General features: G+C 71.7%; 48 protein-coding genes and 1 pseudogene (2 of these 49 only partly in view). 40 read left to right on the plus strand and 9 right to left on the minus strand.

Annotated features, from left to right (window positions below; genetic code table 11):
* The 3 genes in view from BIU94_RS04375 to BIU94_RS04385 are tightly spaced (each overlapping or abutting the next) and all read right to left on the minus strand, a layout consistent with a single transcriptional unit that may run on beyond the window.
* Nucleotides 1-810 carry the beginning of a glycosyltransferase family 2 protein gene (locus tag BIU94_RS04375; protein ID WP_071254578.1) on the minus strand. It extends 1,773 nt beyond the left edge of the window, so 810 of the gene's 2,583 nt are visible here — the first part of the coding sequence; it begins with the start codon at nt 808-810; its stop codon lies beyond the left edge, outside the window.
* A complete protein-coding gene (locus BIU94_RS04380; RefSeq protein ID WP_071254583.1) occupies nt 810-2,255 on the minus strand; it encodes a glycosyltransferase family 2 protein in 1,446 nt (481 codons plus the stop codon). The genes BIU94_RS04375 and BIU94_RS04380 overlap by 1 nt, the downstream gene beginning before the upstream one ends.
* A complete protein-coding gene (locus BIU94_RS04385; protein WP_071254585.1) occupies nt 2,252-3,610 on the minus strand; it encodes a hypothetical protein in 1,359 nt (452 codons plus the stop codon). Before BIU94_RS04385 ends, BIU94_RS04380 begins: the two co-directional genes overlap by 4 nt.
* Nucleotides 3,611-3,663: 53 nt before the next feature.
* Here BIU94_RS04385 and hisD point away from each other — a divergent pair, with 53 nt between their 5' ends.
* Genes hisD through BIU94_RS04400 form a run of 3 tightly spaced genes read left to right on the plus strand, consistent with a single transcriptional unit; the run spans nt 3,664 to nt 6,551 of the window.
* Nucleotides 3,664-4,971: a histidinol dehydrogenase gene (gene hisD / locus BIU94_RS04390; protein WP_071254587.1), complete on the plus strand. Its 1,308-nt coding sequence runs from the start codon at nt 3,664-3,666 to the stop codon at nt 4,969-4,971.
* A 12-nt stretch (nt 4,972-4,983) separates the two neighbouring features.
* The gene (gene nrdR, locus BIU94_RS04395) at nt 4,984-5,478 is read left to right on the plus strand and encodes a transcriptional regulator NrdR (RefSeq protein ID WP_071254589.1); all 495 of its coding nucleotides are present in this window, start codon (nt 4,984-4,986) and stop codon (nt 5,476-5,478) included.
* Entirely contained in the window at nt 5,475-6,551 is a 1,077-nt protein-coding gene (locus tag BIU94_RS04400; protein WP_083404579.1) for a quinone-dependent dihydroorotate dehydrogenase, read from the plus strand. Before nrdR ends, BIU94_RS04400 begins: the two co-directional genes overlap by 4 nt.
* Nucleotides 6,552-7,026: 475 nt before the next feature.
* On the opposite strand, the gene BIU94_RS04405 is transcribed toward BIU94_RS04400, so the two are convergent.
* A complete protein-coding gene (locus tag BIU94_RS04405; RefSeq protein ID WP_083404580.1) occupies nt 7,027-7,602 on the minus strand; it encodes a DUF3043 domain-containing protein in 576 nt (191 codons plus the stop codon).
* A 53-nt stretch (nt 7,603-7,655) separates the two neighbouring features.
* Between BIU94_RS04405 and BIU94_RS04410 the strand changes: the two genes are divergently transcribed.
* The 6 genes from BIU94_RS04410 to BIU94_RS04435 all read left to right on the plus strand — a co-directional run bounded on the left by BIU94_RS04410 (nt 7,656) and on the right by BIU94_RS04435 (nt 14,412).
* Nucleotides 7,656-9,101 carry a dipeptidase gene (locus BIU94_RS04410; RefSeq protein ID WP_071254591.1) on the plus strand — a complete coding sequence of 482 codons (1,446 nt, stop codon included), beginning with the start codon at nt 7,656-7,658 and terminating at the stop codon, nt 9,099-9,101.
* 58 nt (nt 9,102-9,159) lie between these two features.
* The gene (locus BIU94_RS04415) at nt 9,160-9,531 is read left to right on the plus strand and encodes an iron-sulfur cluster assembly accessory protein (RefSeq protein WP_071254593.1); all 372 of its coding nucleotides are present in this window, start codon (nt 9,160-9,162) and stop codon (nt 9,529-9,531) included.
* Between the two features lie 267 nt (nt 9,532-9,798).
* Complete coding sequence (gene coxB, locus BIU94_RS04420; RefSeq protein ID WP_071254596.1) at nt 9,799-10,701, plus strand: cytochrome c oxidase subunit II; 903 nt, start codon at nt 9,799-9,801, stop codon at nt 10,699-10,701.
* A gap of 11 nt (nt 10,702-10,712) precedes the next feature.
* Nucleotides 10,713-12,449, plus strand: coding sequence for a cytochrome c oxidase subunit I (gene ctaD, locus BIU94_RS04425; RefSeq protein ID WP_071254598.1), 1,737 nt, complete (start codon nt 10,713-10,715; stop codon nt 12,447-12,449).
* A gap of 4 nt (nt 12,450-12,453) precedes the next feature.
* Nucleotides 12,454-12,870, plus strand: a complete 417-nt coding sequence (locus BIU94_RS04430) for a cytochrome c oxidase subunit 4 (RefSeq protein ID WP_071254599.1) — start codon at nt 12,454-12,456, stop codon at nt 12,868-12,870.
* A gap of 168 nt (nt 12,871-13,038) precedes the next feature.
* Nucleotides 13,039-14,412 (plus strand): glucose-6-phosphate dehydrogenase, encoded by a 1,374-nt coding sequence (locus tag BIU94_RS04435; RefSeq protein ID WP_071254602.1) that lies wholly within the window; start codon nt 13,039-13,041, stop codon nt 14,410-14,412.
* Between the two features lie 681 nt (nt 14,413-15,093).
* Here BIU94_RS04435 and BIU94_RS04440 read toward each other — a convergent pair.
* Both BIU94_RS04440 and BIU94_RS04445 read right to left on the minus strand, forming a co-directional pair.
* The gene (locus tag BIU94_RS04440; protein ID WP_071256226.1) at nt 15,094-16,980 is read right to left on the minus strand and encodes a glycoside hydrolase family 15 protein; all 1,887 of its coding nucleotides are present in this window, start codon (nt 16,978-16,980) and stop codon (nt 15,094-15,096) included.
* Nucleotides 16,981-17,035: 55 nt separating this feature from the next.
* The gene (locus tag BIU94_RS04445) at nt 17,036-18,100 is read right to left on the minus strand and encodes an App1 family protein (protein ID WP_071254604.1); all 1,065 of its coding nucleotides are present in this window, start codon (nt 18,098-18,100) and stop codon (nt 17,036-17,038) included.
* A gap of 144 nt (nt 18,101-18,244) precedes the next feature.
* Between BIU94_RS04445 and BIU94_RS04450 the strand changes: the two genes are divergently transcribed.
* The 13 genes and pseudogenes from BIU94_RS04450 (at nt 18,245) to holA (ending at nt 35,340) form a co-directional block, all read left to right on the plus strand.
* On the plus strand, nt 18,245-18,892 hold the full coding sequence (locus BIU94_RS04450) for a TetR/AcrR family transcriptional regulator (protein ID WP_071254606.1): 648 nt from the start codon (nt 18,245-18,247) through the stop codon (nt 18,890-18,892).
* A 240-nt stretch (nt 18,893-19,132) separates the two neighbouring features.
* The gene (locus tag BIU94_RS04455) at nt 19,133-20,047 is read left to right on the plus strand and encodes an ABC transporter ATP-binding protein (protein WP_071254608.1); all 915 of its coding nucleotides are present in this window, start codon (nt 19,133-19,135) and stop codon (nt 20,045-20,047) included.
* Nucleotides 20,044-20,760 (plus strand): ABC transporter permease, encoded by a 717-nt coding sequence (locus BIU94_RS04460; RefSeq protein ID WP_071254614.1) that lies wholly within the window; start codon nt 20,044-20,046, stop codon nt 20,758-20,760. Before BIU94_RS04455 ends, BIU94_RS04460 begins: the two co-directional genes overlap by 4 nt.
* Nucleotides 20,757-21,485: an ABC transporter permease gene (locus tag BIU94_RS04465; protein WP_071254616.1), complete on the plus strand. Its 729-nt coding sequence runs from the start codon at nt 20,757-20,759 to the stop codon at nt 21,483-21,485. The genes BIU94_RS04460 and BIU94_RS04465 overlap by 4 nt, the downstream gene beginning before the upstream one ends.
* On the plus strand, nt 21,482-22,402 hold the full coding sequence (locus BIU94_RS04470) for an ABC transporter substrate-binding protein (protein WP_083404581.1): 921 nt from the start codon (nt 21,482-21,484) through the stop codon (nt 22,400-22,402). Before BIU94_RS04465 ends, BIU94_RS04470 begins: the two co-directional genes overlap by 4 nt.
* 273 nt (nt 22,403-22,675) lie before the next feature.
* Nucleotides 22,676-24,088, plus strand: coding sequence for a cytochrome ubiquinol oxidase subunit I (locus BIU94_RS04475; protein ID WP_071254618.1), 1,413 nt, complete (start codon nt 22,676-22,678; stop codon nt 24,086-24,088).
* Between the two features lie 16 nt (nt 24,089-24,104).
* Nucleotides 24,105-25,109 (plus strand): cytochrome d ubiquinol oxidase subunit II, encoded by a 1,005-nt coding sequence (gene cydB, locus BIU94_RS04480; RefSeq protein WP_071254620.1) that lies wholly within the window; start codon nt 24,105-24,107, stop codon nt 25,107-25,109.
* Between the two features lie 10 nt (nt 25,110-25,119).
* Nucleotides 25,120-26,772, plus strand: a complete 1,653-nt coding sequence (gene cydD, locus BIU94_RS04485) for a thiol reductant ABC exporter subunit CydD (RefSeq protein ID WP_071254622.1) — start codon at nt 25,120-25,122, stop codon at nt 26,770-26,772.
* A complete protein-coding gene (gene cydC / locus BIU94_RS04490; protein ID WP_071254625.1) occupies nt 26,769-28,457 on the plus strand; it encodes a thiol reductant ABC exporter subunit CydC in 1,689 nt (562 codons plus the stop codon). Before cydD ends, cydC begins: the two co-directional genes overlap by 4 nt.
* Before the next feature lie 50 nt (nt 28,458-28,507).
* On the plus strand, nt 28,508-31,048 hold the full coding sequence (gene leuS / locus BIU94_RS04495; RefSeq protein ID WP_071254628.1) for a leucine--tRNA ligase: 2,541 nt from the start codon (nt 28,508-28,510) through the stop codon (nt 31,046-31,048).
* Between the two features lie 99 nt (nt 31,049-31,147).
* Nucleotides 31,148-31,909, plus strand: a complete 762-nt coding sequence (locus BIU94_RS04500) for a ComEA family DNA-binding protein (protein ID WP_071254631.1) — start codon at nt 31,148-31,150, stop codon at nt 31,907-31,909.
* Between the two features lie 715 nt (nt 31,910-32,624).
* A pseudogene (locus BIU94_RS18250) lies at nt 32,625-33,695 on the plus strand (ComEC/Rec2 family competence protein); the annotation flags it as partial.
* Nucleotides 33,696-34,320: 625 nt separating this feature from the next.
* Nucleotides 34,321-35,340, plus strand: coding sequence for a DNA polymerase III subunit delta (gene holA, locus BIU94_RS04510; protein WP_071254636.1), 1,020 nt, complete (start codon nt 34,321-34,323; stop codon nt 35,338-35,340).
* 742 nt (nt 35,341-36,082) lie between these two features.
* On the opposite strand, the gene rpsT is transcribed toward holA, so the two are convergent.
* Nucleotides 36,083-36,343: a 30S ribosomal protein S20 gene (rpsT, locus tag BIU94_RS04515; protein WP_071254639.1), complete on the minus strand. Its 261-nt coding sequence runs from the start codon at nt 36,341-36,343 to the stop codon at nt 36,083-36,085.
* 200 nt (nt 36,344-36,543) lie between these two features.
* Between rpsT and BIU94_RS04520 the strand changes: the two genes are divergently transcribed.
* The 3 genes from BIU94_RS04520 (at nt 36,544) to BIU94_RS04530 (ending at nt 40,428) form a co-directional block, all read left to right on the plus strand.
* Nucleotides 36,544-37,710, plus strand: coding sequence for a pyridoxal phosphate-dependent aminotransferase (locus BIU94_RS04520; RefSeq protein ID WP_071254641.1), 1,167 nt, complete (start codon nt 36,544-36,546; stop codon nt 37,708-37,710).
* Nucleotides 37,711-37,865: 155 nt separating this feature from the next.
* Nucleotides 37,866-39,713 (plus strand): translation elongation factor 4, encoded by a 1,848-nt coding sequence (gene lepA / locus BIU94_RS04525; RefSeq protein ID WP_071254644.1) that lies wholly within the window; start codon nt 37,866-37,868, stop codon nt 39,711-39,713.
* 67 nt (nt 39,714-39,780) lie between these two features.
* Entirely contained in the window at nt 39,781-40,428 is a 648-nt protein-coding gene (locus BIU94_RS04530; RefSeq protein ID WP_071254647.1) for a DUF1990 family protein, read from the plus strand.
* Nucleotides 40,429-40,452: 24 nt separating this feature from the next.
* Here the strand turns inward: BIU94_RS04530 and BIU94_RS04535 are convergent, their stop codons facing one another.
* Nucleotides 40,453-41,145, minus strand: coding sequence for an HAD family hydrolase (locus BIU94_RS04535; protein WP_071254649.1), 693 nt, complete (start codon nt 41,143-41,145; stop codon nt 40,453-40,455).
* Nucleotides 41,146-41,173: 28 nt separating this feature from the next.
* Here BIU94_RS04535 and hemW point away from each other — a divergent pair, with 28 nt between their 5' ends.
* Nucleotides 41,174-42,391, plus strand: a complete 1,218-nt coding sequence (hemW, locus tag BIU94_RS04540; protein WP_071256232.1) for a radical SAM family heme chaperone HemW — start codon at nt 41,174-41,176, stop codon at nt 42,389-42,391.
* Between the two features lie 4 nt (nt 42,392-42,395).
* On the opposite strand, the gene BIU94_RS04545 is transcribed toward hemW, so the two are convergent.
* The gene (locus BIU94_RS04545; protein ID WP_071254652.1) at nt 42,396-42,785 is read right to left on the minus strand and encodes a DUF4870 domain-containing protein; all 390 of its coding nucleotides are present in this window, start codon (nt 42,783-42,785) and stop codon (nt 42,396-42,398) included.
* Nucleotides 42,786-42,891: 106 nt separating this feature from the next.
* Between BIU94_RS04545 and hrcA the strand changes: the two genes are divergently transcribed.
* The 14 genes from hrcA to recO form a co-directional block, all read left to right on the plus strand.
* Nucleotides 42,892-43,908 (plus strand): heat-inducible transcriptional repressor HrcA, encoded by a 1,017-nt coding sequence (hrcA, locus tag BIU94_RS04550; protein ID WP_071254655.1) that lies wholly within the window; start codon nt 42,892-42,894, stop codon nt 43,906-43,908.
* 129 nt (nt 43,909-44,037) lie between these two features.
* A complete protein-coding gene (dnaJ, locus tag BIU94_RS04555) occupies nt 44,038-45,153 on the plus strand; it encodes a molecular chaperone DnaJ (RefSeq protein ID WP_071254658.1) in 1,116 nt (371 codons plus the stop codon).
* Nucleotides 45,153-45,890, plus strand: a complete 738-nt coding sequence (locus tag BIU94_RS04560; RefSeq protein WP_071254663.1) for a 16S rRNA (uracil(1498)-N(3))-methyltransferase — start codon at nt 45,153-45,155, stop codon at nt 45,888-45,890. Before dnaJ ends, BIU94_RS04560 begins: the two co-directional genes overlap by 1 nt.
* A 40-nt stretch (nt 45,891-45,930) precedes the next feature.
* On the plus strand, nt 45,931-46,284 hold the full coding sequence (locus BIU94_RS04565; protein WP_071254666.1) for a histidine triad nucleotide-binding protein: 354 nt from the start codon (nt 45,931-45,933) through the stop codon (nt 46,282-46,284).
* Complete coding sequence (locus BIU94_RS04570) at nt 46,274-47,416, plus strand: PhoH family protein (RefSeq protein WP_071254669.1); 1,143 nt, start codon at nt 46,274-46,276, stop codon at nt 47,414-47,416. Before BIU94_RS04565 ends, BIU94_RS04570 begins: the two co-directional genes overlap by 11 nt.
* Nucleotides 47,413-47,874, plus strand: a complete 462-nt coding sequence (ybeY, locus tag BIU94_RS04575; RefSeq protein WP_071254672.1) for an rRNA maturation RNase YbeY — start codon at nt 47,413-47,415, stop codon at nt 47,872-47,874. The genes BIU94_RS04570 and ybeY overlap by 4 nt, the downstream gene beginning before the upstream one ends.
* Before the next feature lie 3 nt (nt 47,875-47,877).
* Entirely contained in the window at nt 47,878-49,200 is a 1,323-nt protein-coding gene (locus BIU94_RS04580; RefSeq protein WP_071254674.1) for a hemolysin family protein, read from the plus strand.
* Nucleotides 49,197-50,138, plus strand: coding sequence for a GTPase Era (gene era, locus BIU94_RS04585; RefSeq protein ID WP_071254677.1), 942 nt, complete (start codon nt 49,197-49,199; stop codon nt 50,136-50,138). The genes BIU94_RS04580 and era overlap by 4 nt, the downstream gene beginning before the upstream one ends.
* Complete coding sequence (locus BIU94_RS04590) at nt 50,104-51,441, plus strand: sensor histidine kinase (protein ID WP_139196302.1); 1,338 nt, start codon at nt 50,104-50,106, stop codon at nt 51,439-51,441. The genes era and BIU94_RS04590 overlap by 35 nt, the downstream gene beginning before the upstream one ends.
* Nucleotides 51,438-52,127 carry a response regulator transcription factor gene (locus BIU94_RS04595; protein ID WP_071254683.1) on the plus strand — a complete coding sequence of 230 codons (690 nt, stop codon included), beginning with the start codon at nt 51,438-51,440 and terminating at the stop codon, nt 52,125-52,127. The genes BIU94_RS04590 and BIU94_RS04595 overlap by 4 nt, the downstream gene beginning before the upstream one ends.
* A gap of 109 nt (nt 52,128-52,236) precedes the next feature.
* Complete coding sequence (locus tag BIU94_RS04600; protein ID WP_071254686.1) at nt 52,237-52,986, plus strand: ABC transporter ATP-binding protein; 750 nt, start codon at nt 52,237-52,239, stop codon at nt 52,984-52,986.
* Nucleotides 52,983-54,383 (plus strand): ABC transporter permease, encoded by a 1,401-nt coding sequence (locus BIU94_RS04605; RefSeq protein WP_071254690.1) that lies wholly within the window; start codon nt 52,983-52,985, stop codon nt 54,381-54,383. The genes BIU94_RS04600 and BIU94_RS04605 overlap by 4 nt, the downstream gene beginning before the upstream one ends.
* A 467-nt stretch (nt 54,384-54,850) precedes the next feature.
* Nucleotides 54,851-56,626, plus strand: a complete 1,776-nt coding sequence (gene leuA / locus BIU94_RS04610) for a 2-isopropylmalate synthase (RefSeq protein ID WP_071254693.1) — start codon at nt 54,851-54,853, stop codon at nt 56,624-56,626.
* A 394-nt stretch (nt 56,627-57,020) separates the two neighbouring features.
* Nucleotides 57,021-57,671, plus strand: the 5' portion of a protein-coding gene (gene recO, locus BIU94_RS04615) for a DNA repair protein RecO (protein WP_071254696.1). 198 nt of this gene lie beyond the right edge of the window; only the first 651 of its 849 coding nucleotides appear in the window; it begins with the start codon at nt 57,021-57,023; the stop codon falls past the right edge of the window.

Consider the following 57,671-nt stretch of genomic DNA (forward strand, 5'->3'; position numbering starts at 1 on the left):
GCCCTCGGCTCGGCGCCGGACGACGTCGACGGTGTCGTCCCCGGACCCGTCGTCGACGACGAGCAGCTCCCAGGTGGTGTGCTCCTGCGCGCGGACGGAGTCGATGGCCGCGCCGACGACGTCGGCTCGGCGGTGCACCGGCATCACGACCGACACGAGGGGATGCTCGGCGGCACGTCGCGCCGCGCCGCGCGGCGTGCGGGCGAGGACCTCGGTGGCGTCGGGGCCGTCCCAGGTCGTCCGGTAGCGGCGCCGGGTGCGGTGCTGCGCCTCGGCGAACGCGCGGGCCGCCGACACGGCTGATGCGCGCGCGGCGCCCCAGGTGGGTGCCGGGCCGCGTCGGCCGGGAGGCGCGGGGAGCGTGGTCGTGTCCGTCGCGTTCCGCAGGAAGTGGCGGAGCGCGTCGAGGGTGGACGACGGGCGGTCAGCCTCCGGCAACGAGGCGGCGTACACACCGGCGTCGAACAGGGGGCCGGTCTGGAAGAGCTCGGGGCCCTCCTGGTGCAGGGCGTCGTACCAGGACATCGTCGGCACGGGCTGGTGCTCGCGCATCCACTCGTGCTCGACCAGCGGGCTCAGGGAGAGCCCGCGCCGGCCGTCGTTGTGCACGTAGAAGGCGATCGCCTCGTCGTCGCTCGCGAACGTGCGGCCGGTCTGCGCCTCGAGGTACGCGCGGTCGGTGATCCCGAACTCGGCGATGCGGCGCGCCCAGCGGTCCAGCCGATCGGTGACGGTCAGGGGCTTCTCGGGGCCGCGGAGTCCGCGGGCGAGTCGCCGTGCGACCCGGCCGAGCCCCCCGTTCTCGGCCATCAGCGACGCCCCGGCAGCCGCGCGGCGACCTTGGCGATCGCGTTGCCGGTGCGGAACGAGCGGCTGGCCCGCAGGTCGTCGAGCTCCCTCCGCAGCCGGGCGACCTCGTCGGCGGTGCCGGCGGCGGCGCTGTCGGCGGCGACCAGGTCGAAGGGCAGCATCGCCGCCCGACGCGCTTCGAGTGCGGCCGCGATGCCGTCGACGGGGGCCATCAGGCTGTTCTCGACGCCTTCGCGCGCCGACTCGAGCTCGTCGATCCCGGTGACCTCGGCGAAGCGGTCGACGAGCGCCGCCAAGACGTCGCCGCCGGTGCGGTGCACGCGGGACGACCACGGAGCACTCGGGGTGTCCGTGCGCACGATCACCCAGTGCAGGGCGCGGCGGTTCGCCAGGACGAGCGCCGCCGGCGACGGGTCCACCATGATCGTCAGCGTCACGAGGTCGTCCGGGTCCGGGTCGTCGGCCGTGACCGTCCACGTGGCAGGGGCCGACGTACCGGCGGGGAGCCGGGCCTCCACCGCGAAGCCGTCACCGAACGCGAGGTCGACCTGCCGAACCCACGCCGCGGCGTCGTCGACGTACCGCAGGTCGACCGCCAGCCGCGCTGCCGGACCGGCCGGCACGAGCACGTCGGCGAACCGCTCTGTGGCCGTCGTGCCGTGCCGCTGGTAAGCGGCGACGGCGTCGGGCAGGAACGGGTACCGACGCTCGAGCTCCCGCTGGTGCGCCGCTCGGAGCGCGTTCCGGTTACCCGAGAAGCTCTTGCCGCCGGCGTGCAGGACGAGCGCGCGGTTCGCGATCTTCGCCAGCCAGCCGTGCGCGGCGATGCGCAGGCAGTAGTCGTTCTCCTCGCCGTAGCCGGGCGCGAAGGCCTCGTCGAACAGGCCGTGCTCGGTGACGAGCGACCGGCGGGTGAGGAAGCAGAAGCCCATCGCGACGGGCATCACCTGCGAACGGGGCAGCAGTGGCGCGATCTCGGCCCAGACCTCGCGGGTACGGGCCTCGGTGCGAGCGGCCCCGCGGTTCGTCAGCCGGTAGGGGATGCTCGCGATCGTCGCGTTGTCGCTCCGTGCGGTGACGACGCCGGTGCGGTCCTCGTCGAGCACCTCGAGCATCGCGTCGAGGAAGCCCGCAGTCGGCACCGCGTCGCTGTTCAGCAGGAGCACCGCCTCGTCCTCGGCGCCGGTGTCGAGCTCGAGCACGGCGCGGTTGCAGGTGCCGACGAAGCCGAGGTTGCGCTCGTTGCGCTCGTACCGGAAGCCGGCGTGTCCGGCGACGCGCTCGAGCACGGCACGCTCGATGGTGTCCGCGTCCGGCCCGCAGTCGTTGAGCAGCAGCACCCGGTGCACACCGGTGTCGAGGTGCTCGAGGAGGCCGTCGACGCACCGCAGCAGCGACTCGAGGTCGCCGTAGATCGGCACGACGACGAGGGTGGGACGGGTCATCGGGCGGTCTCCTCGTGGGTGAGGGCTGCGGCGAGGGCGGCGACGGCCGCGTCGAGCGGTCCGCCGAGCCGGTCCCCGGCGAGCGGGGTCCAGCCGGTGGGGCCGTCGGCCGCGGCGCGTCGGACGGCGTCCGCGACGGCGAGGCCGAGGGACCGGGCGTCCGCGGGGACCGCGGCGAGGTTCGGGTGCAGGTCGCCGCGCGTGCCGCGGAACTCGTTCGTCACGACCCGGGCACCCGAGACCGCGCCGTCGAACGGCGGGTGGCTCGGGTGCGGGCTGTGCTGCAGCGAGAGGACGACGTTCGTCGACGTGATGAAGCGGAAGTAGTCGTCCCACGGCATGGTGCCGTGCGACACGAGCTTCACGTCGCCGCGTCCGCCGTCGAGTTCGACGTCGCCGTGCTGCTCGCCCGCCGAGTGGAACTCGACCCGGATGCCGTCGGACGCGAGCTCCTGCACGGCCACGCGCAGGGCGGCGACCCCGAGACGGAACAGGTTGCGGTGCTTGCTCGGGCGGCCGTAGAACAGGACCCGGACGACGTCCTCGTGCTGCCGCGCTGCTGCCACGCGCTCGAGCAGGTCGAGGTCCAGGTGCGGCGCGAAGGTCTGGTCGCTCCCGACGTCGAGCCCCTCCACGTCGGCGAGGTACCGGCGCAGGGGCTCCGAGTTGACGAGCATGCGGAACCCGGCGCGGTAGGTCGAGGCGGCGACGGCGTACTCCGTCGACCACGGACTGAACCCGGGCTCGTAGTCCTGCACCAGGTAGACGACGTGCTCGCGGGGGACCACCCCGGCGGTGACGGCGACGTCGAGCGGGTGCGCGGTCTTCCAGTGCGTCGCGATCCAGACGTCGTCGCGGCCGAACGTGGTGTCGAGGACGTCCTCGCGGCGGACGACCCGGACGCCGGGACGGCCCTCGACGCGGGACTCGGGGAACCGGTCGGCGATGAGCGCCTCGGCCGCGGCGGCGCTGTTGCCCGGCGTCGTCCACCGCACCATCACGACGCGCACCGGCCGGTCCAGCTGCCCGCCGAGGGCGAGCGCCACCGCGATGGCGGTCTGCACACCGGCGAACGCGGCGCCCTCGCGCAGCTCGTCGACGACGAGCACCACCTCGGGGGCGCGGTCGACGGTGGTGATGCCGGCGATCGCCAGGCTCGTCTCGACCAGTCCCTCGAACGGTCGTGCGGTCAGCGGTGCCCGGTCGCGCTCACGGCGGGCGACGCGGACGTCCACCCGGGACACCGTGCGGCCCAGTCGTTCCCGGACGTCGTTGCGGTAGTGGCCGTCCCGGGCGTAGCGCTCGTTCACCCGGACGAGGTCGCTCACGAGGCGCCGTGCCTTCTCGAAGTTCATCGGCGCTCACGTTACCGGGGGACGCCGGGCGCCCTCGGTAGGCTTGCCCCCTGATGATGCAGCGAATCGACCTCCGCGGTGGCCTCCCCGCCCGCGCCGACCTCCTCCGCCTCATGCCCCGCGCCGTCGGCGACGTCTCGCACGCGGTGGACGCCGCGCGTGAGCTCGTGGACGCCGTGCGCGAGCACGGGGCGTCGGCACTGCGCGAGCAGGCCGAGCGCTTCGACGGGGGAGCCCCCGAGCACGTCCGGGTCCCCGCCGCCGACATCGCCGCCGCCGTCGCCGGCCTGACCCCCGCCCTGCGAGGAGCCCTCGACGAGGCGATCCGCCGGGTCCGGGCCGCGAGCGCCGCACAGGTGCCCGCAGCCGCGGTCACGACGCTCGCCGACGGCGCCGAGGTGCACCAGCGCTGGCAGCCGATGCGCCGCGTCGGGCTGTACGTACCCGGCGGCAAGGCCGTGTACCCGTCGAGCGTCGTCATGAACGTCGTGCCGGCGCAGGTGGCCGGTGTCCGGTCGATCGCCCTCGTGTCGCCGCCGCAGCGCGACCACGGCGGCGCGGTGCACCCGACGATCCTCGCGGCCGCCGGGCTGCTCGGGATCGACGAGGTCTACGCCATGGGCGGCGCCGGCGCGATCGGCGCGCTGGCGTACGGCGTGGCCGAGCTCGGCCTCGACCCGGTCGACCTCGTCACCGGTCCCGGCAACAACTACGTCGCCGCTGCCAAGCGCATCGTGCGCGGCACCGTCGGCATCGACTCGGAGGCCGGCGCCACCGAGATCCTCGTCATCGCCGACGAGACCGCCGACCCCGGGTTCGTCGCGGCGGACCTCGTCAGCCAGGCCGAGCACGACGAGCAGGCCGGCAGCGTGCTGGTGACGACGTCGGCGACGTTCGCCGACGCGGTGGAAGCAGCCATCCCGGAACGCACGGCGGTGCTCGGGACGGCCGCGCGCCTCCAGACCGCGCTCGACGGCCCGCAGTCCGCGATCGTCCTCGTGGACTCGCTCGCCGACGCGGCGACCGTCAGCAACGCGTACGGCCCGGAGCACCTCGAGATCCAGACCGCGGACGACGACGCCGTGCTGGCCGACATCGACGCGGCCGGCGCGGTCTTCGTCGGACCGAGCACACCCGTCAGCCTCGGCGACTACCTCGCCGGATCGAACCACGTCCTGCCGACGGGCGGGCAGGCGCGCTTCGGGTCGGGGCTCTCGGCGTCCACGTTCCTGCGTCCACAGCAGGTCGTGCGGTACACACCGGCCGCACTGCGCGAGGTCGCCGACGACATCGTGGCGCTCTCGACCGAGGAGCAGCTCCCCGCGCACGGCGCCGCCGTGACGGAACGCACGAACCGATAGCCTGGGACCGACATGTTCTGCCCCTTCTGCCGCCACCCGGACTCCCGCGTCGTCGACTCGCGGACGAGCGACGACGGTACCTCGATCCGTCGACGCCGCCAGTGCCCGAACTGCGGGCGTCGCTTCTCGACCACCGAGACCGCGTCGCTCAACGTGGTGAAGCGCAACGGCGTCACCGAGCCCTTCAGCCGCGACAAGATCGTCTCCGGTGTGCGCAAGGCCTGCCAGGGGCGCCCCGTCACCGACGGCGACCTGGCGGTCCTCGCCCAGCGCGTCGAGGAGACCGTGCGGTCGTCGGGGTCGAGCCAGATCGACGCGAACGACATCGGGCTCGCGATCCTCGCGCCGCTGCGGGAGCTCGACGAGGTCGCCTACCTGCGTTTCGCGAGCGTCTACCAGGCGTTCGAGTCCCTCGAGGACTTCGAGGACGCCATCGGTCAGCTCCGCCGCGACCACCACGCAGCCGGCGCGTCCGCCGTCGCTCCCACCGCAGGCGCTGACGCGTGAACGGCGTCGTGGAGCGCCTGGTCCGGAACGGGTACGCCGCCGTCTTCCGGTCCGTCTTCGCGAACATGGACCCAGAGCGGGCCCACCACATCGCGTTCGCCGTGATCAAGACGGTGCCGCACGTGCCGTTCGTCGGCGGCCTCGTGGAGCGGTACTGCCGCCCGTCAGCGGCCGACGGCATCACGACGATGGGGATCCACTTCCCGTCGCGCTTCGGCCTCGCCGCCGGCTTCGACAAGGACGCCAAGGGCATCGGCGGCCTCGGCGTGCTCGGGTTCGGCCACGTCGAGGTGGGCACCATCACCGCGAAGCCGCAGCCCGGCAACGAGCGACCGCGCCTGTTCCGGCTCATCGCCGACCGCGCCCTCGTCAACCGGATGGGCTTCAACAACCACGGCGCCGCCGCCGCGGCACGCCACCTCGAACGGGCCCGGCGCAACCCCGGCCGCCCGGTCATCGGGGTGAACATCGGCAAGAGCCGGGTCGTCGCCGTCGAGGACGCGATCGACGACTACCTCGAGTCCGCCCGCCGCCTCGCGCCCTTCGCCGACTACCTGGCGGTCAACGTCAGCTCGCCGAACACGCCCGGCCTGCGAGGCCTGCAGGAACTCGACCAGCTCCGTCCGCTGCTCACCGCCGTGCGCGACGCCGCGGGCACCGTGCCGGTGCTCGTGAAGATCGCGCCCGACCTGACCGACGAGCAGATCGACGCCATCGCCGGCCTCGCGGTCGAGCTCGGTCTCGCCGGGGTGATCGCGAACAACACCACGATCGCGCGCACCGGCCTGACGACCCCGACGGAGCAGGTCGAGGCCATGGGCGCAGGCGGTCTGTCGGGTGCGCCGATCGCCGCCCGCTCGCTCGAGGTCCTGCGCCGCGTCCGTGCTGCCGTCCCCGCCGACTTCTGTGTCGTCGCGGTCGGCGGCGTCACCACCGAGCAGGACGTGCAGGACCGCATCGACGCCGGCGCGACGCTCGTGCAGGGCTACACGGCGTTCCTCTACGAGGGGCCGACCTGGGCGGCCCGGATCAACCACCTGCGCCGTCGTCGGCTGCGCCGCGCCGCGCGCTGACGAGGAGCGGGGCCGGCGCCTTCGCGCGGCGCGGCGCGTTCGCCGAGTGAGCAGAAGACGTCGGGTCGGGGTAGCTCATCCGACGTCTTCTGCTCACTCGGTGCAGCAGGTAGGGCGCGACGCCCGTTGCGGTGGTCGACCCGTCCGCCCACCGGACGGGAGGCCCGTGGCGGCGCCGCGCCGTGCCTCCCGTCCGTCACGGCGCGCGCTGGGCGCCCCGCGCGTCCGCGCTCTTGCCCGCGCTGAGGGCCGTGTCGCGCGGCCAGCGCGCTTCGTGAGCAGAAGATGTCGAGTGGGGGCCGTCGACCCGACATCTTCTGCTCACCAGATGCCGCACGCGGCCCGCGACGCCCCCACCGGCTCCCGCACACGCCACGCGACGCCCACCCGCACCGCATGCCAAACACTCCACGCGACGCCCCCCCGGAACAACGAAGCGCCCCCCGGACCGGCCGGGAGGCGCTTCGCGACGTCGTCAGAGCGTGGGGTAGTCGCCCCGCTTGACCTGCGGCTTCGGCAGGCGCAGGAAGCGCAGCTGCCACGTGCGGGTCAGGATGTAGAGGAACGTGCCGCGCTGCACCTCGCCGAACTTCGACGCGAGCTTGCGGCGCATCGAGAGCCAGAGCACCACGCAGTCGAGCACGAACAGCGCGACGAACGCCCAGACGAGCAGCAGCGAGTAGGACGCCAGGGGCGTCTGCGCGGCGGCGAACCCGACGATCAGGAAGAGCACGAGCACCGGCATCATGATCTCGCCGAGGTTCCAGCGCGCGTCGATCCAGTTGCGCAGGAAGCGACGCTGGTCACCGCGGTCCTTCGCGGGCAGGTAGCGCTCCTCGCCGTTGGCCATGCCGACCCGGGCGCGCTCGCGCTCCGAGTTGAGGCGCGCGCGGGCGGCCTTCTTGTCGACCGGCGTGTTGCCGACCAGGGGGCGGCGGTTCGCGGCCTCACGCTCGCGGCGGGACGGCGTCGGCCGACCCTTGCCCTGCTCGAGGAGTTCGCCCTCGGACGGGTTCACGGTCGTGTTGGTCTTGGGGGCTGCCTTCGCCACGGTGCGTTCCTAACGGCGGTGTGCGTGCTGGATCGTCCTCTAGATTACCGGGCATGACCGACACCCAACAGCACAGCTCCGCGACCGACCCCGCGCTCCTCGACGCCCTGCGCGAACAGGTGCACGGCGCACTGCCCGTGACGATCGCCGACCTGTCCGCGCTGGTGCGGCTGCCGTCGGTCTCGTGGTCGGCGTTCGACCCGGCGAACGTGCAGGCGAGCGCCGAGGCCGTCGCGGACCTCGCGCGGTCGACGGGCGTCTTCGCGGACGACGCGGTGCGCATCGTCCGCTCGGCCGTCGACGGCTCGACGGCGGACGCCGAGGCGTCCGGTGCGGAGCTCGGCCAGCCCGCGGTCCTCGCGGTGCGGCCGGCACGGAACGGCAAGCCCACGGTGATGCTCTACGCGCACCACGACGTGCAGCCCCAGGGCGACGACGCGCTGTGGGAGACCCCGCCGTTCGAGCCGACCCTGCGCGGCGACCGCCTGTACGGGCGCGGCGCATCGGACGACAAGGCGGGCGTGATGACGCACGTCGCCGCCCTCCGGGCCCTGCACGCGCAGTTCGGCGACGACCTCGACCTCGGCGTCGTGCTCTTCGTCGAGGGCGAGGAGGAGTTCGGCTCCCGGTCGTTCCGCACGTTCCTGCGCGAGCAGAAGGAGCACCTCGCCGCCGACGTCATCGTCGTGGCGGACAGCGACAACTGGTCGGTCGACGTCCCGTCGATCACGGTCTCGCTCCGCGGCAACGTGACCTTCAAGCTGACCCTCACCACCCTCGAGCACGCGAGCCACAGCGGCATGTTCGGGGGAGCGGCTCCGGACGCCATGATCCCGATGGTCCGCCTGCTCGCCTCGCTGCACGACGACGACGGCTCGGTGGCGGTCGAGGGGCTCACATCGTACGAGGCCGACGTCCCCTCGCGCACCGACGACCAGCTCGCCGTCGACGCCGCCCTGGTGGCGGGCGTCCGGCCGATCGGCACCGGCGAGGTCCTGTCCCGCATGTGGTTCCAGCCGTCGATCACGGTGACGGGCATGGACGTGCCGAGCGTCGCGAACGCCTCGAACACCCTCCTGCCGACGGTGTCGGCCCGCGTCTCCGTGCGCGTGGCGCCCGGTCAGGCTGCCACCGACGCCCACGCCGCCGTCGAGCGGCACCTGCGCGAGCACGTCCCGTTCGGTGCGCGGCTCGAGATCAGCGAGCCGGACGCCGGTGACGGCTTCCTCGTCGACACGGCCGGGTGGGCCGTCCAGGAGGCCCGGGTCGCCATGCAGGAGGGCTGGGGTGCCGAGGCGGTCGAGCAGGGCATCGGCGGGTCGATCCCGTTCGTCTCGGACCTCGCGGCGGAGTTCCCGGAGGCGCAGATCCTGGTCACCGGTGTCGAGGACCCGGACACCCGTGCGCACAGCCCGAACGAGTCCCAGCACCTCGGCGTGCTGCACCGCGCGATCGCGTCCGAGGCGATCCTGCTCGCCAGGCTCGCGACGCGCAGCTGACGGTGCTTACAATCGACGCCAGGCGCGGTGAACCGCACCGCCCGGAGGGAGACGCGCGATGAGCGACACCATCACCCCTGACGCACCGGCGACCGAGGCTCCGTCGCACGGCGTGCTCCTGAGCGACGCCGCGGCCGGCAAGGTGGCGAGCCTCCTCGAGCAGGAGGGCCGCGACGACCTGCGCCTGCGTCTCGCCGTGCAGCCCGGTGGCTGCTCGGGCCTGATCTACCAGCTCTACTTCGACGAGCGCCTGCTCGACGGGGACACCACCGCCGAGTTCGACGGGGTCGAGGTCGTCGTCGACAAGATGAGCGTCCCGTACCTCGACGGCGCGACGATCGACTTCGAGGACACGATCCAGAAGCAGGGCTTCACGATCGACAACCCCAACGCGCAGGGCAGCTGCGCGTGCGGTGACAGCTTCCACTGATCACCCGTCGAACCGACACGCGAGCGGGGAACGGCCGTCACGGTCGTTCCCTGCTCGCGTTTCGTCGTCCGGAGGACGCTCCGGGCGCGCCCGGGAACGGGGGAGTGACGGGTCGCGGGAGTGCGGATCGCGGCGAGGAGCGTGTCGGGTGTGCGCGAGCGGTGGCGAGCTGCGAGTAAGCTAGGAGTGTTCCAATCAGGCTGGGAGCCCCGCTGTCGCACCGTCGACCGGCTCGCTCCCGGGCTCACGTTCTTCCGAGAGGTAACAGTGCGTTCGAATCGCCGTATACGTTGGGCGGCCGTCCCGGTGGCCGTCGGTCTGGTCATCGCACTGGCTGGCTGCTCGCAGCAGCAGCTGAACGGATGGCTCCCCGGCACCGAGGGCAAGACGGACGTCACGAACCACACGAGCCGCATCGTCGGCCTGTGGACCACGAGCTGGGTCGTCCTGCTCGCCGTGGGTCTCATCGTCTGGGGGCTCATCATCTGGGCCGCCATCGTGTACCGCCGCCGGAAGGGCCAGACCGGCCTGCCCGTGCAGATGCGCTACAACATGCCGCTCGAGATCTTCTACACGATCGTGCCGCTCATCCTGGTGCTCGGCTTCTTCGCCTTCACCGCGAAGGACCAGGCCGCCATCGAGAAGCCGTTCAAGAACCCCGACGCCACCGTCCACGTGTACGGCAAGCGCTGGGCGTGGGACTTCAACTACATCGACAAGCAGAACCCCGAAGAGAGCGTCTACTACCAGGGCATCCAGGCCCAGGAAGAAGAAGACGGAAAGGGCGCGATCGACGAGTCGCAGCTGCCGACCCTCTACCTGCCGAAGGGCAAGAAGGTCGCGATCGAGCTGTCCTCGCGCGACGTCGACCACTCCTTCTGGATCATCGACTTCCTCTACAAGAAGGACATGCTCCCCGGCAAGACGAACTGGGAGTACTTCATCCCGACCAAGGAAGGCACCTACCAGGGCAAGTGCGCCGAGCTCTGCGGCGAGTACCACTCCCTGATGCTCTTCCAGGTCAAGGTCGTGTCGCCGACCGAGTACAACGCCTACCTCCAGACCCTCCGTGACCAGGGCAAGGTCGGGCTGCTCGGCGACGAGTACAACACCAACACGAACGAACCGAACAACAAGGCGCCGGTCGAGGCGTCCGCCGAGAACAAGTAGGGGCCCGTCAGATGACAACGTCACTCGTCGGCCGACCGACCCAGACCTCGACGCCGGACTTCCAGGCGTCGAAGGTCGGGCGGAAGGGCAACATCATCGTCCGGTGGATCACCTCCACCGACCACAAGACCATCGGGTACATGTACCTGATCGCCTCGTTCGTCTTCTTCCTGCTCGCCGGCATCATGGCGCTGGTCATCCGTGCCCAGCTCTTCGAACCCGGCCTGCACGTCGTCGCGACGAAGGAGCAGTACAACCAGCTCTTCACAATGCACGGCACGATCATGCTGCTGATGTTCGCGACGCCGCTGTTCTCGGGCTTCGCGAACGCGATCATGCCGCTGCAGATCGGTGCCCCCGACGTCGCCTTCCCGCGACTCAACGGCTTCGCCTTCTGGCTCTACCTCTTCGGCTCGCTCATCGCCGTCGGCGGCTTCCTCACCCCGCAGGGCGCCGCGTCCTTCGGTTGGTTCGCGTACGCGCCACTGAGTGACACGACGTTCACGCCAGGGCTCGGCGGCACCCTCTGGGTCTTCGGCCTCGGCATGACCGGCTTCTCGACGATCCTCGGCGCGGTGAACTTCATCACCACGATCATCACGATGCGTGCCCCGGGTCTGACCATGTTCCGCATGTCGATCTTCACCTGGAACACCCTCGTGACGGCGCTCCTCGTCCTGATGGCCTTCCCGGTCCTCGCGACCGCGCTGTTCGGCCTCGGCCTCGACCGTGTGTTCAACGCGCAGATCTTCAACCCGGCCAACGGCGGCGCCCTGCTCTGGCAGCACCTCTTCTGGTTCTTCGGGCACCCCGAGGTCTACATCATCGCGCTGCCGTTCTTCGGCATCGTCTCCGAGGTCTTCCCGGTCTTCAGCCGCAAGCCGATCTTCGGGTACAAGACCCTCGTCTACGCGACCATCTCCATCGCGGCGCTGTCCGTCACGGTGTGGGCGCACCACATGTACGTCACCGGTGGCGTGCTCCTCCCGTGGTTCTCGCTCATGACGATGCTCATCGCGGTCCCGACCGGCGTGAAGATCTTCAACTGGGTCGGCACCATGTGGCGCGGTTCGGTCACCTTCGAGACGCCGCTGCTCTGGGCCCTCGGCTTCCTGATCACCTTCACCTTCGGTGGTCTGACCGGCGTCATCCTGGCGTCGCCGCCGCTGGACTTCCACGTGTCCGACTCGTACTTCGTCGTCGCGCACTTCCACTACGTGGTCTTCGGCACCGTCGTGTTCGCGATGTTCTCCGGCTTCTACTTCTGGTGGCCGAAGTGGACCGGCAAGATGCTCAACGAGCGCCTCGGCAAGATCCACTTCTGGCTGCTGTTCATCGGCTTCCACACCACGTTCCTCATCCAGCACTGGTTGGGCGTCATCGGCATGCCGCGTCGCTACGCGACGTACCTGCCGAACGACGGCTTCACCTGGATGAACCAGCTGTCGACGATCGGCTCGATGATCCTCGCGGTCTCGTTCCTGCCGTTCATCTTCAACGTCTACGTGACCGCTCGGAACGCTCCGAAGGTGGCCGTGAACGACCCGTGGGGCTACGGCCGCTCGCTCGAGTGGGCGACCTCCTGCCCGCCGCCCCGCCACAACTTCACGTCGATCCCGCGCATCCGTTCGGAGTCCCCGGCGTTCGACCTGAACCACCCGGAGGCAGGTGTGCCGATCGGTGTCGGTCCCGCCAAGGACGCCCCGGATGCCCCGACCTACGACGCCGCGAAGGGCGAGGTGAAGTAAGGCGATGCGCGCCAACACCAACCTGTTCTGGATCCTCTTCGGGTTCTTCATCCTGGCGGACGCCGCCTACACGATTTGGGCGATGCTCTACTACGGTCACCCGGAGTGGGTCGGCACCGTCGCGATCGGCCTCACCGGCATCATGTCGGCGTTCATCGCCTTCTACCTCGGCAGGGTCATGTCGTCGCAGGGCGGCGTCCTGCCGGAGGACCGCCCCGACGCGAACATCGAGGACGGCGACGCCGAGCTCGGGCACTTCAGCCCCTGGTCGTGGTGGCCCATCCTGCTGGCTGCCGCTGTCGCGGTCTGCTTCCTCGGTGTCGCAGCCGGCCTCTGGATCGTGCCGATCGGTCTCGCCCTCGTGGCGGTCACGCTCGTCGGCTGGGTCTACGAGTACTACCGCGGCAACTTCGGGCACTGACCCCGCGCTGCAGCGCACCTGACACCCTCGGGCGGCACCTTCCGGTGCCGCCCGAGTCGTGTCCGGGGCGCGTCGCGGCGACGACCTCCGGTCCGATCCGGAACAAAGCGGCCCGCCCGGGGCTTGACTGGAACGGACCTCCAACCACAGCGAAAGGAGTCACCTCAGGTGACTGACAAGCGCACCCTCATCATCTTCGGCGCGACGGGCGACCTCGCCTCCCGCCTGCTGCTGCCGGGCCTCGGCACGTTCCTGCAGAGCGGTCGAGCGGTTCCCGTCCAGCTCATCGGCACGGGCCGCAGCGCCCGCAGCGAGGAGCAGTGGAAGGACGTCGTCACGAAGTCCTTCGCGTCGCAGGACGTCAAGGGCCCGGAGGTCGACGCGACCCTCGAGTCGACGAGCTTCATCCAGGGCGACCCCACCGACCCGGAGCACCTCAAGGCACTGCTCGACGCCGCCGACGCCGAGCCCATCCTCTACTTCGCGCTCCCGCCGCAGATCGCCTCCGACATCTGCGAGGCGCTGCAGCAGGTCGAGCTCCCCGAGGGCACGACCCTGGCGTTCGAGAAGCCCTTCGGCACCGACGTCGACAGCGCCCGCGCCCTCAACGAGACGGTGCTCAAGCTCGTCCCCGAGGAGCGCGTGCACCGCACCGACCACTTCCTCGGCCGCACCACGGTCCTCAACATCATCGGTCTGCGCTTCGCGAACCGCCTGCTCGAGCCGATCTGGAACGCCGAGAACATCGAGAAGGTCGACGTCTTCTACGACGAGACCCTCGGCCTCGAGAACCGCGCCCAGTACTACGACGAAGCCGGCGCGATGGTCGACATGATCCAGTCGCACCTGCTGCAGATCCTCGGCCTCGTCACGATGGACGCCCCGGCCGCGATCGACGCCGTCGAGTTCCGCTCGTCGCTCGCACGCGCCCTCCGCTCCACCCGCCTGAAGGGCGATGACGCGAAGGTCGCCTCCCGCCGTGCGGTGTACACCGCCGGCACGATCGACGGCAAGGACCTGCCCTCGTACCAGCAGGAGGACGGCGTCGACCCGTCGCGCCAGACCGAGACCCTCGCCGAGATCTCCGTCGAGGTGGACACCGCCCGCTGGAAGGGCGTCCCCTTCACCCTCCGCTCCGGCAAGGCGCTCGGCGCCAGCCGCAAGGAGGTCCTCATCACCTTCAAGCCGGTCACCCGCCTGCCCTCCGGCCTGTCCGGCCGGCCGAAGAGCGACACGCTCCGCATCGTCCTCAACCCGGACGAGATCGAGCTCACCGTCTCGGCGAACGGCGGCGGCAACCCGTTCGAGATGGGCCAGGTCACCCTGTCGTCGTCCTTCGCGGACGGCGAGCTCACCCCCTACGGCGAGGTCCTCAACGGGATCTTCCACGACGACCCGCTGCTCTCGATCCGCGGCGACGTGGCCGAGCGCTGCTGGGAGATCGTCGAGCCCGTGGTGAAGGCCTGGAAGGCCGACGAGGTCCCGCTCGAGGAGTACCGCGCCGGCTCCCGCGGCCCCGCGGACTGGGAGTCGTCGTCCTGACGGACGCGCCCGTCGCGCCCTGAACGGGCGCACCTGACGGACGGGAGGCACGGTGCCGGTCGGCACCGTGCCTCCCGTCCGTCTGTCGGTGCGTGGCGTCCAGTCAGCGCGGGCGTGCGTGCCGCCCCGTCGCGCGGGGCCCGGGACACACTCCCGCGCGTGGCTGGCCGGAAGAATCTGCTGGCGAGGCGTCTTCCTTCGCGTGGGACGACTGCCCCCACGAAGCACTCGCCGCCGATGTCCCTCGCGCGTTCCGTCCCATGGCATGTGGTGTGGGAAGCGCTTTCGCGCGTAGGCGGCAGGAAGAACGTGCTGCTCATGCGCGGAATGTCCTCCTCAGCGCAGATCAGCTGCCAACGCGAAGCACTCGCGCCGATGCTCCTCGCGCGTTCCGTCCCATCGCACGTGGTGTGGGAAGCACTTTCGCGCGTGGGTGGCAGGAAGAACATGCTGCCTATGCGCGGAACGGCCTTCTCCGCGCGGAACGGCCGCCCTCGCGAGGCACCCGCCGCCGATGTCCCCTGCGCGTTCTGTCCCATCGCACGTGACGTAGGAAGCACTTCCGCGCGTAGGCAGCAGGAAGAACATGCTGCCTACGCGCGGAACGACCTCCTACGCGCGGAACGACCTCCTACGCGCGGAACAGCCCCCGGCGCCCGCAAAGCGCCCGCACCGCGCACCTCACCCGGGGGAGCCGGCGCGGTTGCCCTGGCCCGTCCACGAGCGGGTGCCCCCGCTGCGCGAGGCCGTGCGGGTCCGGTGCCCGGTCGTGCCGCCCCTCGCGCGTGAGATCGCGTCGGCCGCCGACACCAGGGTCAGGTGGGACAGCACCTGCGGGGTGTTGCCGATGTGGTGGCCGGTGGCGACGTCGATCTCCTCGGAGAGCATGCCGACGTCGTTCGCGTAGCCGACGAGCACGTCCATCAGGCGTTCGGCGTCGTCGAGGCGTCCGGAGCCGGCGTACTGCTCGACGAGCCAGAACGAGCACGCCAGGAACGGGTGCTCGGTGCCCGTGAGGCCGTCGAAGCCGGCGGTGGTCCGGTAGCGCAGGACGAGTCCGTCGTCGCCGACGCGCAGGTCCTCCTCGATCGCCCGGACGGTGCCGGTCATGCGGGGGTCGTCCGCGGCGCAGAAGCCGATCTGGGGCAGGACGAGCAGGCTGGCGTCGACCTCGTCGGTGTCGTAGTGCTGTCGGTAGGACCCACGCGCGGCGTTCCAGCCGTGCTCCTCGATCTCGGCGCGGACGGTCTCGCGCAGGGTGCGCCAGCGCTCGACGGGGCCGTCGAGGCCGAACTCCTCGACGGCGGCCACCCCGCGGTCGAACGCGGCCCAGATCATCGCCCGGGAGTGCGTGAAGTGGCGGCGCGGCCCGCGCATCTCCCAGATGCCGTTGTCGGGCTCCTGCCAGTGCTCCTCGACGTAGCCGAGCAGGGCGCGCTGCAGTGCCCAGGAGTCCGCGCTCTCCTCGACGCCGAGTTCGCGGGCGTCGTGCAGCGCGGCGAGCACCTCGCCGAAGACGTCGCCCTGGTACTGCGTCGAGGCGCCGTTGCCGACGCGGACCGGCTTCGAGTCGGCGTAGCCGGGCAGGTGCGCGAGCTCGCGTTCCGGCAGTTCCCGCTCGCCGGCGATGCCGTACATGATCTGCACGTCGGCGGGGTCGCCGGCGACGGCGCGGAGGAGCCAGCCGCGCCAGTGCTCGGCCTCGTCGCGGTAGCCGTGCGCGATGAGCGAGGCGAGGGCGAGCGAGGCGTCGCGGAGCCAGACGTAGCGGTAGTCCCAGTTCCGTTCGCCGCCCGGGTCCTCGGGCAGGCTGGTGGTCGCGGCGGCGACGACGCCGCCGGTGTCCCCGTGGGTCATCGCGCGCAGGAAGAGCAGCGACCGTCGCGTCGCGGCCGCGTGGCGCCCCTCGGTGTGCGCGGTCGCCATCCAGTCCGTCCACCAGTCGACCGTGTGCGCGAGCGCCGCGTCCACGTCGACGGGTTCCGGGGCGTCGCGGTACGACGGGTACCAGGTGAGGACGGTGTCGAGCACCTCGCCGTCGTGCACGGTCGTCGTGGCGGTGTGCCGGTGGTCGGACGCGCGGAAGCGGACGCCGCGGACGACGACGGACCCGGGGCCGGCGGTCGCGAGCAGGGCCGGGTCGTCGTCGCCGCCGACCTGGCGCACCCACGGCAGCGCCAGGGCGTAGTCGAAGCGGATGCGCAGCACCTGCTCGACCTCGACGCTGCCGCGCAGCCCACGCACCCGGCGGACGAGCGAGGGCCGGTGGGCGCCGACCGGCATGAAGTCGGTGACCTCGACCACGCCGTCCGCCGTCGTCCAGACCGTCGAGAGCACGAGCGTCTCGCCGTGGTACCGGCGCTTGGCCGTCGCAGCGGGGTCGGTGGGGCGCAGGCTCCACTGTCCGTGGTCGGCGTCGCCGAGCAGCGCGGCGAAGGTCGCGGTGCTGTCGAAGCGGGGCAGGCAGAGCCAGTCGACCGTGCCGTCCCGGGTGACGAGCGCTGCGGTCGAGGTGTCCCCGATGACCGCGTGGTCCTCGATGCGGGCTGCCGGTGCGCCGTTGCTCATGCCCTGATCGAACCACACCCGGGCCGGAGCGCCGCCGGTCTCGCTGAGGGGTCGTTCAGACGTGGTCGGCGGCGTCCGGCTCGGCCAGACCGACCCGGGTCAGCTCGCGCCAGAGGCCGGAGCCGTCCGGTGCGTAGACCCACGGCGCCGACGAGTCGCGGGAGCGTTCCTGCGCCCGGGAGCGACCGCCGGCGAGCACCGCCTCGCTCGTGGACAGCTGGCGGATGGCGACCCCGGCGACGTTGTCCGGGTGCTCGCGGGCGAAGTCGCCGTACAGCGACTCGTCGTGCTGGCCGTCGTCGCCGACGAGCAGCCACCGCACGTCCGGGAAGTCCTGGGCGAGCCGCCGCAGGTTTTCCTGCTTGTGCAGCTGCCCGCTGCGGAAGAACCGGTCGTGGGTGGGGCCCCAGTCGGTGAGCAGCAGCGTGCCCGACGGGTACATGTTCCGCGTCAGGAAGCGCTTCAGGGTCGGCGCGACGTTCCAGGCGCCGGTGGACAGGTAGACGGTCGGCGACCCCGGGTGCTGCGCGAGCACGCGTTCGTAGAGCACCGACATGCCCGGCACCGGGCGGCGGGCGTGCTCGGTGAGCACGAAGGAGTTCCACGCCGCGAGCATCGGACGGGGGAGCGAGGTCACCATGACCGTGTCGTCGATGTCCGAGAGCAGGCCGAACCGGGTGTCCGGGTGCACGACGAAGACGTCCGCCTCGACGCTCCGCCCGCCGCCGGCCGACAGCCGGACGGTGCGCCACCCCGGCTCGAGGTTGAGCGGCACGATCGTGTCGACGACGCCGCCGCGGTCGGTCTCGACGGTGTGCGACACCCCGCCGGCACTGACGGTCACCTCGGTGTGGTCGACGGCGACGCTCGTGAAGCTGCGCCACCCGCGCACCCCGGAGTAGGACACGTCGGACGCCAGGCCGCGTCGCGTCAGCAGCACGCGGCAGAGGATCCGAACCCACCCGGGGGCGCCGTACCCGGTGTACGGGACGACCGTCGGCACGAGGCCGCGGCGCCGCGCGCGTTGCTCGCGGAACTCCTGGACGGCGTCCTCGATGCGGGCGGCTCGGTGCAGGAGGGGCTCGGCCAGCGACGGCTCGTGGTGCGTCGGGTCGGGCATGGCCCCATCAAACCATGTGGGCAGTCGAAGTCCACGAAGACGCTCATCGCGATCTGGTGAGTCGCAGCCACGTTCCAGGCGGTCTCTGCGAAGGTTGTCACCGTCAGACCAAACCGACCGCGCTGGAGCGCAAGAGGAGAACACGTGCTCGTCACCGAGGTAACGAACGCTCTGCCGGGGGGATCATCACTGCTCAGGAACGAGCCGGTCCAAGCCCGCAGTTCGGCGCGCCTCGCGGGTCTCCTCGACGCCGCCGCCGCGGTGATCGACGAGATCGGGTTCGAGCGGCTCACGACCGCGATGGTGGCCGAACGGGCGGGGGCGTCCATCGGTACCGTCTACCGGTACTTCCCGGACCGCATCGCCGTCGTCGAGGCGCTCGCGATCCGCTGCACGCAGCGCCTGGCGTCGCGCTTCGTCGAGGCGCTCGACGCCAGCGGCGCGGAGACCTGGCAGCAGGGCTGCGACGCGCTCATCCGCGCCACCGACGAGATGTACCGCACCGAGCCGGGCTTCCGGGCGATCCGCTTCGGTGACGCCGCGGATACCGGCACCGGCGACGCCGAGGACCGCATGGGGGCGCTCGGCGGGGCCGTCGGGCAGATCATGCACGACCGTTTCGGGCTGCCGCTCGACGAGCGGATCGCCCGCACCTGGGTGGTCCTCGCCGAGTCGTCGCACGCCGTGTTCGCCCGGGCGCACCGCGACCCGGCGAACCCCGACACCGGGATCATCGAGGAGTACCGCACGATGAGCCGGGCCCACCTGGAGTCGGTGCTCGCCGCCTCCTGACCGACCGTCACCGACGCCCGCGTCCGCTCGCCGAGCGACGCGGGCGTCGTCGTGTCCGGGGCGTCGGCCGGGAGGCCCGGTGCCGGTCGGTCGTTCGGCTCGCGTCCGGCAGCGGTCACCACCACCACCGCCGTGGCCGGCTGTCCGGGACACGACACGCATCGTCACGGGGTGCACCGTTGTCGCAGCCGACGGGTACTGTCGTCCGGAGTCGGGCTACCTCCGAACAGAAGGGCACCCATGATCGAGTTCCGCTCGGTGCGCAAGACCTACCCGGACGGCACCACCGCCGTCGACGGATTCGACCTGGTCATCCCCTCGCGGACCACCACCGTCTTCGTGGGTTCCAGCGGCTGTGGCAAGACCACGCTGCTCCGCATGATCAACCGGATGGTCGACCCCAGTTCGGGGTCCGTCTCCATCGACGGGTCGGACGTGTCCGGTGTCGACCCCGTCAAGCTCCGTCGGAGCATCGGGTACGTCATGCAGAACTCCGGACTCCTGCCGCACCGCAAGGTGATCGACAACATCGCGACGGTCCCGCTCCTGACGGGCGTGTCGAAGGCCGACGCCCGTGCGCGCGCGCTCGAGCTGATGGACACGGTCGGCCTCGACCGCGCCTTCGCCGACCGGTACCCGTCGCAGCTGTCCGGCGGGCAGCAGCAGCGCGTCGGCGTCGCCCGCGGGCTGGCCGTCGACCCGAACATCCTGCTCATGGACGAGCCGTTCGGCGCCGTCGACCCCCTGGTCCGCAACGACCTGCAGGACGAGCTCATCCGACTGCAGCGCGAGCTCGGCAAGACCGTGGTGTTCGTGACCCACGACATCGACGAGGCCTTCAAGCTCGGCGACCAGGTCGTCATCCTCAAGAAGGGCGGCGAGATCGCCCAGCAGGGCACCCCGTCCGAGATCCTCGCCGAACCGGCTGACGACTTCGTCGCGAACTTCATCGGCGTCGGCCGTGGCCGCCGTGCGCTCCGCGTGGAGCAGACGCCGACCGGACCCATCGTGGTCGACGGTGACGGTCGCGCCGCAGGTGTGCTCACCGGTCCGGTGAACGTCGTCGACGCCGCGTCCGCGGTGCCGCAGGGAACAGAGGCCGGGGCGCGTGCAACCGCCCCGGGTGCTCCGGCGCAGGGTGGGGGCACCCGGTGAAGTGGGTGCTGTCGAACCTCGACACCATCGGTGAGGACACGCTCTCGCACCTCGCGATCGCCCTCCCGCCGATCATCATCGCCTTCCTGCTCTCCATCCCCATCGGGTGGCTGGTGGTCCGGCTGCAGCGACCGGGCGGCTCCCGCTTCGCGGCGGGCGTCGGCAGCGGCATCGTCACGGTGGCCGGGCTCCTGTACGCGATCCCGTCGCTCGCGCTCTTCGTGGCGCTGCCGAGCATCATCGGCACCGACCTGCTCGACCCGCTCAACGTCGTGATCAGCCTGACCCTCTACGGCCTCGCGCTCATGGTCCGGTCCACGGTCGACGGACTCACCTCGGTCGACGCGGGCACGAAGGCCGCCTCGACGGCGATGGGCTACTCGTCGGCGCAGCGCTTCTTCCGTGTCGAGCTGCCGCTCGCCGGGCCGGTCCTGCTCGCCGGGCTCCGGGTGGTCTCGGTGTCGACGATCTCGCTGACCACGGTCGGCGCGGTGCTCGGCATCCAGAGCCTCGGTTCGCTCTTCACCGACGGGCTCGCCCGCGGCATCTACGAGGAGATCATCTCCGGCATCGTCATGGTGCTCGTGCTGGCCTTCGCGCTGGACGGCCTGCTCGTCCTGCTCGGCCGCGTCGCGATGCCGTGGAACCGCCGCACGACCCGGACGCAGCGTGCGTCCCGGCGCGTGCTCCAGCAGGCAGAGGTGACCTCGTGATCATCGGACAGGCATTCGGCTGGGTGTTCGACCCGGCGAACTACGCCGGCTACAACGCGATCCCGGCGCGGCTCTGGGAGCACGTCTGGATCACCCTGCTCGCGGTGCTCATCGCCGCGGTGATCGCCGTGCCGATCGGGTACGCCATCGGTCACACCCGGCGCGCCCGCGGCTTCTCGATCGCCGTCTCGGGCGGGGTCCGCGCGCTGCCGACGCTCGGCGTGCTGTCACTGTTCGGGCTGCTGCTCGGCATCGGCCTGCAGGCCCCGCTGCTCGCACTCGTCGTCCTCGCCATCCCGTCGGTGCTCGCCGGCGCGTACTCGGGCATCGAGTCCGTCGAACCGGTGACGGTCGACGCCGCGAAGGCGCAGGGCATGACCGGCTGGCAGATCCTGTGGAAGGTCGAGGTCCCGCTCGGCCTGCCGCTGCTCATCGGCGGCCTCCGCGCCGCGGTGCTCCAGGTCGTCGCGACCGCGACGCTCGCCGCCTACGTCGGCGCCGGGGGCCTCGGCGGGTACTTCTTCCTCGGTCTGAAGACCCAGGACTACGCGCAGATGCTCGGCGCCTCCATCCTCGTGATCGCGCTCGCGATCGCGTTCGAGATCGTGTTCGCCGTGCTGCAGCGGGCGGCGGTGCCGAAGGGCACCCTCGACCCCGCGGCCCGGCAGCGCCAGGGATCGCGCGAGCGAGCCCGCAATCCCATCCCGGAAGGAAATCCATCGTGATCACAGCAAAGATCCGTGTCGGCGTCGCAGCGACGCTGGCGCTGGGCGTCGCCGCCGCCCTGACCGGCTGCGCGTCGAGCGACCCGCTCGACAGCGGCTCGAGCACGTCGAGCGACTCCAAGACGATCGTCATCGGCTCGCAGCAGTACTACTCGAACGAGATCATCGCCGAGCTGTACGCCCAGGTCCTCGAGAAGGACGGCTTCACGGTCAAGCGCAGCTTCAACATCGGGCAGCGCGAGATCTACATCCCGCAGCTCGAGAAGGGCGCGATCGACGTCATGCCCGAGTACAGCGGCAACCTGCTGCAGTACTTCGACAAGGACTCGGACGCCAAGACCGCCGACGAGATCGACGCGGCCCTGCCCGACGCGCTCCCGTCCGGGCTGCGCGTCCTCGACGAGGCCGAGGCGACCGACCAGGACAGCTACACCGTCACGAAGAAGTTCTCCGAGGACAACGACGTCACGAGCCTGGCCGACCTGAAGAACGTCTCCGACAAGCTCACCGTCGGCGCGAACTCCGAGTTCCAGACCCGCCCGTACGGCCCGAAGGGCCTCAAGTCGGTCTACGGCGTCGACGTCGACTTCAAGGTCGTCGAGGACTCCGGCGGAGCGCTCACGGTGAAGGCGCTCAAGGACGACACCGTCCAGCTCGCCGACATCTACAGCGCCGACCCGAGCATCAAGGCGAACGACTTCGTCTCGCTGCAGGACCCGGAGAACCTGATCCTGCCGCAGAACGTCATCCCCGTGGTGTCGAAGAAGGTCAACGACAAGGCCGCGGCCGACATCGACAAGGTGAGCAAGGTCCTGTCGACCGACGCCCTCATCGAGCTCAACTCGAAGAGCACCGTCGACAAGGAGAAGGCGTCCGAGATCGCGAAGGACTTCCTGACCGAGAAGGGCCTGCTCTAGGCACGCTCCGCAAGAAGAACGACAGGCGTCGGGCATCTGCCCGGCGCCTGTCGTCGTTCCCGGGGGTGCTCCCGATGAACATGTTTTCCGCACGGTTGTGCCGTGCACTTCCCCTGCACGTTTGTGCACGCAAGCCTTCTACAACTTGTCGAGTCGCTTCGTCCGGCGCTACCGTTGCAGTGTCCCAACGGCTGTGACACCTGATGGAACCGATCAACAGGAAGCAACTGACGTGTACGAACTGCGCGCGGCGACCCGGCGGGGGAACGCCGCATGAACGACCTCCTCGACCCCCTGCTGCTCTCGCGGTGGCAGTTCGGTCTGACGACCATCTACCACTTCCTGTTCGTGCCGCTGACGATCGGCATGGCCGCCGTGGTGGCGGTGTTCCAGACCGCCTGGTACCGCACCGGTCGTGCGCACTACCTGCAGCTGACGCGGTTCTTCGGTCGCATCTTCCTCATCAACTTCGCGATGGGCGTCGTGACCGGCATCGTGCAGGAGTTCCAGTTCGGCATGAACTGGTCGAACTACTCGCGCTTCGTCGGTGACGTCTTCGGGGCGCCGCTCGCGCTCGAGGGCATCCTCGCCTTCTTCTTCGAGGCGGCGTTCATCGGGATCTGGATCTTCGGCTGGGACCGCTTGCCCAAGGGCCTGCACCTCGCCAGCATCTGGTGCGTCAGCGCCGGCACGATCATGTCGGCCTACTTCATCATCGCCGCGAACGCCTTCATGCAGCACCCGGTCGGGTTCGCCATGAACGAGGCGAAGGGGCGCGCGGAGCTCACCGACATCTGGGCGGTGCTCGGCAACAAGGTCGCCCTCGCGGCCTTCCCGCACACCCTGTTCGCCTGCTTCATGGTGGCTGCTGCGGTCATCATCTCCGTCGCCGCGTTCCACCTGGCGCGCAACCAGCACCTCGAGACGATGATGCCGGCGCTCAAGTTCGGCATGTGGACGATGGTCGCGGCCGGAGCGCTCACGGTCCTGACCGGCGACCAGCTCGGCCTCACCATGGTCGACACGCAGCCGATGAAGATGGCGGCGGCCGAGGCGCTCTACAACACCTCGACCGGCAAGGACGCCTCGTTCTCGATCCTGACGCTCGGCACCCCCGACGGCGTGCACGAGCTGTTCTCGATCCGCGTGCCCTACCTGCTGTCGTTCCTGTCGACGCACACCTTCAACGGCACCGTCGAGGGCATCAACGACCTGCAGGCGCAGTACAGCCAGGTGTACGGCCCCGGCGACTACAAGCCGATCATCTGGGTCACCTACTGGTCGTTCCGCTGGATGATCGCGCTCGGCATCGGTGCGGTGCTCGTGTCGCTGGCCGGGCTCTGGCTGACCCGCAAGGGCCGGTTCCCGACGCAGCGCTGGGTGTGGCGGGTGGCCACCTGGACGGTCCCGCTGCCGATGGCCGCGATGATCGTCGGCTGGGTCTTCACCGAGATGGGCCGGCAGCCGTGGCTCGTGTTCGGCCTGCTCCGGACGAAGGACGGCGTCTCGCCGAACGTGACGGGCATCGAGGTCCTCATCTCGCTCCTCGTCTTCACCCTGATCTACGGCTCGCTCGCCGTGGTCGAGTTCAAGCTGATCAAGAAGGTCGCACAGGAGGGCCCGGCCGACCCGGCCGAGGTCGACGAGACGACCGGCGAGGTCAAGCACGAAGTGACGGTCTACTAGGAATGGACGCTGTCTGATGGATCTCCCTGTCCTCTGGTTCGCGATCGTCGGCGTCTTCTTCGTCGGCTACTTCGTCCTCGACGGGTTCGACTTCGGTGTCGGCATGTCCCTGCCGTTCCTCGGCAAGGACGACACCGACCGTCGAGTCCTCATCAACACCATCGGCCCGGTCTGGGACCTCAACGAGACGTGGGTCATCGTCGCCGGTGCCTGCCTGTTCGCCGCGTTCCCGGAGTGGTACGCCACGATGTTCTCCGGGTTCTACCTGGCGCTGTTGCTCATCCTCGCCGCGCTCATCGCCCGCGGGGTGTCGTTCGAGTACCGGCACCAGGAGAAGCACCTCGAGTGGAAGCGCCGCTTCGACCTCATGATCATCGTCGGCAGCGCCGTGCCGTCGTTCCTGTGGGGCGTCGCGTTCGGCAACGTCGTCCGGGGCATCCCGATGGACGCCGGGCACAACTACACCGGCACCCTGTTCGACCTGCTCAACCCGTTCGCGCTGCTGACCGGCGCCGCGACGCTCCTCGTCTTCTTCACCCACGGCGTCGTGTTCGTCGCGCTGAAGACCGAGGGCGAGATCCGGGAGCGTGCGAAGCGCCTGGCCACCCGGGCCGGCGCCGTGACGATCGTCGTCGCCGCCGCGTTCCTGGTGTCGATGGCCTTCGTCCGTGCCACCCCGGCCTCGCTCGTGCTCTCCGTCGTCGCGGCCCTCGCGCTCGTGCTCGCGGTGCTCTGCAACGCCTGGGGCAAGGAGGGCCGCGCGTTCACGCTCATGGCCGTCACGATCGCCGCCGTCGTGCTCGCGATGTTCACGGCGATCTTCCCGGACGTCATGCCCGCCTCGAACGACCCGGCGAACAGCCTGGACGTGTACAACGCGTCGTCCGGCTCGTACACGCTCACCGTGATGAGCTGGGTCGCGCTGATCTTCGTGCCGCTCGTCTTCGCGTACCAGGCGTGGACCTACTGGGTGTTCCGCAAGCGCGTCTCCCGCGCCCAGATCACCGCGGCCGCGCACTAGGCGGACGACGGTGAAGCCCCTCGACCCCCGACTCCTGCGGCTGTCCCGGACGGCGCGCGGCTTCATCGTCGCCGCCGCCGGGACGGGCGTCCTGCGCACGGTCGCGACCATCGCGATCGCGTGGGGGATCGCCGCGGCGGTGACCCTCGGGGTCGACGCGGTCGGGGGCGGGGGCGTCCCGGCGGCGTTCGGGCAGGCGCTCGCGCTGCTCGGCGGGGCGTTCGTGCTCCGGGCGGTCGCCGCCTGGGCCACCGACGACCTGGCGGCACGGGCCGCGGCACGGGTGAAGAGCGAGATGCGCACCACCGTGCTCGCCCGGGCGGCCGAGCGCGGGCCGGCGTGGCTGTCCGGCCGGTCGAGCGCCGGCTTCGCCACGACGCTCGGACCGGGGCTGGACGCCCTCGACGCCTACTTCGGCCGGTACCTGCCCCAGCTCGCCCTCACCGCGATCGCGACCCCGGTGCTCCTCGTCGCGATCGGGATCGGCGACCTGACGAGCGGGCTGGTCATCCTGTTCGCCCTGCCGGTCATCCCCGTGTTCATGATCCTGATCGGCCTGGCGACGCAGGCGCTGCAGCGACGGCAGTCCGACGCCCTGGCGACGCTCGGCGGCGCCTTCACCGAAGCCGTCGAGGGGCTCGCGACGCTCAAGGTCTTCGGCCGCGCGCGGCGCCAGGTCGGTCGGATCGGCGCGGTCACCGACGAGTACCGGCGGGGGACCCTCGGGGTGCTCCGACTGTCGTTCGTGAGCGGGTTCGCCCTCGAGCTCGCCGCGAGCCTGTCCGTGGCCCTGGTCGCGGTGTCGATCGGCATCCGCCTGGTCGACGGGTCGCTCGGCCTCGGTGCCGCGATGTTCGTGCTCGTCCTGGCACCGGAGGCCTTCGCCCCGATCCGGCAGGTCGGCGCCGACTTCCACGCCGCGCAGGACGGCGTCGAGGCCTCGGCCGCGGTCCTCGACGTGCTCGACGACGACCGCGACGCCCCGGCCGCGACGGCACCGACCCCCGCACCCGCTGCGGCGACCGCGCTGACGGTGCGCGGGCTGACGGTCCGCCGTCCCGACGTCGTGATCGGCCCCGTCGACCTGCACGCCGAGGCCGGCACGGTCGTCGTGCTCGCCGGTCCGAGCGGCTCCGGCAAGTCGAGCATCATCGCCGCCCTGCGCGGGGCGCTGCCCCACGACGGCACGGTGACGGTGCCCGGAGCGGCCGGTGCCCCGGTGGCCGACCGCACCACCTGGGCCGACCAGCGCCCGCGTCTCGTGCGGGGGACGGTCGCCGAGAACGTCGCGCTCAGCGCGACCCCCGACGTCGACGACGTGCGGACCGCGCTCGGTGACGCGGGGCTGGGAGTCGACCCGGGCCTCCCGGTCGGCGCCGGCGGCAGCGGCCTGTCCGGCGGCCAGGCGCAACGCGTCGCGGTCGCCCGCGCGCTCTACCGGGCGCACCGCGAGCGGACCCCGCTCGTCCTGCTCGACGAACCCACCTCGGCACTCGACGCCGACGCCGAGGCGCACGTCGTCGCGTCCGTCCGTCGCCTGGCGGCCGACGGAGCGGTCGTCGTGGTCGCCAGCCACCGCCCGGCCGTGATCGCCGCGGCCGACCTCCGACTGGACGTCGCGTCCGACGGGTCCGTGACGATCAGACCGGGGGTGCGCGCATGAGCCGGGAGGCCCGTGGCACGTCGGTCCTGCGGCTCGCCATGCCGCACGGGTCGGGTTGGGCGAAGGCGGTCGCCGCCGGCTCGCTCAGCGCGGTCTGCGCCGTCGCGCTCCTCGCCGCGAGCGGCTACCTCATCACGCGGGCCGCGGAACACCCGCCGATCCTGTACCTGACGCTCGTCATGGTCGGGGTCCGGGCCTTCGCGCTCGGTCGCGCCGCCCTGCGCTACGTCGACCGGCTCGCCGGGCACGACGCCTCCTTCCGGCAGCTGGCCATGGTGCGCACCGAGATGTACCGACGGCTGGCCTCGGTCGCGCCGGTCGGGCTCGGCAGCACCGGTCGTGGGGACCTGTTGACGCGGCTCGTCACCGACACCGACCGCCTGCAGGACCTGCCCATCCGGGTCGTCGGCCCGCTCGTGTCCGCGGCGGTCGTCGCGGTGCTGTCCGTCGTCGCGGTGGCGCTCGTGTCCGTGCCCGCCGCGCTCGTGCTCATCGTCGCGCTCGCGATCGCCGCCCTCGTCGGGTCGGTGGTCACCCGGGCGATCGCCGAACGGTCCGACCGTGAGACCGCCGCCGACCGCGGCCGTGTCGCCGACCTCGTGCTCGACACCGTCCGCACGCTCGACGTCTTCACGGCGTACGGCACGCTCGACGACCGGCTCGCCCACATCGCCCGCCTCGACGCCCGCGTCACCCGGGCCGTCCGGCGGCGCGGCACCGTCGAGTCCCTCGTCGGCGCCCTCGTCGGCCTGCTCGGCGGCGGCGCGGTGATCGGGATCCTCGCGGTCGGCGCCCCCGCGGTCGTGTCCGGCGCACTCGACGGTCCGCTCTGGGCCCTCGCGGTCTTCGTGCCGCTCGCGCTCTTCGAGGTCGTCGGCACCGTCCCGCTCGCCGTCCTCACGCTCCGCAGGGTGCGCGCCGCCGCCGACCGCGTCGAGCGGACCGTGCCCGCCGACCTGCCGGCCGGCATCGTGCCGGAGCCCGACGCCGACGCGGACCCCGCCGACCTGGTCGTCGACGGGCCGGTCATCGTGGCCCTGCGCGACCTCACCGTGCGGTGGCCCGGAGCGGACCGGCCCGCGGTCGACGGTGTGTCGCTCGACCTGCACCCCGGCGAGGTCGTCGTGCTCGAGGGGCCGAGCGGCGCCGGCAAGTCCACGCTCGTCGACGCGCTCGTCCGGTTCGTCGAGCACGAGGGCTCGTACACGCTCGACGGGATCGAAGCACGCGACATGCACCCCGATGCCGTCCGTGCCCGGGTCGGCCTCATCGAGCAGGACCCGTTCGTGTTCGACCAGTCGGTGCGGCAGAACCTGCTCTTCGCCCGCGACACCGCCACCGACGACGAGCTCCTCGCCGTGCTCGACCGGGTCGGCCTCGGCGCGTGGGTCACCCGGCGCGGCGGTCTCGACGCGTCGGTCGGGGAGCGCGGCGGTCTCGTCTCCGGCGGGCAGGCGCACCGCTTGGCCCTGGCACGGGCGCTGCTGCACGCGTTCCCGGTCCTCGTGCTCGACGAACCCACCGCCGACGTCGACCCGGACCTCGGCGACGCCGTGCTCCGCGACCTCGTCACCACCGCCCGCGCAGCGGGGCGGACGGTCCTCATCGTGTCGCACGTCCCGGTGGCGCCGGACCTGGTCGACCGGACCCTGCGGATGCGGGACGGACGCCTGCTCGCCGGGTGAGCCGACAGGCGGACGCGGGACGGGCCTCCCGGCTTGTATCGTTGAGGACCGTGACCACCGAGCAGCAGGCCGAGGACCCGAACGCCTACGACTTCCGTCGTATCCAGGACAAGTGGCAGCCCCGCTGGGAAGAGCTCGGGCTCTTCACCACGGACCTCGACGACACCCGTCCGCGCAAGTACATCCTCGAGATGTTCCCGTACCCGTCCGGCGACCTGCACATGGGGCACGCCGAGAACTGGGCGCTCGGGGACTTCGTCGCGCGGTACTGGCGGCAGCAGGGCTTCAACGTGCTGCACCCGATCGGCTGGGACTCGTTCGGCCTGCCCGCCGAGAACGCCGCGATCAAGCGCGGGGTGGACCCGAAGGACTGGACCTACGCGAACATCGCGCAGCAGAAGGCGTCCTTCAAGCGCTACGCGCCGTCGTTCGACTGGACCACCGAGATCCACACCTCGGACCCCGAGTACTACAAGTGGAACCAGTGGCTGTTCCTGCAGATGTACGAGAAGGGCCTGGCCTACCGGAAGGACAGCTGGGTCAACTGGGACCCGGTGGACCAGACCGTGCTCGCGAACGAGCAGGTCCTGCCCGACGGCACCTCTGACCGCTCCGGTGCCGTCGTCGTGAAGAAGAAGCTCACGCAGTGGTACTTCAAGATCACCGACTACGCCGACCGCCTGCTCGACGATCTCAACCAGCTCGAGGGCCGCTGGCCGGCGAAGGTCATCGCGCAGCAGCGCAACTGGATCGGCCGCTCGGTCGGCGCGGACGTCGACTTCGTCATCGAGGGCCGCGACGAGCCGGTCACGGTGTTCACCACGCGTCCGGACACGATCCACGGCGTGACGTTCCTGGTCGTGGCGCCGGACTCGGACCTGGCGGCATCGCTGGTCTCCAGCGCCCCTGACGAGGTGCGGGCTGACTTCGACGCGTACCTGACCGCGACGCAGAAGACCTCGGAGATCGACCGGCAGAACGCCGACCGCCCGAAGACCGGCGTGCCGCTCGGCCGGTTCGCGATCCACCCGTTAACGGGGGAGCGCCTGCCGATCTGGGCTGCCGACTACGTGCTGGCCGACTACGGCCACGGCGCAGTCATGGCCGTGCCGGCGCACGACCAGCGCGACCTCGACTTCGCGCGGGCGTTCGACCTGCCCGTGCGCGTCGTGGTCGACACGAACGCGGCGGTGACCGGGGCGATCCCGGTCGTGTCCCCCGACACGGAACTCCCCGCCCTCGACCCGGTGTCGACGGGTGAGGCGCTGACCGGCACCGGTCGGATGATCAACTCCGGGCCGCTCGACGGCATGTCGAAGCAGCACGCCATCACCGCCGCCATCGCGCTGCTCGAGGAGCGCGGCACCGGCCGTGCCGCCAAGACCTACCGCCTGCGCGACTGGCTCATCTCGCGCCAGCGGTTCTGGGGCACGCCGATCCCGATCATCCACGGCGCCGACGGCACCGAGCACCCCGTGCCGATGGACCAGCTGCCGGTGCGACTGCCGGACACCGAGGGGCTCGACCTCAAGCCGAAGGGCACGTCACCGCTCGGCGGCGCGACCGACTGGGTGAACGTGCCGAACCCGGTCGACGGCACCCCGGCGCTGCGCGACACCGACACGATGGACACCTTCGTCGACTCGTCGTGGTACTTCCTGCGGTTCCTGGCGGCGAACGACGACACCCAGGCGTTCGACCCGGCCATCGCCCGCAAGTGGGCGCCCGTCGACCAGTACATCGGCGGCATCGAGCACGCGATCCTGCACCTGCTGTACGCGCGCTTCGTGACGAAGGTGCTGTTCGACCTCGGCTACCTCGACTTCACCGAGCCGTTCTCGGCACTGCTCAACCAGGGCATGGTGCTGTCCGGCGGCTCGAAGATGTCGAAGTCGAAGGGCGGCGTCTCGCTCGGCGACGAACTCGACGCGAACGGCGTCGACGCCATCCGCCTCGTCATGGGCTTCGCCGGCCCGCCGGAGGACGACATCAACTGGGAGGACGTCTCCCCGTCGGCGTCCGCGCGCTTCCTGGCCCGGGCCTACCGCCTGGCGACCGACGTCACCTCGACGCCCGACGCCGTGTGGGCCGAGGGCGACCGGGCACTCCGTCAGGTCACCCACCGGTTCCTGGCCGACGCCCCCGGCATGATGGAGTCGTTCAAGTTCAACGTCGTCATCGCGCGGCTCATGGACCTGGTCAACGTCACCCGCAAGGCGATCGACGGCGGTCCCGGCGCCGGTGACCCCGCCGTGCGCGAGGCCGTCGAGACCGTCGCCCTCGCCCTCAGCGTCTTCGCGCCGTACACCGGCGAGGAGATGTGGGAGCAGCTCGGCTACGAGGCCACCGTCGCCACGTACGGCTGGCGGAAGGCCGACCCGACGCTGCTCGTGCAGGAGACCCTGACCGCCGTCGTGCAGGTCAACGGCAAGGTGCGCGACTCGTTCGAGGTCTCGAAGTCCATCGAGGCGGACGAGCTCGAGCAGCTCGCGCGGTCGTCCGCGAACGTGCAGCGCTACATCGGTGACCGCGAGATCGTGAAGGTCATCGTGCGGGCGCCGAAGCTCGTCAACATCGCGATCAAGGGGTAGCGCGCGGCCGTCCCTGCACAGCGGGGGCGGCTGCGACGCCCGTCCACAGACGTGCCCGACGGAGCCCGGTCGATCGGCCGGGCTCCGTAGCGTTCGGGCATGTCCTCGCCGTCGTCACCCGGGCCCTGGTGGTCCCGCCTCACGCTGTCCCCGCGGGCGGCCGTGGTGCTCGCCGGGGTCGTGGTCGCCGTCGCGCTCGTCGTGGTGCTGGTCGGGGTCCTCGGTGCTGGTGGGGGTGACGGTGGTGGTGCCGACGGGGTGGTCGTGCGGGGTGCGCCGTCCGCCGGTGGCGGGTCGAGTGCCGACTTGTCGGCGGTGGCGTCCCCGTCCCCGTCCGATGGTGTCGGTGCTGGTGCTGGTGCTGGTTCCGGGCGGGTGGTCGTGCACGTGCTCGGGGCCGTGCGTCGGGCCGGCGTCGTCGACCTGCCCGCGGCGAGCCGGGTCACCGACGCGCTCGAGCGTGCCGGCGGTGCGACGGAGGACGCCGACCTCGACCGGTTGAACCTGGCGCGGCCGCTGACGGACGGGGAACGCCTGTACGTGCCGCGGCAGGGGCAGCAGGACGTGCCCGAGGCGCTCGACCCGGTGGCCGGTGGCGGGGGCGGCGCTGGGTCTGCGGCGGGTGGCGGTGGCGCTGCGGACGGTGCGCCGGACGGGGCGTCGGGCGCCGGCGTCGTGGACCTGAACCGTGCCGACCAGGCGGCGCTCGAGACCCTGCCCGGCATCGGGCCGGGGCTCGCCGGCCGCATCATCGCGTGGCGCGACGAACACGGCGGGTTCACCGCGGTCGAGGACCTGCTCGACGTCAGTGGCATCGGCGACGTCCGCTTCGCCGAGCTGCGCGATCGCGTGCGGGTCTGAGGAGGGACGCGTGCACCTCGCCCCGAGTGCGGCCGACCTGCGCGTGGCGGGACCCGTCGGTGTCGCCTGGGTCGTCGTCGCCCTGCTCGTCGGTGCGCCGGACGCCGCACCGGTCGTCGGGACGGTCGCGGTCGTGCTCGCCGTCGTGAGCGGCGTCCTGCTCGGCCGACGGCCGAGCGGCGGACCCGCGGTCGTCGCCGCGCTGGTCCTCGTGGCCGCCGCGCTCACCACGCTGCTCGCCGTGTCGGTCGCGGTGGCGGAGCCCCGCCGGTCCCCGCAGTCGCTGCACGCCGTCGTCGGGGCGGACGGCGCCGCACGCGTCGAGGTCGAGGCGGTCCTGTCCCGCGACCTCGTCCCCGGTGACCGGTCGGTCGTCGGCACGCTCGAGCGGGCGGACGCCGTCGCCGGTCTCCGCGTCCCCGTCCGACTCGTACCCGCGCGCGACGACCCGCCCGGCGCCGTGCTGCCGGCCGGTTCCCACGTCACCGGCACCGCTGCGCTGCAGTTCGACCGCGCGGGCTCGGCGACCGCCATCGTGGCGTTCCTGCGCGGCGCGCCGTCGTCCGTGCCGCCCGGGGGAGCGCTCGGTGCGACCCACACCGCCCGGCAGGCCTTCGTGCGCGCCACGGCCGGTCTGCCCCAGCCCGGAGCAGCACTGCTCCGCGGCATGGCGATCGGGGACCGGTCCGGGCTCGACCCCGACACCGAGGCCGCGATGGAGACCGTCGCCCTGACGCACCTGACCGCCGTCTCCGGAGCCAACTGCGCGGTCGTGGTCGGACTCGTCGTGGTGCTCGGGCGGGCCTGCGGCCTGCCGCGGGTGGTGCGGGCCGCCGTGGCCGTCGGCGTGCTCCTGGCGTTCGTGGTGCTCGTCCGCCCCGATCCGTCGATCGTGCGCGCGACGGTGATGGCCGTCGTGGTGCTCGTGGTGCACCTGGCGGGCCGCCCGGTGCGGGGCGTGCCGCTCATCGCCCTCGCCGCCACCGGGATGCTCGTCGCCGACCCGTGGGTCGCACGGTCCTTCGCGTTCGCGCTGTCCGTGCTCGCCACGAGCGGGATCGTCGTGCTCGGGCCGCCCCTGACCGACCTGTTCGCCCGTCGAGTCTGGGCACCGGTGGCCGCCGCCCTCGCGGTCCCCGTCGCCGCCCAGGTCGCCTGCTGGCCGGTGACGATCCCGCTGTCGCCGGCGCTGCCCACCTACGCCGTGCCGGCGAACCTGCTCGCGGAACCCTTCGCCCCCGTCGTCACGGTCGTCGGGCTCGCGGCCTGCGTCCTCGCGCCGGTGTCCCCGGTCGGCGCGCAGGTGCTCGCTGCCGTCGCCTGGGTCCCCGCCGCAGCCGTCGGCGGGATCGCCCGCGGGGCGGCGTCGCTGCCGCACGCCGCGACGCCCTGGCCGGGCGGACCGGTCGGGGTCGCCGCGGCCGTCCTCGCGTGTGCGGGCATCGCCACGGCGGTCCTGGTCCGGGGACGGACCGCGCGGTGGCTCCTGCTCGCGTCGGCGCTGGTCGTCGTGGTCGGGGTCGCCGCCGTGACGGTCCCGGTGCTCGTCGTCCGTGGCTCGGTGCCGCGGAACTGGTCGGTCGCGGCGTGCGACGTCGGGCAGGGCGACGCGGTGCTGCTCCGGGGCGGCGACGCCGTGGCGCTCGTGGACACCGGCGACGACCCGGAACGGCTCCGGGCGTGCCTCGACCTGCTCGGCACCACGCGGATCGACCTGCTCGTCCTCACGCACTTCGACCGCGACCACGTCGGTGCGGTCGACACCGTCGCCGGATCGGTCGACACCGCCCTGGTGGGGCCGACCGGCCGCTCGTCGGACGACCGGGTCGTCGAGGACCTCCGGCGCGCCGGGGCCGACGTCCGCCGGGCGGACGACCGGGTGTCGGGTGTCCTCGGGCCGCTCGCGTGGCGGGTGGTGTGGCCACGTGCCGGTGACCGTGCGTCCGGCAACGACGCGAGCATCGTGCTCACGATCGGTCCGGCGGACCCGGCGTCCTGCGCGGCGTGCCTCACCGGGGTCCTGCTCGGCGACCTGGGGGAGTCGTCGCAACGACGGCTGCGCACCTCCGGCGTGCTGCCGACCGGGCCCGTCGACGTCCTCAAGGTGTCGCACCACGGCTCGGCCGACCAGGACCCGCAGCTCACCCGGCAGCTCGCCGCCCGCGTCGGGCTCATCGGCGTCGGCGCGGACAACACCTACGGGCACCCGACGCGCTCCGCCCTCGAGGCCCTCCGGGCAGCGGGCACCGTGCCGCTCCGCACCGACGAGCTCGGCACGATCGTGCTCGCCCGTGCCGGCACGGACGGCGTGCGGGTGTGGAGCGAGCGCTCGTCGTCGGCGGCCGCCCGTAGGATCGGAGGTGCACCACCCGCCCCGGTACCGACCGGACCGGCGACCCCGGAAGGACCGCATGCCCGCCAAGAAGCCCGCGCGCGCCGCAGCGAAGATCGACCAGGTCCCCTGGTCCGGGATCCGGCCGGCCCCCGTCGTGCTCATCACCGGTCCCGAGGCGTTCCTCGCCGACCGTGCCCGCGGCGTGCTCAAGGACCTGCTCGTCGGCGAGGACCCCGCGCTCGAGGTCCACGACCTCGAAGCCGACCAGTACGCGCCCGGGATCCTCGCGACCCTGGCGAGCCCCTCGCTCTTCGGCGAGCCCCGACTCGTCCGGGTCACGAACGTCGAGAAGTGCACCGACGCCTTCATCACCGAGACGATCGCGTACCTGCAGGCCCCCGCCGACGACGTCACCCTGGTGCTCCGGCACGGCGGTGGCGTGCGCGGCAAGAAGCTCCTCGACACGATCCGCAGCGGGGTCGGCGGTGGCATCGAGGTCCTCTGCGACGAGCTGAAGCGCGAGACCGACCGGATCGACTTCGTGAACGCCGAGTTCCGCGCCGCCCGGCGGAAGATCGCGCCCTCGGCCGTGCGCACCCTGGTGACGGCCTTCGCGGACGACCTCGCCGAGCTCGCCGCGGCGTGCCGGCAGCTCCTCGCCGACGAGGCGCAGGAGATCACCGACAAGGTCGTCGACAAGTACTACGGCGGCCGGGTGGAGACGAACGCGTTCAAGGTCGCCGACATCGCCCTGGTCGGCCGCTCGGCCCCGGCCATCGTCGAGCTGCGGCACGCCCTCGCCACGGGTGAGGCCCCGGTGCCGATCGTCGCCGCCTTCGCGAGCAAGATCCGCACGATGGCGAAGGTCAGCGCGTTCCGCGGTCCGAGCGGGCAGGCGGCCTCCGCGCTCGGCATGGCGCCGTGGCAGGTGCAACGGGCGCAGCGCGACGTCGCCTCCTGGACCGAGTCCGGGCTGGCGAACGCGATCACGAGCATCGCCGAGGCGGACACAGCGGTGAAGGGCGGCTCCCGCGACGCGCACTACGCCCTCGAGGTCATGGTGCGCACGATCGCCCGGCGCGGGGAGGCCCGCTGACGCGAGGCGGGTGTCCCGGCGGTCCGGGCCCGTCGGCGTGCACTTCGTGAGCAGCAATGGTCGGGTGCGCCCTCGTGACCCGACCGTTCCTGCTCACGATCGCCCGGCACCCGGCCTCCTGGCGGTCCCGCGCCGGTCGGCGTGCACTTGGTGAGCAGCAATGGTCGGGTGCGCCCGGCAGACCCGACCGTTCCTGCTCACGATCGCCCGGCGAGGCATCCCGGAGGTCCCGCGGTCGAGCCGTTGCGGCGGCGCCCGTACCCGTGCCCGTGCCCGCGTCGTCCATCGAGTGAGCAGAAGACGTCGGGTGCGGCCTCGCGACCCGACGACTTCTGCTCCCTGAGCGAGCGCAGCGCCTCGCACGCCCGCCCGCCCGACCCCCGCGTCCGTGCGGTGCAGCGCGACGATCCCGTGCTGGGCAGCGTGCACCGAGTGAGCAGAAGACGTCGGGTGCGCCCGCACGACTCGACGTCTTCTGCTCACTGGACGAGCGCAGCGCCCGGCGTGCCCCAACGCTCGTGCCCGCTGCGGGTCCCCACCCGCGTTGCTGCAGCCTGCCCGTGCCCGTTCGGTGGGCTCGCGCCCGTCGGCGTGCACTTCGTGAGCAGGAATGGTCGGGTGCGCCCTCGCGACCCGACCATTCCTGCTCACGAAGCGCCACACCCCACACCCCGCACCCCGCCCCCGCACGACGAAGGCCCCGCACCTTCCGGTACGGGGCCTTCGTGCGACGCTCAGGAGATCAGAGCGAGGCAACCTTCTTCGCGATGGCCGACTTGCGGTTCGCGGCCTGATTCTTGTGGATGACACCCTTGCTCACGGCCTTGTCGAGCTTCTTCGAGGCGAGGGCCAGGGCCGCGACGGCCTTGTCCTTGTCGCCCGCGGCGACGGCGTCGTTGGTGTGACGGATGTACGTCTTCAGCTCCGACTTGTACGCCTTGTTGCGCTCGGTGGCCTTGAGGTTGGTCTTGATGCGCTTGATCTGCGACTTGATGTTCGCCATGTGTTGCTCCTGCTTCGTCTCGTACGGGTGGGCGCGACCGCAGGGTAGAGGGGCCCTTGGTCGCATCGCGTTCCACCCGTGGGCGGGGAACGCGGAAGCCAGCCACCAACACTACCAGGCCGCAGGGCTGCCGCCAAAGCACGAAACACCGCCGGATCGGCGAAACGCCGCGGCAACAACGACCGGATACGGTGACGGACATGCCATCCCTCGCACCTCGGATCGACACCGTGCCCGCCTCCGGCATCCGGAGGGTCTTCGAGCAGGCCGCCCTGCTGCAGTCCGACGGTACCGACGTGACGATGCTCGTCATCGGCGAGCCCGACGTGCCGGTCGCGCCGCACATCGGGGAAGCGGCCCGGCGCGCCTGGACCGAGGACCGAACGGACTACACGCCGAACGGGGGCATCGCCCCGCTCCGGTCGGCCCTCCGTGACAAGCTCCGGCGGGAGAACCGGATCGAGGTCGACCTCGAGCAGATCTGGATGACGATCGGTGCGACGCAGGCGCTGTTCCAGGCGATGACGCTGACGCTCAGCCCGGGCGACGAGGTCCTGGTGCCCGACCCCGGCTACACGACCTTCACGATGAACGCGCACATCCTCGGCGCGACCCCGGTGCCGTACCGGCTCGAGCCGCAGCACGGCTTCGAGCCCGACCTCGAGGCCCTCGAGGCGAGCGTCACCGAGCGCACCCGGGTCCTCGTCGTGAACTCGCCGTCGAACCCGCTCGGCTCGGTGTTCGGCGAGGACACCCTGCGTGCGCTGCTCGCCTTCGCGAAGCGGCACGACCTCTGGGTGATCAGCGACGAGGTCTACGAGTACTTCACCTACGGCACCCGGCACGTCAGCCTGGCCGCCCTCGACGAGGACGACCGGGTCTTCTCCGCCTTCTCGCTCAGCAAGACGTACGCGATGACCGGCGTGCGCGTCGGCTACCTCGTCACGCCGAAGGGCCTCGGTCCGACGATGCGCACCACGCAGGAGGCGATGATCAGCTGCGTCGCCGAGCCCGACCAGTACGCGGCCCTCGCGGCGATCGTGGGGGACCACTCCGCCGTGCGCGACGCCCGCGAGCACTACCGCGCCAACCTCGAGGTCGCGAAGCAGACGCTCGACGCCGCCGGCATCCGGTACCTCGACCCGCGCGGCGCCTTCTACCTGTGGGTGGACGTGTCGCACGCCTCCGCCGGCGACGTCGCCGAGTGGGCGCTCGGCTTCCTGCAGCGGGAACGGGTCGCGGTCGCTCCCGGCAGCGCCTTCGGGCGGACCGGCGAGGGCTGGATCCGCGTCTGCCTGGCGGCCACCCCCGACGACCTGCGGCGCGGCCTGGGCGCACTGCCCGCGCCCGTCGGCGCGACCGTCTGACGGACGGGAGGCACGGTGCGGGCCCGCCCCGTGCCTCCCGTCCGCCCCGCTCGGCGTCCAGGGCGGTGACCGGTCTCCACAGGTCGGCCGCGGGTGCGCGCGTCGGCGCGCAACCGTGGGACAATCGTTCGACCGTCCGACCCACCTGAGGAACCGTGAGCCCACAAGCATCCGCTCCGCTCGAGCCCGCCGCGACCCCGGCCGGTGCGATCCGCAACTTCTGCATCATCGCGCACATCGACCACGGCAAGTCCACGCTGGCCGACCGCATGCTCTCGATCACGGGCATCGTCGAGGACCGCGCGATGCGCGCGCAGTACCTCGACCGCATGGACATCGAGCGCGAGCGCGGCATCACGATCAAGTCGCAGGCCGTCCGTATGCCGTGGGAGCTCGACGGTGAGACCTTCGCGCTGAACATGATCGACACGCCGGGTCACGTCGACTTCTCGTACGAGGTCTCGCGCTCCCTGGCGGCGTGCGAGGGTGCGATCCTGCTCGTCGACGCCGCCCAGGGGATCGAGGCGCAGACGCTCGCGAACCTGTACCTGGCGCTCGAGAACGACCTCGAGATCATCCCGGTCCTCAACAAGATCGACCTGCCGGCGGCCGACCCGGACAAGTACGCCGCCGAGCTCGCGCAGCTCATCGGCGGCAAGCCGGAGGACGTCCTCCGCGTGTCCGGCAAGACCGGCGTCGGCGTGCCCGAGCTCCTCGACCGGGTGGTGCAGCGTGTGCCCGCTCCGGTCGGCGACGTCGCGGCGGCCCCGCGCGCGATGATCTTCGACTCGGTCTACGACAGCTACCGCGGCGTGGTGACCTACGTGCGCATGATCGACGGGTCGATCAAGCCGCGCGAGAAGGTCCAGATGATGTCGACGAAGTCGACGCACGAGATCCTCGAGATCGGCGTCTCCTCGCCCGAGCCGAAGCCGACCGAGGGCCTCAGCGTCGGTGAGGTCGGGTACCTGATCACCGGCGTGAAGGACGTCCGCCAGTCGAAGGTCGGCGACACCGTCACGACGGCGCAGAAGCCCGCGACCGAGGCACTGCCGGGCTACACGGACCCGAAGCCGATGGTGTTCTCGGGCCTGTACCCGATCGACGGTTCGGACTACCCGGACCTCCGCGAAGCGCTCGACAAGCTGAAGCTGTCCGACGCCGCCCTGGTCTACGAGCCGGAGACGTCGGTGGCGCTCGGGTTCGGGTTCCGCTGCGGGTTCCTCGGGCTGCTCCACCTCGAGATCATCACCGAGCGGCTCTCGCGCGAGTTCGGTCTCGACCTCATCACGACCGCGCCGAGCGTGGTGTACGAGGTCACCAACGAGGACAACACCGTCACCGAGGTCACGAACCCCTCCGAGTTCCCGGGCGGCCGCATCGTCGAGGTGCGCGAGCCGATGGTCCGCGCCGCGATCCTCGCGCCGAAGGACTACGTCGGCGCGATCATGGAGCTGTGCCAGTCGCGCCGCGGCAGCATGCTCGGCATGGAGTACCTCGGCGAGGACCGCGTCGAGATCCGCTACGAGATGCCCCTCGGCGAGATCGTCTTCGACTTCTTCGACCAGTTGAAGAGCAAGACGCAGGGCTACGCCTCCCTCGACTACGAGCCGACCGGCGACCAGGCGGCCGACCTCGTCAAGGTCGACATCCTGCTGCAGGGCGACCAGGTCGACGCGTTCAGCGCGATCGTGCACCGCGACAAGGCGTACGCCTACGGCACGCTCATGACCGAGCGGCTCCGCAAGCTCATCCCGCGCCAGCAGTTCGAGGTGCCGATCCAGGCGGCCATCGGCGCCCGGATCATCGCCCGCGAGAGCATCCGCGCCATGCGCAAGGACGTCCTGGCGAAGTGCTACGGCGGTGACATCACCCGCAAGCGCAAGCTCCTCGAGAAGCAGAAGGAGGGCAAGAAGCGCATGAAGATGGTCGGCCGGGTCGAGGTCCCGCAAGAGGCCTTCATCGCCGCCCTCTCGGGTGACGTCGAGGAGAAGAAGAAGTAGCGGGGCACGTCGTGTCGGTCCGCGCCGCGCGGGCCGGTGCACCGGCCGCTCCCGGTAGCATGGCGGCATGAGTACCCGCGGGAGCTACCGGACCGCCCTGACGTACGGCGCGGTGGGGGCGACCCAGGCGTCGGACCTCATGACGTACCCGCCGGAGGGCTTCACGCCGTCCGAGTCCCGGGCTCGGATCGGCCACGGCGACCAGCGTTTCGAGACCGCTGTGGTGCAGGCGCTGACGTGGCAGATCCAGGAGCGCAGCGGCATCCGCGTCCAGGTGGACGACCAGCCCGACGACGACGAGGTCCGGTACAACCCGGTGACCTTCGACGACGACGGCGTCCCGATCGCGCCGGCGTCGATCGGCACCCCGCGGGTCGAGAAGTTCGCGCCGGACGGCACCCCGCTCCTGACCGCGGGCACGAGCGCCACCCTGACCATGCACGCCTTCGGGCAGACGGTGCTGGCCCCGGTGCGCGTCGTCGCGATCATCGACGAGCGTGACCGCAAGGGCTTCGCCTACGGCACGCTCGAGGGGCACCCGCTGTCCGGCGAGGAGTCGTTCGTCGTCGAACGGACCCCGGACGGCTCGGTGTGGTTGCAGATCCGGCAGTTCTCGCAGCCGTCGAGCGCGAAGTGGCGGTTCGTCGCCCCGTTCGTGCGGCGGCAGCAGAAGGTCATGGCGGAGCAGTACCTGGCGGCCCTGCGCGGGGACTGACCCCGCCGGGCACGGTGCCCCGCGTCAGCGCAGCGGCGGCAGCGCTGCGATCGCGTCCTCGATGAGGGACGCGTCCGACCGGCAGTCCCGCGCGACGGTGACGGCGTTCGTCGCCCGGAGTGCGTCCACGTCGTAGACCCCGGTGGCGACCGCCAGGAACGGGATGCCTGCGGCGTCGGCGGCCTCGCCGTCGCGCGGGGTGTCCCCGACGATGACGGCACGGGTGCCGGCGAGTTCCGCGGCGGCCCGCAGGGTGACGTCCGAGCGCTCCACCTCGGTGTCGCCGAAGTAGGAGTGGTCCCAGTCGAAGACGGCGGGGTCGAACCCGGCACCGGTGAGCTTGACCCGCGCGCGGTACTCGGAGTTGCCCGTGAGCAGCCCGTTCCGCCAACCGAGTGCGGCGAACCGGTCGAGCAGCGCCTTCGCGCCGGGGACGGGGTCGCGGTGGTCTCCGGACGCGTGCCGTTCGGCGGTGAGGTCGTGCAGGTGCCGTCCGACGGCGGGGATGAGCGAGTCCTCGAGGTCGTGGGCGCGGACGTGCTCGGCGATCAGCCCGGCGTCGGTGCGCCCGTGCTGGTGGCCGACCCGCAGCGTGAGGTCGCGGCCGACCGCACGCTCGAGCGCCAGGTGGTACAGGTTGCCCGGCGACGAGGCGTTCATCACGAGGGTGCCGTCGATGTCCCACAGCACCGTGGTGGGGACGGGGTGGTGCTCCATCCCTCCATCATGGCGGAGAATGGACGGCATGCCGAGTGCTCTGCCGATCGCCGATCCTGCGCCGTCGGACGGCCTGATCACACCCGGTGCCGACGCCGGGGACGTGCCCTTCGGCGTCTACGTGCACGTGCCGTTCTGCCGGGTCCGCTGCGGGTACTGCGACTTCAACACGTACACGGCGTCGGAGCTGCGCGGCGTGCGGCGTGACGACTACGCCGGGCACGCGGTGCGCGAGATCGAGTGGGCCGCGACCGTGCTCGACCGCTCCGGTGTGCCGCGTCGCCCGGTGTCGACCGTGTTCTTCGGTGGCGGCACCCCGACGATGCTGCCGGCGTCCGACCTGGCGATGATCCTCCGTGCGATCGACGACACCTGGGGCATCGTGCCCGGGGCCGAGGTCACCACCGAGGCGAACCCCGACTCCGTCGACGCCGCGTCGCTCGAGACGCTGCGGGCCGGCGGCTTCAACCGGATCAGCTACGGCATGCAGTCCGCCGTGCCGCACGTGCTCGCGACCCTCGACCGCACGCACGACCCGCTCCGGGTCCCCGTCGTCGTCGACCTCGCGAAGCAGCAGGGCCTCGACGTCTCACTGGACCTCATCTACTCGACCCCGGGGGAGTCGCTGCAGGACTGGCGCACGTCGCTCGACGCCGCGATCGCCTGCGAGCCGGACCACGTGTCGGCGTACTCGCTCATCGTCGAGGACGGCACCGCGATGGGCCGGATGGTGGCCCGTGGCGACCTGCCCGCGCCCGACGACGACCTCGCCGCCGACATGTACGAACTGGCCGACCAGGTCCTCGGCGACGCCGGCTACTCCTGGTACGAGGTCTCGAACTGGTCCCGCGGCGACGCGCACGCCAGTCGGCACAACCTGTCGTACTGGAAGGGCCACGACTGGTGGGGCGTCGGACCCGGCGCGCACTCGGCCGTCGCCGGCACGCGCTGGTGGAACGTCAAGCACCCGGCCGCGTACGCGAACCGGGTGCTGTCGGGGGAGTCGCCGGCCGCCGGCCGCGAGACCATCGACGACGAGACGCGGTACGTCGAGCGCCTGCTGCTCGCGGCGCGGGTCCGGGGTGAGCTCGCGACGAGCGAGATCCGCCAGGAGGCCCGTGGCCGGGTCGCCGGCCTCATCGCACGCGGGCTGGTGGACGGATCGGCCGCGGTGCGGGGACGCATCGACCTGACCCTGCAGGGTCGCCTGCTCGCCGACGCCGTGGTGCGCGAGCTGCTCGACTGAGCCGCTACTCCTTGATGAACTCGATCGCGAGTGGGTAGCGGTAGAGCTGCCCCTGGTTCGCGGCGATCGCGGCGATGATGCTGAACACGATCGTCACGACGGCGACGATCGGCAGCAGCACCAGGCCGATGAGCACGAAGATCAAGATGGACGACACCAGGTACGCGATGCCCATCGTGATGTGGAAGTTCAGGGCGTTCCGGGTGTGCTCCCGGACGAACTGGCCGCGGTCGCGCAGCACCAGGTAGGCCACCAGCGGGACGATGAAGTTCGAGAAGATCGCACCGACGTGGGTCAACGTGGCCCAGAGGCGCTGGTCCTCGGGGCGCATCGGTTCCGGGAGCCGGTAGCCGGGAGGGAACTCGGGGCCGCCGGGCTGCTGTCCGTAGGTCATGCCCGCAGCGTACCGGCCGTCGCGGGGTCCCGGCCGGACGGTGGTCGGGCGTAGGATCAGCAGTCGACACGTCCGAGTGCCAGATCAGTCCGGAAGGAGCGCGCGCGTGGTCAGTGAACGCAGCCTCGAGGTCCTGAAGGCGATCGTGCGCGACTACGTGGCATCGCGCGAGCCCGTCGGCTCGAAGACGATCGTCGAGCGGCACGCCTTCGGCGTCAGCGCCGCCACGATCCGGAACGACATGGCCCTGCTCGAGGACGAACAGCTCATCGTCGCGCCGCACACCTCGTCGGGTCGCGTGCCGACCGACAAGGGGTACCGGGTGTTCGTCGACCACCTGGCGGCAGCGCGCCCGTTGACCAGCGCGCAGCGGCACGCGATCGAGACGTTCCTCGGCGCCCCGAACGACCTCGACGAGGTCCTCGGCCGCACGGTCCGGCTGCTCAGCCAGCTCACGAACCAGGTCGCGCTCGTGCAGTACCCCTCGATGGTGCGGGCGCGGGTGCAGCACATTGAGCTCGTGCGCCTCGGCGACGCCCGTCTGATGGTGGTGCTCATCACCGACACCGCACGGGTCGAGCAGCGCGTCGTCGAGACCGACGTCGCCCTCGACGAATCGGCACTCACCGAACTCCGCACGGTGCTCAACGGCGCGACCGTGGGCCTGCTGCTGCAGGACGTCGCGACGGCGCTCCGCGCGGTGCCGCAGCAGATCCGCCCGGACGTCCAGACCCTCGCCGGCGTGGTCGTCGCGACCCTCATCGAGCAGGTGGCGGCCAACCGGCAGGACCGCCTGGTGATGGCCGGCGCGGCGAACCTGGCGAAGAGCGAGCAGGACTTCTCCGGCGGGCTCTTCCCCGTGCTCGAGGCGATCGAGGAACAGGTGACCCTGCTCCGGCTGTTCGGCGAGATGCAGATCGACGACGGCGTGGCCGCGCGCATCGGCGTCGAGAACGCCGAGTACGGGCTCGACGCGACGAGCATCGTCGCCGGGGGCTACCTGGCCGGCGGGGAGCTCGCGCGACTCGGCGTGCTCGGCCCGACCCGGATGGACTACGGCACGAACATGGCCGCCGTGCGCGCCGTCGCTCGGTACCTGTCCAAGCTCCTGGGCGAACATTGACGGACCGCCCCACCCGCCGGGGCGGGCCGACCCACGCGGGTCGACCCGGGCCTCCCGGCCGACCGACGACCACCCGGACCGCGGCGACCGCCGCACCGGACCGACCGAACGAAACCGACTGAGGGATACGTGGCAGACCACTACGACGTCCTCGGCGTCCAGCAGGACGCCTCCGATGCCGACATCAAGAAGGCCTACCGCCGCCTGGCGCGTGAGCTGCACCCGGACGTGAACCCGTCACCCGACGCCGCCGAGCGCTTCAAGGACGTGACGCACGCGTACGACGTGCTGAGCGACCCGGAGCAGCGGCGCCGGTACGACGCGGGCCCGCAGGCCGACAGCCCCTTCGGCGGCGGCGCCGGCGGGTTCAGCGACATCTTCGACGCCTTCTTCGGCGGCGGCGGTGGCGGCGGTGGCCGCGGCGGCGGACCCCGCAGCCGGGCCGAGCGCGGGCAGGACGCCCTGCTCCGCCTCGACGTCGACCTCGACGAGGTCGTCTTCGGCACCCACAAGGACGTCGAGGTCGACACGGCCGTGCTGTGCGAGACCTGCCACGGGTCCTGCTGCGCGCCGGGCACCAGCCCCCGCACCTGCGACATCTGCGGCGGCTCCGGGCACATCCAGCGCCAGGTCCGCTCGCTCCTCGGCAACGTCGTCACGAGCGCGCCCTGCGGCACCTGCCGCGGCTACGGCACGGTCATCCCGAGCCCCTGCCCGACGTGCCAGGGACAGGGTCGCGTCCGCGCCCGCCGCACGGTCCCGGTGGACATCCCCGCCGGCGTCGACTCCGGTCTGCGCCTGCAGATGCCGGGCCAGGGCGAGGTCGGCCCGGCCGGCGGTCCCGCCGGTGACCTCTACCTCGAGGTCCGCGTCCGGCACGACGACGTCTTCAGCCGCGACGGCGACGACCTGCTCGCCACGCTCGAGGTCGCGATGACGGACGCCGTGCTCGGCACGACGACGACCATCGACGGGCTGGACGGTCCGGTCGAGCTCGAGATCCGCCCGGGCGTGCAGAGCGCCGACGTCCTGGTCATCAAGGACCGCGGCATCACGAAGCTCCGGGGCAGCGGCCGCGGCGACCTCCGGGTCGGCGTGCAGGTCGTGACCCCGACCAAGCTGTCGCACAAGGAACGGCAGCTCGTCGAGCAGCTCGCGAAGTCGCACAAGGCGTCGGCGCCGCAGCTCGCCCGGTTCCAGCAGGGCATGTTCGGCAAGCTCCGCGACCGGTTCTTCAACCACTGATGGCGTCGCTCTACCTCGTCGAGACGCTCGACGGTGTCACCGCCGGGGACCAGGTGTCCCTCGACGGGGCCGAGGGCCGGCACGCCGTGTCGGTGGCCCGCGTCCGCGTCGGTGAGACCCTGCGCCTCGGCGACGGCCGGGGCACGGTAGTGACGGGCGCGGTCGAGTCGGTCGGGCGCGACGCGCTGGTGCTGTCCGTGGCGACGGTCGCCGTCGAGCCGGCACCGCGCCCGTCCCTGACGCTCGTGCAGGCACTGGCGAAGGGCGGTCGCGACGAGATGGCGGTGCAGGCCGCGACGGAGATCGGCGTCGACCGGGTCGTGCCGTGGTCGGCGGCCCGCAGCGTCTCCCGCTGGGAGGGCGCGAAGGTCGAGAAGGGCCGGGCACGTTGGGCCGCGATCGCGCAGGAGGCCTCGAAGCAGGCGATCCGGTCGCGGGTCCCAGTCGTCGAGGACCCGGTGACGACCGTGCAGCTGGCGGGCGCGGCCGGCGCTGGCCGCACGGTGCTCGTGCTCGACCCGGTCGGCGACGTCCGTCTCGCCGCGTGGGAACTGCCGGACGACGTCGAGGACATCGTGCTCGTCGTCGGCCCCGAAGGGGGCATCGACGGCGCCGAGTTCGACCGGCTCGAGGCCGCCGGCGCGGTGCGGGTGCGGCTCGGCGACACCGTGCTCCGGACGTCGACCGCGGGTCCCGCGGCACTCGCCGTCCTGCAGGCGCGGCTCGGCCGCTGGTGAGGGAAGGCCCGAGGTCAGCCGTGCGTTCTACGATGGAGTCATGAGCACCAGCACGCCCAGCGTCTTCTCGAAGATCATCGCGCGCGAGATCCCGGCGACCGTCGTCGCCGAGGACGACCGCGTGATCGCCATCGAGGACATCGCGCCGAAGGCCCCCGTCCACGTGCTCGTCGTGCCCAAGACCGAGCAGTACGCGAACGTCGCCGAACTCGCCGCCGGTGACCCCGACCTCCTCGCCCACGTGGTCGCCACCGCGCAGCGCATCGCCGACGAGCGCGCCGACGGCCAGTTCCGACTCGTCTTCAACACCGGCGAAGCCGCCGGTCAGACCGTGTTCCACGTGCACGCGCACGTACTCGCAGGTGAACTGCAGGAAGGCACCCTTGCCAGCTGACGAAGCCGCACAGCCCACCCCCGCCGTCGAAGCGGACGTCTCCGACGCCCTGCAGGTCGACGGCATCGCCATGGTCCAGCTGCTCGGCCCGCAGGACCGGCTCCTGAAGACCGTCGAACGCCAGTACCCGGACGTCCGGGTGGTGGTGCGTGGCAACGAGGTCACGCTCACCGGTCCCGAGCGTGCGGTCGCCCGCGCCCGGGCCCTCGTCGACGAGCTCGTCGGCATGGTCCGCCGCGGGCAGGACATCGGTCCGGCCGACATCCCGACCTCCGCGCGCATCCTCGACGACGACCGCAAGCCGTCCGACACCTTCGGCACGCCGATCGTGTCGAGCCGCGGCAAGTCCGTCCGCCCGAAGACGGACGGGCAGCGCGCCTACGTCGACGCGATCGACGAGCACACCATCACCTTCGGCATCGGGCCGGCCGGTACCGGCAAGACCTACCTGGCGATGGCGAAGGCCGTGCAGGCGCTCCAGCGGCGCGAGGTCACCCGGATCATCCTCACGCGGCCCGCGGTCGAGGCCGGCGAGCGGCTCGGCTTCCTGCCCGGCACGCTCACCGACAAGATCGACCCGTACCTGCGGCCGCTCTACGACGCCCTCAACGAGATGATGGACCCGGAGCTCGTGCCGAAGCTGCTCGCGGCGGGCACGGTCGAGGTCGCCCCGCTCGCGTACATGCGCGGGCGCACGCTGAACGACTCGTTCGTCGTCCTCGACGAGGCGCAGAACACCACGCCCGAGCAGATGAAGATGTTCCTGACACGGCTCGGCTTCGGCTCGAAGATGGTCGTCACGGGCGACATCACCCAGGTCGACCTGCCCGGCAACGTCTCCGGCCTGCGGCTCGTCACCCGGATCCTCGAGTCTGTGGAGGACATCCACTTCGCCCGCCTCGGCAGCGAGGACGTCGTCCGCCACACGCTGGTCGGCCGGATCGTCGACGCCTACACCGTCTACGACGAGGAACGCCTCGCCGAGCAGGCCGGGCATCGCCCCGGCGGCCGCGGCACCGCCCCCACGGGCAACCCCGACGGGGCGAACCGCGCCGAACGCCGCGGCCGGCCCCCGCAGGACCGCCAGCGGTCCCCGTACCCCCAGAACGACGCCAGAGGAGACAACCGGTGAGCATCGAGCTCAACAACGAGTCCGGGGTCCAGGTGGACGAGGCCGCGATCCAGCGCCTCGCCGCCTTCGCCCTGGACGCGCTGCACGTCCACGCCGACGCGGAACTCGCCGTCGTGCTGGTCGACGAGGGCGCGATGGAGCAGCTCCACGTGCGGTGGATGGACGAGCCCGGCCCGACCGACGTCCTGAGCTTCCCGATGGACGAGCTCCGACCGGGCACCGAGGACGACCCGACGCCGGCCGGGCTGCTCGGCGACATCGTGCTCTGCCCGCAGGTCGCCGAGGAGCAGGCGAAGACCGCCGGCCACTCGACGACCGACGAGATGCTGCTGCTCACCTGCCACGGCATCCTGCACCTGCTCGGCTTCGACCACGCCGAGCCGGACGAGAAGGCCGAGATGTTTGGCCTGCAGGGCGAGATCCTCACCGCCTACGCCGCGCAGCAGCGGGGGCGGTGACCGGTGCTCGTCGTCGCCGGTCTCCTCGCGGTGGCCCTGGTGCTCGTCGTCCTCGGCGGGCTGCTGGCCGCGAGCGACGCCGCCCTGTCGGTGGTGTCGCGTGCCGACCTCGACGAGATCGCCCGCGGCAACAAGCGCCGTCGGGCGATCGAGGCGATCGCCGACGACGTCGGCGCGCACGTCAACGCGCTGAACTTCTTCCGGGTCCTGGCGGAGACCGCGGCGGCGGTCCTCGTCACGATCGCGCTCGTCCGGGCCTTCGACAGCTGGTGGGTGGCCCTCGTGCTCTCCGCCGTCGTGATGACCGCGGTGTCCTTCGTGCTCGTCGGGTCGAGCCCGCGCAGCGTCGGCCGCGCGCACGCCGAGGCACTGCTCGGCACGACCGGCGGACTCGTCCGGGCCGTCCGCATCGTGCTCGGTCCCCTCGCGGGGCTGCTCGTCCGCATCGGTGACCGCGTGACGCCCGGCCGCGGCCGCAGCGCCTCGACGGTCTCGAGCGAGGAACAGCTGCTCTCCCTGGTCGACGAGGCCACCGAGAGCAACGTGCTCGAGGACGAGGACCGCGAACTCATCCACTCGGTCTTCGAGTTCAGCGACACCCTGGTGCGCGAGGTCATGGTGCCCCGCACCGACATGACCACCGTCGACGGCGCCGACACCCTCGCCGCGGGCATGGAGCAGTTCCTGGCCGCCGGGGTGTCCCGGATGCCGGTGACGGGCAAGGACAGCGACGACGTGCTCGGCGTGCTGTACCTGCGCGACGTGTCCCGGGCGCTGTACGAGCGCCCCGGTTCCGGCGCCGAGCCGGTGACGGCCCTGCTGCGCCCCGCCGAGTTCGTGCCGGAGTCCAAGCCGGCCGACGACACCCTGCGGCACATGCAGGTCGCGAAGAACCACCTGGTGCTGGTGGTCGACGAGTACGGCGGGGTCGCCGGCCTGGTCACCATGGAGGACCTCATCGAGGAACTCGTCGGCGACATCTCGGATGAGTACGACCGCACCGTGGTCGACCGCACCGAGGTCGAGCCCGGCGTCTGGCGCATCGCCGCCCGGCTGCCGATCGACGACCTCGGCGACCTGTTCGGCATCGAGCTCGACGACGACGACGTCGACACCGCGGGCGGTCTGCTCACGAAGGAGCTCGGGCACCTGCCGTCGTCCGGCGACACCGTGACCGTCTCCGGCGTGGTCCTGACAGCCGACCGCGTCGAGGGCAAGCGCCGACACCTGATCACCGTGCTCGCCGAGCGGACCGACGCCCTGGCCGGCGCTGAGGACGCCTTCGAGGACGCCGCACACTCCACGACGGGAACCACCCACGCATGAGCGACACCGAGTCCACCACCGCCGACGGCCCGGCCCGTCCGTACCGCGCCGGCTTCGTCTCCTTCGTCGGCCGCCCGAACGTCGGCAAGTCCACGCTGACCAACGCCCTGGTGGGCGAGAAGGTCGCGATCACCTCGTCGAAGCCGCAGACCACCCGGCGTGCGATCCGGGGCATCGTGCACCGCCCCGACGGGCAGGTCATCATCGTCGACACCCCCGGTGTGCACCGCCCGCGCACGCTGCTCGGCGAGCGGCTCAACGACCTCGTGCAGTCCACGCTCGGCGACGTCGACGTGATCGGCTTCTGCGTCCCCGCGAACGAGCCCATCGGCCCGGGCGACCGGTTCATCAACGACACGCTCGACCAGTACCCGCGCGCGAAGAAGATCGCGATCGTGACGAAGATCGACCGCACCGCGAAGGACCGCGTCGGCGAGCAGCTGCTCGCTGTCTCGAAGTTGCGCGACTGGGACGCGATCATCCCGACGTCGGGCACGAAGGGCCTGCAGCTCGAGGACCTCCTCGGCGAGATCACCTCGCTGCTGCCCGAGTCGCCGCAGCTGTACGACTCGTCGGCCGTGACCGAGGAGACCGACGAGGAGCGCATCGGCGAACTCATCCGCGAGGCGGCGCTCGAGGGCGTCCGCGACGAACTCCCGCACTCGCTCGCCGTCGTCATCGAGGACGTCGTCGAACCCGACGACGAGGACGACCCGGACGGCCCGCTGCGCATCTTCGCGAACCTGTTCGTCGAGCGGGACAGCCAGAAGGCCATCGTCATCGGTCGGAAGGGCGAACGCCTGAAGGACGTCGGCACGCGTGCGCGGGTCGAGATCGAGTCGCTGCTCGGCGGCCGGCACGTGTTCCTCAACATCCGGGTGAAGGTGGCCAAGGAGTGGCAGCGTGACCCGAAGCAGCTCGGACGCCTCGGCTTCTGACGGCCCCGAGCGGGTCATCCCCGCGACGGACGCCGCGGCGGAGCGGGCACCGTACCGTGGACGGGTGTTCCGCCCGATGCTCCGTTCGCAGGTCCTGACCGACGCGGTGGTGGCCGTCGTCCTCGGCGGGCTCGTGCTGCTCCTGTCCGGGCAGGTCGCCGACGGACCGCTCACCGTCGTCACGGTGGTCGGCATGACCGCGGCGCTCGCCCTGCGCCGACTCGCGCCGGGGCTGGCGCTCACGGTCGCGTGGGTGGTCGCGGTGTTCGAGATGGTCACGCGGCAGAACCCTGACCTGTCGAACGTCTTCATCGCCGGGGTGATGTACGCGACGAGCGCGTACGGCAGCGCGCGCGTGCGGATCGCCGGGCTCGTGTCGGCGATCGGCGGATCGGTGACCGCCGCGCTGTACATCGGGATCGGCGACTACCAGCAGCGGCTCGGCATGGAGACGGCGACGACGCCGCTCGAGGAGTCGCTCCGTGTGACCGGCTCGTACTTCGCCGTCGTCCTGCTCCTGCTGCTGCTGCCGTGGCTCGCCGGTCTGGTCGTGCGGTCCCGCCGGGTGGAGAGCCTGAGCCGCGAGGCGCAACTGCTCGCGGAGCGCGACGCCGCCCGTGCCGACCGTGCCGTCGCCGTCGAGCAGGAGCGCGTCCGCATCGCCCGCGACATGCACGACATCGTGGCGCACTCGCTGGCGGTCGTGATCGCCCAGGCCGACGGTGCCCGGTACGCGCTGAAGGCCGACCCGGCGGTCGCCGACACCGCCCTCGGCACCATCTCGACGACGGCACGGAGGGCGCTCGGCGACGTCCGCGAGCTGCTCGGCGCCCTGCGGCACGAGCAGGGCACGGCGCCGACGCCGGAGATCGATGACATCGACCGGCTCGTCGGCGAGATGCGCGAGCTCGGGCTGGACGTGCAGGTCGACCGCGACGGCGACCCGTCCGGGCTGCCGACCACGACGCAGCTGGCGGTGTACCGGATCGTCCAGGAGAGCCTGACGAACGCCTACAAGCACGGCGAGCCCGGCAGCCCCGTCCACGCGTCGCTGACCTACCGCCCGGACACCGTCGAGATCGCCGTCGTGAACCGCCGCGCCGACGACGGCACCCGCGGTCCCGGCACCGGTCACGGGCTCGTCGGCATGCGCGAACGTGCCACGATGACCGGCGGCACGATGACCGCCGGGGTCCGCGGCGACGACTTCGAGGTCGCCGTGCGCATGCCCGCCGTCCCCGCCAGCGGGCAGATGCCCCGCGGCCGCACCACCCCGACCGAGCAGGAGCGCTCCGCACGATGACCACCACCCCGACGTCCGAGCAGCGGATCCGTGTCGCCCTCGTCGACGACCAGTCGCTCTTCCGCACCGGCATCCGGATGCTCATCGACTCGCAGCCGGACCTGCTGTTCGTCGGCGAGGCCGGCGACGGTGCCGAGGGCGTCGAACTCGTCCGTCGCACCCGGCCCGACGTCGTGCTCATGGACGTCCGCATGCCCGTCATGGACGGCATCACCGCGACCGGACGGATCGTGGAGCAGTCCGGCACCGACGGGGCGAAGGTCCTCGTGCTCACGACGTTCGACTTCGACGAGGCCGCCGCCAAGGCCATCCGAGCCGGGGCGAGCGGCTTCGTGCTCAAGGACGCCGACCCGGAGTTCCTGCTCGCCGCCGTCCGCACCGTGCACGCCGGCACCGCGGTGTTCGCGGCCTCGGCGACGCGTGAGCTGCTGCGGCGGTACGACGACTCGGTCGAGCGGGCCGCCGCCGTGCCGCCCGCCTTCGCGGAGCTCACCCCGCGCGAGCGCGAGATCTTCGACCTGGCCGCGCGCGGCTTCAGCAACAGCGAGATCGCCCAGCACGAGTACGTCAGCGAGGCCACCGTGAAGACCCACATCTCGCGGGTCCTCACGAAGCTCGGGCTGCGCGACCGGGTGCGGCTCGTCGTGTTCGCACACGAGCACGGGCTGGTCGCGAAGAACGACTGACGGGTCATCCGCTCGGATGACCCCTGCACAGGCAGGGGAGCCGAGCGGACGATCCACAGGAGCCGCCCGACGGACGCGGGGCGGGCCTCCCGACCGTCATCGTTGATGCATGACCAGCCACGAACCGATCATCCGACTCGACCACGTTTCCAAGCACTACGGCGACGCCTCGCGTCGCGTGACGGCGCTCGACGACGTCAGCGTCGACATCGGCGCGGGGGAGTTCACCGCGGTGATGGGGCCGTCCGGTTCCGGCAAGTCGACGCTCATGCACGTCGCGGCCGGGCTCGACGCCGTCTCGTCCGGCCGCATCCGGATCGACGGGGTCGACATCACCGGTCTCGGCGACAAGGACCTCACCGAGCTCCGTCGGCGCCGACTCGGCTTCGTGTTCCAGTCGTTCAACCTCGTGCCGACGCTCGACGTCAGTGAGAACATCCGGCTGCCGTTCCTGCTCGGCGGTCACAAGCCCTCGGCGGACGAGACCGCGTGGATCGACCGCCTGGTCGACATGCTCGGCCTCGGCAACCGCCTGTCGCACCGACCGCACCAGCTGTCGGGCGGTCAGCAGCAGCGCGTCGCCATCGCGCGGGCCCTCGCGTCGCGGCCCGCGGTCGTCGTCGCGGACGAACCGACGGGCGCCCTCGACTCCCGCACCGGGCGGGACGTGCTGGCGATCCTGCGCGGTGCCGTGCAGGAGTGGGGCCAGAGCGTCGTCATGGTGACCCACGACCCGGTCGCCGCGGCCAACGCCGACCGCATCCTGTTCCTGGCGGACGGCCGCATCGTCGCGGACCGCTCCGCGATGGACGCCGCCGCGATCTCCACCACGATGCTCGGGATGGAGGCCGCAGCGTGAACGGCGTCCGCTCCTTCGCCCCGACGATCCTGGTGGCAGCCCTCGGCACCACCTTCGGCTCCGCCCTGGTCATCGCCCCGGGGATCGTCGTGCAGGCCCTCGGCGCGGCCGGGCTCGCCGACCTCGGCCCCGTCAAGGCGATCCTGTCGGTGGTCGGCTGGCTGTTCCTCGGCATCGCGCTCTACGTCGGTGCGATCGTCACGGCGAACACCTGTGCGACGCTGATCGCCGGGCAGACCCGCATCATCGCCCTGCAGCGCCTCGTCGGTGCGACGGGGGCGACCCTGCGGGCGCGGATCACCCGGACCGGGCTGGTCGTCGGCATCATCGGCGGCCTCGCCGGAGCCGTCGTCGGCACCGCGCTGTCCGCGGTCTTCGTCCTGGTGCTGCGCGGCAACGGCTTCCTGCCGGACACCGAGTACACGCTCGTGCCGTGGGAGCTCGTGCTGCCGGTCGTGGCCGTCGTCCTCGCCACCTGGGGTGCCTTCGCCGCGGGATCGCGCCGTGTGCTCACGGTCACCCCGCTCGAGGCCCTGTCGTCGAGCGTCGAACCGAGCCACGACGACGTCCGGTCGGGAACCGCCCGCAAGGTCTGGGCGATCGTGCTCATGGCCGGGGGAGCCGGACTCATGCTCCTCGGCCTGGCGCTCAGCGCCGGTTCACCCGTGGCGGTGCTGCCGGCCGCGCTCGGCGGGTTCGTCTCGTTCGCCGGTGTGGCCGTCGGTGCGACCATCGTGATGCCCCCGGTGCTGCAGCTCATCGGCCGGATCGGCTCGCACGACCCGGTGGTCCTGCTCGCCGGGCGGAACGCCATGCGGGCGCCTGGCCGGTCCTCGCGGGCGACCATCGGGCTCGTCATCGGCGTCACCCTGCTCGTGACCTTCGCCGTGGCGCTCGGCATCATGCAGCACGTGCTCGAGGCCCAGCTCGACGGCCTGGGCGGCGGCCGGGCCCCGGCCGAGACGGTGCAGGCGCAGCGAGACTTCTTCGTGCAGCTGAACGCCGTCGTCAGCGTGATCGTCGGGTTCTCCGCCGTGATCGCCGCCGTCGGGGTCGTCAACGCCCTCGCGCTCGGCGTGCTGCAGCGGCGGCGGGAGCTCGGGCTGCTGCGGGTCCTCGGACTCACCGGCGCCCAGGTGCGCCGGATGATCGTCACCGAGGCCGTCCAGATGGTGGTCGCCGCCGTCGTCACCGGCCTGGTGCTCGGCACCGTCTACGGCTGGGTCGGTGGGCAGACGCTGCTCGGCTCGCTCGGCACCCCGGTGACGCCGGTGCTGCCCCCGCTGACGATCTCCATCGTCGTGGTCGGCGCCCTCGTGCTCGCCGTGGTCGCGACGATCGCCCCGGTGCGGCGCGCGATGCGCGTCCCGCCGACCGAGGCCCTCGCCGTCGACTGACGCGCGCCCCGGTTGCCACGTGTGACGGACAGGAGGCCCGGTGCCGGTGTGCACCGGGCCTCCTGTCCGTCGTGGGGTGCGGTGCCGCCGGTGCCGGTGCCGGTGCCGGTGCCGGTGCCGGCGTCGGTGTCGGTGTTGGTGCCAGGGCTGGCTGCGTGTCGGGCCGCCTGCCGTCGTCGAGGGTGCAGGAACTGTCGCCCGACAGCCCCGCGAGCGACACTTCGTGCCACCTCGGCGCCTCACGTACGGCGTGTCCTGACCTCTCGACGGCGACACCGCGCCCGCCCTGCACACCGCGGCGTCGGCGCCACACGCTTGCGACAGACTGGTACACCAGTGCTACCGTGGGTCCCGATGTACTCGGCACACCTCCTCCTTCGCTGCCGCGACGAGGCCTGACACACGGCCCACCTCGTCGCGGAGTCCGTCGTGGCCTGACCCACACCTGACGACGAAAGCGACGCACGATGCAGAACACGCAGCAGCCCTCCGGGATGCCGATCCACAAGTACGTCCCGTTCCACGAGCAGATCGCCGTGGACCTGCCGGACCGCACCTGGCCGACGAAGCGCATCGAGAAGGCGCCGCGGTGGTGCGCGGTCGACCTGCGCGACGGCAACCAGGCGCTCATCGACCCGATGGACGCCGACCGCAAGCGCGCGATGTTCGACCTGCTCGTCGGCATGGGCTACAAGGAGATCGAGGTCGGGTTCCCGAGCGCCTCGCAGACCGACTTCGACTTCGTCCGCTCGCTCATCGACGAGGGTGCCATCCCCGACGACGTCACGATCCAGGTGCTGACCCAGGCGCGCGAGCACCTCATCCAGCGCACGTACGAGGCGATCGACGGCGCGAAGCAGGCCATCGTCCACCTGTACAACTCGACGAGCATCGTCCAGCGCGAGGTCGTCTTCCGCACCGACGTGCAGGGTGTCGTCGACATCGCCGTCGCCGGCGCGAAGCTGTGCAAGGCGGCCGAGGCGACCCTGCAGCACGACACGACGGTCTACTACGAGTACTCGCCGGAGTCCTACACGGGCACCGAGCTCGAGGTCGCGCTGGAGATCTGCAACGCCGTCCTCGAGGTCTTCGAGCCGACGCCCGAACGCAAGGTCATCATCAACCTGCCGGCGACGGTCGAGATGGCGACGCCGAACGTGTACGCCGACTCGATCGAGTGGATGTCGCGGAACCTCGCCCACCGTCAGGACGTCATCCTGTCGCTGCACCCGCACAACGACCGCGGCACCGCCGTCGCCGCCGCCGAGCTCGGCTACATGGCCGGCGCGGACCGCATCGAGGGCTGCCTGTTCGGCAACGGTGAGCGCACCGGCAACGTCGACCTCGTCGCGCTCGGCATGAACCTGTTCACGCAGGGCATCGACCCGGAGATCTCGTTCGCGGACATCGACCAGGTGAAGCGCACCGTCGAGTACTGCAACCAGCTGCCGGTGCCCGAGCGCCAGCCGTGGGCGGGCGACCTCGTCTACACGGCGTTCAGCGGCTCGCACCAGGACGCCATCAACAAGGGCTTCGAGGCGATGAAGGCCAAGGCCGCCGCCGCGGGCAAGGACATCGACGAGATCGAGTGGGCGGTGCCGTACCTGCCCGTCGACCCGAAGGACATCGGCCGGTCGTACGAGGCCGTCATCCGCGTCAACTCCCAGTCCGGCAAGGGTGGTGTGGCCTACCTGCTCAAGACCGACCACGCCCTGGACCTGCCGCGCAAGCTGCAGATCGAGTTCTCCGGTGTCGTCCAGCGGCACACCGACACCGAGGGCGGAGAGTTCTCGTCGCAGCGCATCTGGGACGTGTTCCAGGACGAGTACCTGCCCGCGTCGGTCGACGACGAGAAGTGGGGCCGCTACGAGCTCACGAAGACGGCCACGTCGAGCGACTTCGACGGCACGACCTCGCTGTCCGTGGCGCTCCGCGTCGACGAGGGCTCGGTCGAGGCCGACGCCGTGGGCACCGGCCCGATCGACGCGTTCCTCAAGGTCCTCGCCGAGCAGGGCGTGCAGGTCACGCTCTACGACTACTCGGAGCACACGATGAGCGCCTCCGGCGACGCGAAGGCTGCGTCGTACGTCGAGCTCGACGTCGACGGGGTGCGGCTGTGGGGTGTGGGCATCGACGCCGACATCGCCACGGCGTCGCTCAAGGCGATCGTCTCGGCGGTGAACCGTGCGGTGCGTGCGGGTGCCGCGGCCGGGGCGGACTCGCCGGAGCTCGTCTCCGCCTGAGACCACCTGCCAGGAGGCGCGGTGCGGGTCCGTCCCGCACCGCGCCTCCCTGGTGTGGGCGACTGGACGCTGGCGCGCGGACGTTCCTGCCCATGGCACCTGCGATGGGAAGCAGTTCCGCGCGTAGGAGGACGGAACTTCGTGCCTCCCACGCGCGGAACGACTTCCCGCGCGCGGAACGACCTTCCACGCGCGGGACTGCCCCGCGCGCAGAACGACCCCGAACGCGCGGAACGCCCTCCGACGCGCGGGACTGCCCCTGCTTGGATCAGCCTCCCGCGCGCGGAACGACCTCCGACGCGCGGAACTGCACCACGCCCGCTCCCACGCGCGGAACTGCACCCGGGCAGGCGCCACGCGCGGCGGTGTCGGGGGAGCGGGGGATACTGGGGGCATGCCGCTGTACCGGGACGAGTGCGTCGTGTTGCGCACCCACAAGCTCGGCGAGGCCGACCGCATCGTCACGATGCTGTCCCGGCAGCACGGCAAGATCCGTGCGGTGGCGAAGGGGGTGCGGCGGACGGCGTCGAAGTTCGGCAGCCGGCTCGAGCCGTTCATGGTCGTCGACGCGCAGTTCTACGAGGGGCGCTCGCTCGACATCGTCACCCAGGCCGAGTCGCTCGGGGCGTACGGCGCGCAGATCGTCGCGGACTACGGCGCCTACACGGCTGCGAGCGCCATGGTCGAGACCGCCGACCGGTTGAGCGAGGCCGACGCGGGGTTGCAGCAGTACCTCCTGCTCGTCGGCGCCCTCCGGTCGCTGTCCCGTGGGGAGCACCACTCGAGCGCCACGCTCGACTCGTACCTGCTGCGGGCGATGAGCATCGCGGGGTGGGCGCCGTCGTTCGCCGACTGCGCGGTGACGGGGGAGCCGGGGCCGCACTCGGCGTTCGTCGTGCAGCTCGGCGGGGTGGTGGCGGACCATGCCGCGCCTCCCGGGACGCCGCGGCTCGACCCGGCGACGCTCGGTGTGCTCGGGTCGCTGCTCGCCGGCGACTGGGCGACGGTGGACGCCACCGACGAGCGGACGCGTTCGCGGGCGTCC

The sequence above is a fragment of the Curtobacterium sp. MMLR14_006 genome (assembly GCF_001864985.1).
Classification (GTDB): Bacteria; Actinomycetota; Actinomycetes; order Actinomycetales; family Microbacteriaceae; genus Curtobacterium.

What these genes read in the sequence shown, in the direction of transcription:
- BIU94_RS04380 (WP_071254583.1), bottom strand. Translation starts at nt 2,255, where the DNA reads ATGACCCGTCCCACCCTCGTCGTCGTGCCGATCTACGGCGACCTCGAG.
- BIU94_RS04385 (WP_071254585.1), bottom strand. Translation starts at nt 3,610, where the DNA reads ATGAACTTCGAGAAGGCACGGCGCCTCGTGAGCGACCTCGTCCGGGTG.
- hisD (WP_071254587.1), top strand. Translation starts at nt 3,664, where the DNA reads ATGATGCAGCGAATCGACCTCCGCGGTGGCCTCCCCGCCCGCGCCGAC.
- nrdR (WP_071254589.1), top strand. Translation starts at nt 4,984, where the DNA reads ATGTTCTGCCCCTTCTGCCGCCACCCGGACTCCCGCGTCGTCGACTCG.
- BIU94_RS04410 (WP_071254591.1), top strand. Translation starts at nt 7,656, where the DNA reads ATGACCGACACCCAACAGCACAGCTCCGCGACCGACCCCGCGCTCCTC.
- BIU94_RS04415 (WP_071254593.1), top strand. Translation starts at nt 9,160, where the DNA reads ATGAGCGACACCATCACCCCTGACGCACCGGCGACCGAGGCTCCGTCG.
- ctaD (WP_071254598.1), top strand. Translation starts at nt 10,713, where the DNA reads ATGACAACGTCACTCGTCGGCCGACCGACCCAGACCTCGACGCCGGAC.
- BIU94_RS04430 (WP_071254599.1), top strand. Translation starts at nt 12,454, where the DNA reads ATGCGCGCCAACACCAACCTGTTCTGGATCCTCTTCGGGTTCTTCATC.
- BIU94_RS04440 (WP_071256226.1), bottom strand. Translation starts at nt 16,980, where the DNA reads ATGAGCAACGGCGCACCGGCAGCCCGCATCGAGGACCACGCGGTCATC.
- BIU94_RS04445 (WP_071254604.1), bottom strand. Translation starts at nt 18,100, where the DNA reads ATGCCCGACCCGACGCACCACGAGCCGTCGCTGGCCGAGCCCCTCCTG.
- BIU94_RS04455 (WP_071254608.1), top strand. Translation starts at nt 19,133, where the DNA reads ATGATCGAGTTCCGCTCGGTGCGCAAGACCTACCCGGACGGCACCACC.
- BIU94_RS04475 (WP_071254618.1), top strand. Translation starts at nt 22,676, where the DNA reads ATGAACGACCTCCTCGACCCCCTGCTGCTCTCGCGGTGGCAGTTCGGT.
- cydB (WP_071254620.1), top strand. Translation starts at nt 24,105, where the DNA reads ATGGATCTCCCTGTCCTCTGGTTCGCGATCGTCGGCGTCTTCTTCGTC.
- cydC (WP_071254625.1), top strand. Translation starts at nt 26,769, where the DNA reads ATGAGCCGGGAGGCCCGTGGCACGTCGGTCCTGCGGCTCGCCATGCCG.
- BIU94_RS04500 (WP_071254631.1), top strand. Translation starts at nt 31,148, where the DNA reads ATGTCCTCGCCGTCGTCACCCGGGCCCTGGTGGTCCCGCCTCACGCTG.
- holA (WP_071254636.1), top strand. Translation starts at nt 34,321, where the DNA reads ATGCCCGCCAAGAAGCCCGCGCGCGCCGCAGCGAAGATCGACCAGGTC.
- rpsT (WP_071254639.1), bottom strand. Translation starts at nt 36,343, where the DNA reads ATGGCGAACATCAAGTCGCAGATCAAGCGCATCAAGACCAACCTCAAG.
- BIU94_RS04520 (WP_071254641.1), top strand. Translation starts at nt 36,544, where the DNA reads ATGCCATCCCTCGCACCTCGGATCGACACCGTGCCCGCCTCCGGCATC.
- BIU94_RS04530 (WP_071254647.1), top strand. Translation starts at nt 39,781, where the DNA reads ATGAGTACCCGCGGGAGCTACCGGACCGCCCTGACGTACGGCGCGGTG.
- BIU94_RS04535 (WP_071254649.1), bottom strand. Translation starts at nt 41,145, where the DNA reads ATGGAGCACCACCCCGTCCCCACCACGGTGCTGTGGGACATCGACGGC.
- hemW (WP_071256232.1), top strand. Translation starts at nt 41,174, where the DNA reads ATGCCGAGTGCTCTGCCGATCGCCGATCCTGCGCCGTCGGACGGCCTG.
- BIU94_RS04545 (WP_071254652.1), bottom strand. Translation starts at nt 42,785, where the DNA reads ATGACCTACGGACAGCAGCCCGGCGGCCCCGAGTTCCCTCCCGGCTAC.
- BIU94_RS04560 (WP_071254663.1), top strand. Translation starts at nt 45,153, where the DNA reads ATGGCGTCGCTCTACCTCGTCGAGACGCTCGACGGTGTCACCGCCGGG.
- BIU94_RS04565 (WP_071254666.1), top strand. Translation starts at nt 45,931, where the DNA reads ATGAGCACCAGCACGCCCAGCGTCTTCTCGAAGATCATCGCGCGCGAG.
- era (WP_071254677.1), top strand. Translation starts at nt 49,197, where the DNA reads ATGAGCGACACCGAGTCCACCACCGCCGACGGCCCGGCCCGTCCGTAC.
- BIU94_RS04595 (WP_071254683.1), top strand. Translation starts at nt 51,438, where the DNA reads ATGACCACCACCCCGACGTCCGAGCAGCGGATCCGTGTCGCCCTCGTC.
- BIU94_RS04600 (WP_071254686.1), top strand. Translation starts at nt 52,237, where the DNA reads ATGACCAGCCACGAACCGATCATCCGACTCGACCACGTTTCCAAGCAC.
- leuA (WP_071254693.1), top strand. Translation starts at nt 54,851, where the DNA reads ATGCAGAACACGCAGCAGCCCTCCGGGATGCCGATCCACAAGTACGTC.